This is a genomic window from Stenotrophomonas sp. YJH_SMC_120, from assembly GCF_059368675.1.
The window spans coordinates 227,727-279,506 of the sequence record NZ_JCAFRY010000004.1; the positions used below are offsets into that span (position 1 = coordinate 227,727).

The 51,780-nt window shown below is 65.5% G+C and carries 56 protein-coding genes and 4 tRNA genes; 14 read left to right on the top strand and 46 right to left on the bottom strand.

All coding sequences use genetic code 11. The annotated features are described in order from the left end of the window. Positions 1-172: 172 nt before the first annotated feature. Positions 173-838, top strand: coding sequence for an HNH endonuclease (locus tag AC5P60_RS08395; RefSeq protein WP_495201724.1), 666 nt, complete (start codon positions 173-175; stop codon positions 836-838). Between the two features lie 105 nt (positions 839-943). Then, the gene (dxs, locus tag AC5P60_RS08400) at positions 944-2,851 is read left to right on the top strand and encodes a 1-deoxy-D-xylulose-5-phosphate synthase (protein ID WP_033833240.1); all 1,908 of its coding nucleotides are present in this window, start codon (positions 944-946) and stop codon (positions 2,849-2,851) included. Positions 2,852-3,004: 153 nt separating this feature from the next. Here dxs and AC5P60_RS08405 read toward each other — a convergent pair whose 3' ends face one another. The 3 genes from AC5P60_RS08405 to AC5P60_RS08415 all read right to left on the bottom strand — a co-directional run bounded on the left by AC5P60_RS08405 (position 3,005) and on the right by AC5P60_RS08415 (position 4,268). Then, positions 3,005-3,208 (bottom strand): hypothetical protein, encoded by a 204-nt coding sequence (locus AC5P60_RS08405; RefSeq protein ID WP_005410416.1) that lies wholly within the window; start codon positions 3,206-3,208, stop codon positions 3,005-3,007. A gap of 168 nt (positions 3,209-3,376) precedes the next feature. Beyond that, positions 3,377-3,931, bottom strand: a complete 555-nt coding sequence (locus tag AC5P60_RS08410; protein ID WP_049430631.1) for a DUF3011 domain-containing protein — start codon at positions 3,929-3,931, stop codon at positions 3,377-3,379. Positions 3,932-4,061: 130 nt separating this feature from the next. Then, entirely contained in the window at positions 4,062-4,268 is a 207-nt protein-coding gene (locus AC5P60_RS08415; protein ID WP_005410418.1) for a hypothetical protein, read from the bottom strand. 403 nt (positions 4,269-4,671) lie between these two features. On the opposite strand from AC5P60_RS08415, the gene AC5P60_RS08420 reads away from it, so the two are divergent. From AC5P60_RS08420 to AC5P60_RS08435, 4 genes are all read left to right on the top strand, one after another. Beyond that, positions 4,672-4,956 (top strand): hypothetical protein, encoded by a 285-nt coding sequence (locus AC5P60_RS08420; RefSeq protein ID WP_242898859.1) that lies wholly within the window; start codon positions 4,672-4,674, stop codon positions 4,954-4,956. 12 nt (positions 4,957-4,968) lie between these two features. After that, positions 4,969-5,202, top strand: coding sequence for a DUF1653 domain-containing protein (locus tag AC5P60_RS08425; protein ID WP_005410421.1), 234 nt, complete (start codon positions 4,969-4,971; stop codon positions 5,200-5,202). A gap of 88 nt (positions 5,203-5,290) precedes the next feature. Beyond that, positions 5,291-5,863 carry a TetR/AcrR family transcriptional regulator gene (locus AC5P60_RS08430; protein WP_099490299.1) on the top strand — a complete coding sequence of 191 codons (573 nt, stop codon included), beginning with the start codon at positions 5,291-5,293 and terminating at the stop codon, positions 5,861-5,863. 13 nt (positions 5,864-5,876) lie between these two features. Next, positions 5,877-6,209: an SMR family transporter gene (locus tag AC5P60_RS08435; protein ID WP_005410423.1), complete on the top strand. Its 333-nt coding sequence runs from the start codon at positions 5,877-5,879 to the stop codon at positions 6,207-6,209. A 22-nt stretch (positions 6,210-6,231) separates the two neighbouring features. On the opposite strand, the gene AC5P60_RS08440 is transcribed toward AC5P60_RS08435, so the two are convergent. The 5 genes from AC5P60_RS08440 to AC5P60_RS08460 form a co-directional block, all read right to left on the bottom strand. Further along, entirely contained in the window at positions 6,232-6,405 is a 174-nt protein-coding gene (locus tag AC5P60_RS08440) for a DUF1328 domain-containing protein (protein ID WP_005410424.1), read from the bottom strand. A gap of 94 nt (positions 6,406-6,499) precedes the next feature. Next, positions 6,500-7,141 (bottom strand): LysE family translocator, encoded by a 642-nt coding sequence (locus AC5P60_RS08445; RefSeq protein ID WP_483693307.1) that lies wholly within the window; start codon positions 7,139-7,141, stop codon positions 6,500-6,502. A gap of 99 nt (positions 7,142-7,240) precedes the next feature. Further along, complete coding sequence (locus AC5P60_RS08450; RefSeq protein WP_033833232.1) at positions 7,241-7,849, bottom strand: ATP-dependent Clp protease proteolytic subunit; 609 nt, start codon at positions 7,847-7,849, stop codon at positions 7,241-7,243. A gap of 37 nt (positions 7,850-7,886) precedes the next feature. Continuing rightward, the gene (locus AC5P60_RS08455; RefSeq protein WP_033833233.1) at positions 7,887-8,237 is read right to left on the bottom strand and encodes an SRPBCC family protein; all 351 of its coding nucleotides are present in this window, start codon (positions 8,235-8,237) and stop codon (positions 7,887-7,889) included. Continuing rightward, a complete protein-coding gene (locus AC5P60_RS08460) occupies positions 8,237-8,548 on the bottom strand; it encodes an ArsR/SmtB family transcription factor (protein WP_033833241.1) in 312 nt (103 codons plus the stop codon). Before AC5P60_RS08460 ends, AC5P60_RS08455 begins: the two co-directional genes overlap by 1 nt. Before the next feature lie 85 nt (positions 8,549-8,633). Here AC5P60_RS08460 and AC5P60_RS08465 point away from each other — a divergent pair, with 85 nt between their 5' ends. After that, positions 8,634-9,326 (top strand): aspartate/glutamate racemase family protein, encoded by a 693-nt coding sequence (locus AC5P60_RS08465; protein ID WP_483693306.1) that lies wholly within the window; start codon positions 8,634-8,636, stop codon positions 9,324-9,326. A 24-nt stretch (positions 9,327-9,350) separates the two neighbouring features. Here the strand turns inward: AC5P60_RS08465 and AC5P60_RS08470 are convergent, their stop codons facing one another. Beyond that, positions 9,351-9,746, bottom strand: coding sequence for a hypothetical protein (locus AC5P60_RS08470; RefSeq protein ID WP_032965929.1), 396 nt, complete (start codon positions 9,744-9,746; stop codon positions 9,351-9,353). A gap of 242 nt (positions 9,747-9,988) precedes the next feature. On the opposite strand from AC5P60_RS08470, the gene AC5P60_RS08475 reads away from it, so the two are divergent. Genes AC5P60_RS08475 through AC5P60_RS08485 form a run of 3 tightly spaced genes read left to right on the top strand, consistent with a single transcriptional unit; the run spans position 9,989 to position 11,375 of the window. Further along, positions 9,989-10,498 carry a DUF3011 domain-containing protein gene (locus AC5P60_RS08475; protein ID WP_111189296.1) on the top strand — a complete coding sequence of 170 codons (510 nt, stop codon included), beginning with the start codon at positions 9,989-9,991 and terminating at the stop codon, positions 10,496-10,498. Continuing rightward, positions 10,495-10,938: a DUF6713 family protein gene (locus tag AC5P60_RS08480; protein WP_233489904.1), complete on the top strand. Its 444-nt coding sequence runs from the start codon at positions 10,495-10,497 to the stop codon at positions 10,936-10,938. Before AC5P60_RS08475 ends, AC5P60_RS08480 begins: the two co-directional genes overlap by 4 nt. After that, complete coding sequence (locus tag AC5P60_RS08485; protein ID WP_005414059.1) at positions 10,935-11,375, top strand: GNAT family N-acetyltransferase; 441 nt, start codon at positions 10,935-10,937, stop codon at positions 11,373-11,375. The genes AC5P60_RS08480 and AC5P60_RS08485 overlap by 4 nt, the downstream gene beginning before the upstream one ends. 65 nt (positions 11,376-11,440) lie before the next feature. Here AC5P60_RS08485 and AC5P60_RS08490 read toward each other — a convergent pair. The 9 genes from AC5P60_RS08490 to thrS form a co-directional block, all read right to left on the bottom strand. Beyond that, positions 11,441-11,517 (bottom strand) — tRNA-Pro (locus tag AC5P60_RS08490). Between the two features lie 68 nt (positions 11,518-11,585). Next, a complete protein-coding gene (locus AC5P60_RS08495) occupies positions 11,586-11,942 on the bottom strand; it encodes a MerR family transcriptional regulator (RefSeq protein ID WP_005410431.1) in 357 nt (118 codons plus the stop codon). Then, a complete protein-coding gene (locus tag AC5P60_RS08500; protein ID WP_005410432.1) occupies positions 11,923-12,222 on the bottom strand; it encodes an integration host factor subunit alpha in 300 nt (99 codons plus the stop codon). The genes AC5P60_RS08495 and AC5P60_RS08500 overlap by 20 nt, the downstream gene beginning before the upstream one ends. A gap of 27 nt (positions 12,223-12,249) precedes the next feature. Beyond that, positions 12,250-14,631, bottom strand: a complete 2,382-nt coding sequence (pheT, locus tag AC5P60_RS08505; protein ID WP_005410433.1) for a phenylalanine--tRNA ligase subunit beta — start codon at positions 14,629-14,631, stop codon at positions 12,250-12,252. 120 nt (positions 14,632-14,751) lie between these two features. After that, positions 14,752-15,747: a phenylalanine--tRNA ligase subunit alpha gene (locus tag AC5P60_RS08510; RefSeq protein WP_005410434.1), complete on the bottom strand. Its 996-nt coding sequence runs from the start codon at positions 15,745-15,747 to the stop codon at positions 14,752-14,754. A 192-nt stretch (positions 15,748-15,939) separates the two neighbouring features. Next, positions 15,940-16,299 carry a 50S ribosomal protein L20 gene (gene rplT / locus AC5P60_RS08515; RefSeq protein ID WP_005410435.1) on the bottom strand — a complete coding sequence of 120 codons (360 nt, stop codon included), beginning with the start codon at positions 16,297-16,299 and terminating at the stop codon, positions 15,940-15,942. Between the two features lie 11 nt (positions 16,300-16,310). Beyond that, positions 16,311-16,508: a 50S ribosomal protein L35 gene (rpmI, locus tag AC5P60_RS08520; protein ID WP_005410436.1), complete on the bottom strand. Its 198-nt coding sequence runs from the start codon at positions 16,506-16,508 to the stop codon at positions 16,311-16,313. Positions 16,509-16,773: 265 nt separating this feature from the next. Next, entirely contained in the window at positions 16,774-17,316 is a 543-nt protein-coding gene (gene infC, locus AC5P60_RS08525; RefSeq protein WP_005410437.1) for a translation initiation factor IF-3, read from the bottom strand. A 48-nt stretch (positions 17,317-17,364) separates the two neighbouring features. After that, positions 17,365-19,266: a threonine--tRNA ligase gene (gene thrS / locus AC5P60_RS08530; RefSeq protein WP_049452538.1), complete on the bottom strand. Its 1,902-nt coding sequence runs from the start codon at positions 19,264-19,266 to the stop codon at positions 17,365-17,367. Between the two features lie 429 nt (positions 19,267-19,695). On the opposite strand from thrS, the gene AC5P60_RS08535 reads away from it, so the two are divergent. From AC5P60_RS08535 to AC5P60_RS08545, 3 genes are read left to right on the top strand one after another with little or no spacing between them, the layout of a single operon-like run. Further along, positions 19,696-19,992, top strand: a complete 297-nt coding sequence (locus tag AC5P60_RS08535; RefSeq protein ID WP_005410439.1) for a hypothetical protein — start codon at positions 19,696-19,698, stop codon at positions 19,990-19,992. Further along, positions 19,992-20,255 (top strand): hypothetical protein, encoded by a 264-nt coding sequence (locus tag AC5P60_RS08540; protein ID WP_038645404.1) that lies wholly within the window; start codon positions 19,992-19,994, stop codon positions 20,253-20,255. The genes AC5P60_RS08535 and AC5P60_RS08540 overlap by 1 nt, the downstream gene beginning before the upstream one ends. 10 nt (positions 20,256-20,265) lie before the next feature. After that, positions 20,266-21,825: a PepSY-associated TM helix domain-containing protein gene (locus AC5P60_RS08545; RefSeq protein WP_005414066.1), complete on the top strand. Its 1,560-nt coding sequence runs from the start codon at positions 20,266-20,268 to the stop codon at positions 21,823-21,825. 129 nt (positions 21,826-21,954) lie between these two features. Here AC5P60_RS08545 and AC5P60_RS08550 read toward each other — a convergent pair whose 3' ends face one another. Together AC5P60_RS08550 and AC5P60_RS08555 are read right to left on the bottom strand one after the other, a co-directional pair. Continuing rightward, the gene (locus tag AC5P60_RS08550) at positions 21,955-22,347 is read right to left on the bottom strand and encodes a VOC family protein (protein ID WP_495201725.1); all 393 of its coding nucleotides are present in this window, start codon (positions 22,345-22,347) and stop codon (positions 21,955-21,957) included. Positions 22,348-22,437: 90 nt separating this feature from the next. Next, complete coding sequence (locus AC5P60_RS08555) at positions 22,438-23,628, bottom strand: glycoside hydrolase family 18 protein (RefSeq protein ID WP_483693305.1); 1,191 nt, start codon at positions 23,626-23,628, stop codon at positions 22,438-22,440. A 216-nt stretch (positions 23,629-23,844) separates the two neighbouring features. Between AC5P60_RS08555 and AC5P60_RS08560 the strand changes: the two genes are divergently transcribed. Then, positions 23,845-24,831 (top strand): tetratricopeptide repeat protein, encoded by a 987-nt coding sequence (locus AC5P60_RS08560; protein WP_234035282.1) that lies wholly within the window; start codon positions 23,845-23,847, stop codon positions 24,829-24,831. Positions 24,832-24,958: 127 nt separating this feature from the next. On the opposite strand, the gene pnp is transcribed toward AC5P60_RS08560, so the two are convergent. From pnp to tpiA, 26 genes are all read right to left on the bottom strand, one after another. Next, positions 24,959-27,067 (bottom strand): polyribonucleotide nucleotidyltransferase, encoded by a 2,109-nt coding sequence (gene pnp / locus AC5P60_RS08565; protein WP_005410444.1) that lies wholly within the window; start codon positions 27,065-27,067, stop codon positions 24,959-24,961. Positions 27,068-27,218: 151 nt separating this feature from the next. Beyond that, the gene (rpsO, locus tag AC5P60_RS08570) at positions 27,219-27,479 is read right to left on the bottom strand and encodes a 30S ribosomal protein S15 (protein WP_005410445.1); all 261 of its coding nucleotides are present in this window, start codon (positions 27,477-27,479) and stop codon (positions 27,219-27,221) included. Between the two features lie 172 nt (positions 27,480-27,651). Then, positions 27,652-28,560, bottom strand: coding sequence for a tRNA pseudouridine(55) synthase TruB (truB, locus tag AC5P60_RS08575; RefSeq protein WP_049462111.1), 909 nt, complete (start codon positions 28,558-28,560; stop codon positions 27,652-27,654). A 107-nt stretch (positions 28,561-28,667) separates the two neighbouring features. Further along, positions 28,668-29,051: a 30S ribosome-binding factor RbfA gene (gene rbfA / locus AC5P60_RS08580; RefSeq protein WP_005410447.1), complete on the bottom strand. Its 384-nt coding sequence runs from the start codon at positions 29,049-29,051 to the stop codon at positions 28,668-28,670. Positions 29,052-29,183: 132 nt separating this feature from the next. Continuing rightward, the gene (infB, locus tag AC5P60_RS08585) at positions 29,184-31,829 is read right to left on the bottom strand and encodes a translation initiation factor IF-2 (RefSeq protein ID WP_483693303.1); all 2,646 of its coding nucleotides are present in this window, start codon (positions 31,827-31,829) and stop codon (positions 29,184-29,186) included. Between the two features lie 92 nt (positions 31,830-31,921). Further along, positions 31,922-33,433, bottom strand: coding sequence for a transcription termination factor NusA (gene nusA, locus AC5P60_RS08590; RefSeq protein ID WP_005410449.1), 1,512 nt, complete (start codon positions 33,431-33,433; stop codon positions 31,922-31,924). A gap of 4 nt (positions 33,434-33,437) precedes the next feature. Continuing rightward, positions 33,438-34,028, bottom strand: a complete 591-nt coding sequence (gene rimP / locus AC5P60_RS08595) for a ribosome maturation factor RimP (protein WP_005410450.1) — start codon at positions 34,026-34,028, stop codon at positions 33,438-33,440. A gap of 366 nt (positions 34,029-34,394) precedes the next feature. Next, positions 34,395-34,471 (bottom strand) — tRNA-Met (locus tag AC5P60_RS08600). Between the two features lie 82 nt (positions 34,472-34,553). After that, positions 34,554-34,630, bottom strand: a tRNA-Met gene (locus tag AC5P60_RS08605). 129 nt (positions 34,631-34,759) lie between these two features. Continuing rightward, on the bottom strand, positions 34,760-36,220 hold the full coding sequence (gene nuoN, locus AC5P60_RS08610; protein WP_005410451.1) for an NADH-quinone oxidoreductase subunit NuoN: 1,461 nt from the start codon (positions 36,218-36,220) through the stop codon (positions 34,760-34,762). Between the two features lie 15 nt (positions 36,221-36,235). Next, positions 36,236-37,744 carry an NADH-quinone oxidoreductase subunit M gene (locus tag AC5P60_RS08615; RefSeq protein WP_033835600.1) on the bottom strand — a complete coding sequence of 503 codons (1,509 nt, stop codon included), beginning with the start codon at positions 37,742-37,744 and terminating at the stop codon, positions 36,236-36,238. A 23-nt stretch (positions 37,745-37,767) separates the two neighbouring features. Next, positions 37,768-39,921, bottom strand: a complete 2,154-nt coding sequence (nuoL, locus tag AC5P60_RS08620; protein ID WP_111108821.1) for an NADH-quinone oxidoreductase subunit L — start codon at positions 39,919-39,921, stop codon at positions 37,768-37,770. Between the two features lie 7 nt (positions 39,922-39,928). Continuing rightward, positions 39,929-40,234 carry an NADH-quinone oxidoreductase subunit NuoK gene (nuoK, locus tag AC5P60_RS08625; protein WP_005410454.1) on the bottom strand — a complete coding sequence of 102 codons (306 nt, stop codon included), beginning with the start codon at positions 40,232-40,234 and terminating at the stop codon, positions 39,929-39,931. Then, a complete protein-coding gene (locus tag AC5P60_RS08630) occupies positions 40,231-40,887 on the bottom strand; it encodes an NADH-quinone oxidoreductase subunit J (RefSeq protein WP_033835602.1) in 657 nt (218 codons plus the stop codon). Before AC5P60_RS08630 ends, nuoK begins: the two co-directional genes overlap by 4 nt. A gap of 9 nt (positions 40,888-40,896) precedes the next feature. Next, positions 40,897-41,385 (bottom strand): NADH-quinone oxidoreductase subunit NuoI, encoded by a 489-nt coding sequence (nuoI, locus tag AC5P60_RS08635; RefSeq protein WP_005410456.1) that lies wholly within the window; start codon positions 41,383-41,385, stop codon positions 40,897-40,899. Between the two features lie 4 nt (positions 41,386-41,389). Then, a complete protein-coding gene (nuoH, locus tag AC5P60_RS08640; protein ID WP_005410457.1) occupies positions 41,390-42,484 on the bottom strand; it encodes an NADH-quinone oxidoreductase subunit NuoH in 1,095 nt (364 codons plus the stop codon). After that, the gene (nuoG, locus tag AC5P60_RS08645) at positions 42,481-44,715 is read right to left on the bottom strand and encodes an NADH-quinone oxidoreductase subunit NuoG (RefSeq protein WP_049453191.1); all 2,235 of its coding nucleotides are present in this window, start codon (positions 44,713-44,715) and stop codon (positions 42,481-42,483) included. Before nuoG ends, nuoH begins: the two co-directional genes overlap by 4 nt. Beyond that, a complete protein-coding gene (nuoF, locus tag AC5P60_RS08650; protein ID WP_010486436.1) occupies positions 44,712-46,052 on the bottom strand; it encodes an NADH-quinone oxidoreductase subunit NuoF in 1,341 nt (446 codons plus the stop codon). Before nuoF ends, nuoG begins: the two co-directional genes overlap by 4 nt. A 4-nt stretch (positions 46,053-46,056) precedes the next feature. Continuing rightward, positions 46,057-46,584: an NADH-quinone oxidoreductase subunit NuoE gene (nuoE, locus tag AC5P60_RS08655; RefSeq protein WP_005410460.1), complete on the bottom strand. Its 528-nt coding sequence runs from the start codon at positions 46,582-46,584 to the stop codon at positions 46,057-46,059. 97 nt (positions 46,585-46,681) lie between these two features. Then, entirely contained in the window at positions 46,682-47,989 is a 1,308-nt protein-coding gene (locus AC5P60_RS08660) for an NADH-quinone oxidoreductase subunit D (RefSeq protein ID WP_033835604.1), read from the bottom strand. Continuing rightward, entirely contained in the window at positions 47,986-48,735 is a 750-nt protein-coding gene (locus AC5P60_RS08665) for an NADH-quinone oxidoreductase subunit C (RefSeq protein ID WP_005410462.1), read from the bottom strand. Before AC5P60_RS08665 ends, AC5P60_RS08660 begins: the two co-directional genes overlap by 4 nt. Positions 48,736-48,768: 33 nt before the next feature. Beyond that, positions 48,769-49,323, bottom strand: coding sequence for a NuoB/complex I 20 kDa subunit family protein (locus AC5P60_RS08670; protein WP_005410463.1), 555 nt, complete (start codon positions 49,321-49,323; stop codon positions 48,769-48,771). Beyond that, positions 49,314-49,670: an NADH-quinone oxidoreductase subunit A gene (locus AC5P60_RS08675; protein ID WP_005414075.1), complete on the bottom strand. Its 357-nt coding sequence runs from the start codon at positions 49,668-49,670 to the stop codon at positions 49,314-49,316. The genes AC5P60_RS08670 and AC5P60_RS08675 overlap by 10 nt, the downstream gene beginning before the upstream one ends. Positions 49,671-49,781: 111 nt before the next feature. Beyond that, a tRNA-Leu gene (locus AC5P60_RS08680) sits at positions 49,782-49,866 on the bottom strand. A gap of 51 nt (positions 49,867-49,917) precedes the next feature. Continuing rightward, positions 49,918-50,355: a preprotein translocase subunit SecG gene (secG, locus tag AC5P60_RS08685; protein ID WP_005410465.1), complete on the bottom strand. Its 438-nt coding sequence runs from the start codon at positions 50,353-50,355 to the stop codon at positions 49,918-49,920. Positions 50,356-50,386: 31 nt separating this feature from the next. Continuing rightward, the gene (gene tpiA / locus AC5P60_RS08690; RefSeq protein WP_033835605.1) at positions 50,387-51,142 is read right to left on the bottom strand and encodes a triose-phosphate isomerase; all 756 of its coding nucleotides are present in this window, start codon (positions 51,140-51,142) and stop codon (positions 50,387-50,389) included. Between the last annotated feature and the right edge of the window lie 638 nt (positions 51,143-51,780).

The window sequence follows — 51,780 nt, forward strand, 5'->3', positions numbered from 1 at the left end:
GGAAGAATGCGCGCGCAACCCAGCGCGCCAACGGCGGGCTGGGTTGCTAAAGGGGGCGCACCGACAGGTGCGGGGGGATAGGAGGAATGCGCGGACCTGAATCGTTGCGATTTGCGTATCGCCGACAGGCGATACACAAATCGTCAACATTCAGGTATAAGCTGTTCTCCCGATGGAGACAGACACTACACGCTTGGGTCTGATCGAAGCCGGAGCTCCGTTTTCTGCTCCGGGCGCCGAAGCATCGCCCAACGCCACGACGCTGCATCGCCCCGGTTCGGTCCGGCTGCTCTCGCTTGATGCCCACGGACGCGTACTGGACTGGATCACCTGGCAGGATGCGGCGTGCCTCTACGCCCGCGAAGCGGTGGCCTGGACGCTGGGCGATCCCTGCCTGCACATCCACGGCGGCACCAATCGCTTCAGCGGCCTGCAGAGCGGCATGGACCTGCACCCGATCATCGCCGCGCGCGGCCATGCCCGCTCCCGCGCGATCGACCCCACGCCGAACCTGACCAACCCGGCCCTGTTCGCCCGCGACGCCCACCTGTGCATGTACTGCGGCCAGCAGTTCAACCGCCCCACGCTCACCCGCGACCACGTCGTGCCACTGTCCAAGGGCGGCCTGGACTGCTGGGAAAACCTGGTCACCGCCTGTTTCCACTGCAACTCGCGCAAGAGCGACCGCACCCCGCAGCAGGCCGGAATGCCGCTGCTGGCCGTGCCCTACCGGCCCAGCTGGATCGAGCACCTGATCCTGTCCAACCGCAACATCCTGGCCGACCAGATGGCCTTCCTGAAGGCGCAATTGCCCAAGCGGTCGAAACTGAGCACCTGAACGCCTGAAAATGCAACCCTCACCGTCCTGTCACGGACGGCGGCGTTTGCTTGCCCCACCCCCGTTTGAGGGCGAAAATGGGCATTCAGAAAAAGTGCGAACATGATGATCGACTCTGCCCGCTATCCCCGCCTCGCGCGCATCCAGACGCCGGATGACCTGCGCACGTTCGACGAATCCGAACTGAGGGCGGTTGCCGACGAACTGCGCGCCTACCTCATCGAATCGGTGGGCAAGAGCGGTGGCCACTTCGCCGCCGGCCTGGGCGTGATCGAACTCACCGTGGCCCTGCACTACCTGTACCAGACTCCGGTCGACCAGCTGGTCTGGGACGTCGGTCACCAGACCTACCCGCACAAGATCCTGACCGGGCGCCGCGACCAGATCCACACCGTCAAGCAGAAGGACGGCGTCGCGCCATTCCCGAAACGCGAGGAGAGCGAATACGACACCTTTGGCGTCGGCCACTCCTCCACCTCGATCTCGGCGGCACTCGGCATGGCCATTGCCCGCCAGTCCGAAGGCGACGACCGCAAGATCGTGGCGGTGATCGGTGACGGTGCGATGACCGCCGGCATGGCCTTCGAAGCGCTGATGCACGCCGGCGGCATGGACCCGGAACCGAACCTGCTGGTGATCCTCAACGACAACAACATGTCGATCTCCGAGGCGGTCGGCGGCCTGACCAAGATGCTCGGCCGTGCCACCGGCAGCCGCACGCTCAATGCGCTGCGCGAAGGCGGCAAGAAGATCCTCGGTGACAAGAAGAACAACCCGGCGCGTTTCGTGAAGCGCTGGGAAGAACACTGGAAGGGCATGTTCGTGCCGTCCACGATGTTCGAGGAGATGGGCTTCCACTACACCGGCCCGATCGACGGCCACGACATGCCCGCCCTGCTGTCCACGCTGAAGACGCTGCGCGCCTCCAAGGGCCCGAAGCTGCTGCACGTGATGACCACCAAGGGCAAGGGCTACGAGCCGGCCGAAGGCGACCAGATCGGTTACCACGCCGTGGGCCCGTTCGATCCGGACAAGGGCCTGGTGGCCAAGGCCGGTGCCAAGAAGCCGACCTATACCGATGTGTTCAGCGACTGGCTGTGCGATGCCGCCGCCGCCGAGCCCCGCCTGTACGGCATCACCCCGGCGATGCGCGAAGGCTCCGGCCTGGTGCGTTTCAGCAAGGAATACCCGCAGCGCTATTTCGACGTGGCGATTGCCGAACAGCATGCGGTCACCCTCGCCGCCGGCATGGCCACCCAGGGTGGCAAGCCGGTGGTGGCGATCTACTCGACCTTCCTGCAGCGCGCGTACGACCAGCTGGTACATGACGTGGCGATCCAGGACCTGGACGTGCTGTTCGCGATCGACCGCGCCGGCGTGGTCGGCCCGGACGGTGCGACCCATGCCGGCAACCTCGACCTGAGCTTCCTGCGCTGCGTGCCCAACCTGGTGGTGATGGCACCGTCCAACGAAGCCGAGTGCCGGCAGATGCTCAGCACCGGCCTGCAGCACCCGGGCCCGGCCGCCGTGCGCTACCCGCGCGGCACCGGCACCGGCGTTGCAGCCGGCAGCGACCTGTCCACCCTGCCGATCGGCAAGGGCGAACTGCGCCTGCAGGGCAGCCGCATTGCCCTGCTCGCCTTCGGCAGCACCGTGGCCGCCGCCGAACAGGTTGGCCGCGAACTGGGCCTGAGCGTGGTCAACATGCGTTTCATCAAGCCGCTGGACCGCGAGCTGGTGCTGGCTGTCGCCGCCCAGCACGAGGGCCTGGTGACGATCGAAGACAACGTGGTGGCCGGTGGCGCCGGTTCAGGCGTCGGCGAGCTGCTCAATGCCGAAGGCGTGCTGCGCCCGATCCTGCACCTGGGCCTGCCCGACAGCTACCAGCACCATGCCAGCCGCGAGGACCTGCTGGCCGAAGCAGGCATCGACGCCGCGGGCATCCGTGCGGCCGTGCTCAAGCGTTGGCCGCAGCTGGCCACAGGTACCCCGCCGCTGAGCGCGGCGGGCTGAGGCCGATTGCCACCCAGTGGATCCGCGCATGGCGTGGATCTACCTTGCGTCTGCATCCACGCATGGCGTGGGTCGACCCCGGTTCCGCGGTAGATCCACGCCATGCGTGGATAGCGGGGCCCGGAAACAGGATCTGGCCTGACACCCCCGCCCTCAGCCGTAGCTGACCGCTTCAACGAAGGCGCCGCTGGCTTCCACGCGCACCGCGGCGCGCTGCCCGGTATCGACAAAGTGCAGGCGCGCCAGGGTTTCAGCGAAGTCGAAGGCGCGGGCACCGTCGCGGAAATCGATCGGCTCCGGCCGGTCCGGATGCAGCACGCGCCATTGGCGCTGTTCGCATTGCAGGCGGATCAACATGCGGCTCACTCCTTGAGGCAGCGTATCGACGGTAGCGGGACATTCCTGCCGATCACGGCAGGCATCGTCGCAACAGATCAGGGACACACAGAGATGCCCTGATCGCAGAAGATACGACAGTTCAAAATGTGAGCTGTATCAGATTTTTCTGATTTTAGAGGGGCACGCTCAGTTCACCTGGAACTGTGCCCGGCAGCCGTCGCTGACCCAGATGCCACGACGATCCCAGCCCCAGGTCTGGCCCTCGATGCAGGCACTGCGCGAATCCTGGCGAACCAGGCGCACGCCGCGGCGGATGCGGGCGTCGCAGTACTCCTGGCGGTGCCCATTGGAATGACAGGTGATCACCTCACCGCCGCCCCAACCGTTGCCGTTGCCCCAGCCACCCCCATTGCCCCAGCCACCGCCACGACGGTACTCGCCGACGAACTCGGCGCGGCAGCCCTGGGTCACCCAGACGCCATAGCGCGACTGGCCCCAGGTCTCACCTTCCACGCACGGCGAGCCGGACAACTGGCGGATCATCCGCGCGCGGCCCTCCAGACGGCACTCGTTGCTACGGTTCTTGATCGACTCGCAGCGCACGATGCCGCTGCCTTCGCGGCCACCGTAGCGGTCATCGTCATAGCCGTAGCCATAGCTCTGCGCCTGGGCGCCACCCGCCGCCGCCAGCATCGGCAGCAGGGTGCAGGCCAGGGTACGCCAGGTGAGTGCCTTGCCCATCGAGATCTCCAGATGAATACGATGGCGCAAGCATCCGGGATTCCCGGCACGGCGCACAGGGGGGCGCGTGACGCCGGTTTTTCCCCATTCAAACAACGCAACCGTAGCTGACTGCACGCAACGACCGGCGTCAGTCTCCTACGTGCAGGGCATCCACCGCGCTGCCGAGCGCCTCGACCCGCACCGTGCTGCGCTGGCCGGTGCGACGGTGGTGCTCGAGGGCCCGCGCCGCGGCGACATCGAAAGCCTCGGCGCCCCGCGCATATCGGGTTGCGTCATGCACCTGCGGATCCAGCACGGACCAGTGCCGGGCGTTGCGTTGAACGGTAATGACCATGAGGGGCTCCTGTGGATGGAAGGATGCGACGGCAGGCGGACGGTCCACGTGCCGGTACACCTTCAGGCTAGCGATCACCTCAGGGGTGGCCCATCAGATTTGTACGAAAATGCCGCGCCCTCTGGTCAGCCCTTGCCTGCCCTCACATCCCTGAGTCCGTTTAGCCTGTTCATTCCGTGATTCTTGTCACGGAGTCAGCCGGGCTTCACACTACCGTCATCAACAGGGGCCCCTTCCACATGCGCACCTTCTTCTCGCAGCAGCGTTGGACGCTGCTGAAGTTCTATTTCGTGGCCAGCTACCTCGTGCTGATCGAGGAACTGATCCGCGCCGCCATGCACTGAGCGCTTGCTGCAGGGCTATTTGCGACAGACACTGTCGCTTTAGGCACGGAGCCCGCCCGATGAAAGCGCTTCTTCTGATTCCAGCCCTGCTGGTGCTGTCCGCCTGTGCCAACCAGCATCAGGCCGCTGCGCGTGCCGATACGGCGGCCACTTCGCCCGCCACGCCGAAGGTCGGTGGCGACCGCGATGCCCACGGTTGCATCGGTTCGGCCGGCTACCAGTGGTGCGAGCACAGCCAGCGTTGCGAACGTCCGTGGGAACTGGCGCAGGCACAGGGCCTGGCCAACACTGCCGAAGCCATCGATGCCTACTGCGCGAATCCGGCCAGCCCGGCGCGCAAGTGAGTCGCGCCACCCATGGCTGAGCTGAGTCCGCTCCCCACCCTGGCCCCAGGCCGCTACCGCCACTTCAAGGGCGGCGAGTACGAAGTGCTCGACATCGTCCGCAGCAGCGAGACCCTGCAGCCGATGGTGCTGTACCGCGCGCTGTATGGCGAAGGTGGCCTGTGGGTACGCCCGTACGCCATGTTCGTCGAGCAGGTGCCCGGCGAGCACGGACCGCAACCGCGTTTCGCCCGCGTCGACGCATGAGGGTTCCGCTGCCGGCCATGGCCGGCAGCGCGCGGTAACGCGGCGGGCCTGCGTTACAATCGTACCGTCCAGTCGGTTTCTTCCCGCCATGTCCGCATCCCCCTCCCGTTCGCGCCGCAAGGCGCCCGACAGCGTGCGCCAGTCACTGCTGCAGGCCACCATTGAAGTGATCGGCCGTAACGGCCTGGCCGCGCTGACCGTGCAGGACGTCGCGCAGGCCGCCGGTGTCAGCAAGGGTGCGTTGTTCCATCATTTCAGCAGCAAGCAGGTGCTGGTGGATGAAGCCATCGGAGCGCTGATTGGAGAATTCGAAGCGCGCGTGCGCGCCCTGCTGCAGGAAAACCCCGAAGGCCATGGCCGTTTCAGCCGCGCCTATGTGCAGGCCAACTTCGAGCATCTGCTGCAGCAGGAGCAGGACAACGACATCGGCCTGACCTTGGGCAACCTGATGGAACCGGGCCTGCTTGCGCACTGGCGCAACTGGAAGCGCGCGATGCTGGCCGAGTTCCCTGGCGAAGCCGGCGACCCACGGCTGTACGCGGCGCGCTGCGCTGCCGATGGCTACTGGGCCACGGCCTATGGGCGTCCGCTGGGCGAGGAAGAACGTGCCAATGCATTGGCCATGGCCGAACAGGCCCTGAAACTGTGCGACCCGCAGTGAGCTGGAGCGCTCGATGAATCCCTACCTCTACCTTGCCGCTGCCATCGTGCTGGAAGTGATTGCCACATCACTGCTGAAGGCATCCGACGGCATGAGCCGGCTGGCGCCGACACTGGGCGCACTGGTCGGCTACGGGCTGTGCTTCTACCTGCTGTCGATGACCATGAAGTCGATCCCGACCGGCATCGCCTACGCAATCTGGTCCGGCGTCGGCATCGTGCTGATCTCACTGATCGGGCTGGTGGTGTTCAAGCAGCGCCTGGATGCACCGGCGTTGATCGGCATCGGCCTGATCTGCGCCGGCGTACTGGTGATCAACCTGTTCTCGCGCAGCAGCGCGCACTGAGCACGCTGCTGCGCGATCAACGCTAGCTGACCTTCTTCGCTACGGTCATGCCGAGCAGGAACAGCACCACGGCGATGATGATGCCGGCCCAGAACAGGAACTTGGCGATACCGACCGCGGCACCGGCAATGCCACCGAAGCCGAGCACGCCTGCGATCACACCGATGACGGCGAAGATGATGGCCCACTTGATCATGTCAAACCTTTCCCTGCGGGGACTGCGTACTGGATGATCAGGCTAGGCCGTGGCCGATGCGGCAATCGTGAACAGGCCGCGTGCGCGGCGTGAATCAGCGCGGACGGAAGCGCAGCAGCGCGACGGCAAACGCCAGGAACACGCTGCCCACCAGGCGCTCGAACCAGCGTCGCGCAAACGGCTTGGCCAACCAGCGGCGAAGGCCATGGCCACCGGCCGCATACATCACGTACCAGAACAGTTCGCACGCGGCGAAGGTGGCCACCAGCACGCTGTACTGCAGCGCCTGGCCGCGTGATGGGTCGACGAACTGCGGCAGGAACGCCGCCGCGAACAGCAGCAGCTTGGGATTGCTCAGGCCCACCAGAAGGCCACCACGGAACACCTTCCACGCGCCCAGCGAGTCCGCAACCGGCGGCGTAGCATCGACCGTCACCGGCGGTGCCGGCCGGCAACTGTCACGCCATGCCTTCAGGCCCAGCCAGGCCAGATAGGCCACGCCCAGATAACGCAGCACCTCGAACAGCATCGGCGACGAATGCAGCAGCGCACTCAGGCCTGCTGCGGAGGCCGCCAGCACCAGCAGCATCGCCAGCAGGCAGCCGGCCATCGCCGGCACACTGCCACGGAACCCCAGCCCGACGCTGCGACCGAGGATATGCAGCATGTTCAGCCCCGGCGTACCACACAGAACGAACACCGTGGCGAGGAACCACCACCAGGTATGCAGGGCCATAGCGCACATCCACTTCAGAAGATCCAACCAGCATAGAGTGCGCCGGGCCTGCCGCGGCACACACAGCGCAGCATGGATGTGGTGGTTACAGAGGCAGGCTCAGGCCGCGAGTGCGTCGCGCCGTACCAGTACCTGGTCGATCAATCCCCATTCGCATGCCTGCTCGGCACTCATGAAACGATCGCGATCCAGGGTCTGCTCGACCTCCACGACACTGCGTCCGCAATGCTGCGCATACAGCCGGGTGATGCGCTGCTTGGTGCGCTGCATTTCCTCGGCGTGGATGAAGATGTCCGAAGCCTGGCCCTGCACCCCGCCCAGCGGCTGGTGCACATGCAGGCTGGCATTGGCCAACGCCGCACGGTGTCCCGGCTCGCCGGCCATCAGCAGAAAAGAACCCATCGACCGCGCAGTGCCCATGCACAGCGTATGCACCGGGGCCGAGATGTACTGCATGGTGTCGTACATCGCCAGGCCGCTGGAGATCACCCCACCCGGCGAGTTGATGTACAGATGGATCGGCTTCTCCGGGTTTTCCGATTCCAGGAACAGCAGCTGCGCGCAGACCAGCGCCGACACAGTGTCATCGACTTCGCCGTTGAGAAAGATGATGCGCTCACGCAGGAGCCGCGAGTAGATGTCATAGGAGCGCTCACCGCGCTCGCTGCGCTCCACCACCATTGGTACCAGCTGCATTCTGTCCCGCATGTGCCTGCTCCCTGTAGCGTTCGACCCTGGCGCCCGTTCAAGCCGCGCGCATCACCGTGCGATGCTCATCGTTGGCGGCCAACGGCAGCAGCGCGCGCAGGTCGCTGAGCCGATGCACAATGGTCAGCACCGTCCCCCCACCGTCATCCGCGCGCAGCCGGAAACACACCAGGCTGTGCAGATGCGGGGGCTGCGCATCTCGCAGGTGGAACCCCAGCTCCCGCCCCTCCTCGCACAAGCAGGGCTGCGAATCGGCAAGATCGGCCGCAGGCAACCAACGCTCACGCAGCGCAGGGTCGAACAGTGCGCGCCAGACCTGTTCCGGTGGCGCTGGCAGCCACTGCTCCATCACCAACGCAGGAGCCGCTTCGTTCAGAACATCGTCCATCAGTCCATCTCCTTCAGCAGATCCTGCAAGGCATCCATACGCGCGGGCCAGTAGGCCCGGTAGCGCTGCAGCCAGTTGCCGATGTGGGCCAGTCCGCGCGGATCGACCTCGTAGTGGACGAAGCGCCCTTGGCGTTGTTCGCTCACCAGCCCAGCATCGCGCAGCACCGCCAGGTGCTGGGACATCGCAGACTGGCTGATCGCCATGCCCTCGCGCAGCGCGCTGGCATGCTGCCCCCCCTGGGCCAGCTTTTCGAAGATATGGCGCCGGGTGGGGTCGGCCAGCGCCTTGAACAGGGCGTTCTCGATCATGATCAACACATTAGCAAACACTAATGTGTAGTGCAACTCACCCGCTGCCTGTGCTGCAATAGCAACTCCTGGCATGGAGCTGTGCATGAAGACTCTCGGCCTGATCGTCGGCATGAGCTGGGAAAGCTCGGCCCAGTACTACCGGCTCATCAACGAGGAGGTACGGCGGCGGCTCGGCGGTGCGCACTCGGCACAGCTGCTGCTGTGGTCGGTGGATTTCGCCGGCATCAAGCAGCTGCAGCACGAGGGCGACTGGGACACCCTGGGTGACCACATGGTCGATGGCGCGCGGCGCCTGCAGGCGGGCGGCGCCGACCTGCTGCTGATCTGCACCAATACCATGCACAAGCTGACCGATCGCATCGAGGCGGCCTGCACGCTGCCGCTGCTGCATATCGCCGACCCCACCGCCCAGGCCATCGTGCAGGCAGGCGCACGCAAGGTGGGCCTGCTCGGCACCGCCTTCACCATGGAACAGGACTTCTACCGCGGCCGGCTGCAGGATCGCTTCGGACTGGAGGTGCTGGTACCCGAAGCCGATGATCGTCGCAGCGTGCACGACATCATCTACCAGGAATTGATCGCTGGTGTGGTCAGCGAGCACTCACGGCAGGTCTATGCCGGCGTGATCGCGCGACTGGTGGCGCGCGGTGCCGAAGCAATCATTCTTGGCTGCACCGAGATCATGCTGCTGGTACGCCCGGAGGACAGTGCAGTGCCGCTGTTCGATACCACCGCCCTGCATGCGCGGGCCGCCGTGGACACGGCCCTGGCTTGAATCAATGCGCGCCGGAGCGCGGAATCAGTCCGCGCCCTGCACTTCCAGCGCGGTGATCAGCCACTCGACCACCGCCGGTGAATCGCACAGGAAGAAGATGGCGTCACCGGAGCGTGCGTCGGTAAGCAGCCGATAGACCGTGATCGCCACCGCCGACTGGTTGGCGATGAACACTTCCGGGCTGCGCGGCCCTTCACTATGCCCGGCAACGGCATGCAATGCCTTGCGCGCAGCCACAGTGGCAGCCGGGTCCGCGCTGCGGGTCAGTTCCGGCCCGCGCAGCCCCCAGGCAACGAACACATGCTTGCCCTTGAACGTAGTGTCCAGGACCCGCACCTCGGCGCCACCTGCGTCGGCCGAGCGATGAATGACGGTACTGCTGATCAACGCAACCCCCTGTGGTCGTCGTGGTCCGCGCATCCTCCCCCACAGGCCGCCCGCACACCAGTGACGGCAGCCACAGGCTGCGCCGACAGGCGTGGAAGACATGTAAGAAGGTGTAAACCGATGCGATCGGATGTGCAGCGATGATACGGGATGTAAGCCTCTGCATGGGCTGGTGCGCACTACTAAATCCCTCCTGAGCCGCTTCCGGAACAATGCGTTCCGACGGCCCCGTGCTGGGTCATTCTTGCCGCCCGAATCCCCGCCCGAGGCTCCCCATGACCCTTCGCCCGCTGCTGCCGATCACCAGCGCCGCCCTTGCCCTGCTGCTGGCCGCCACCGCCGTGGCCGCCCAGGACTACGACACTGATCACATTCCAGCGCTGCGCTGCGAATCCCAGTTCAACAAGACCGAGCAATGCCCCATCGAGGGACCGATGCGCCTGGCCAGGCAGCTGTCGGTGACCCGTTGCGTGGAAGACCAGAACTGGGGCCAGAGCCGGCGCATGCTGTGGGTGACCGACGGCTGCCGCGCCGAGTTCGTTGCCGACGAACACGGCCGCTGGCCGGGACGTGGCCGCAGCCGTGATCGCGACAACGAGGGCGAACGCCTGGTCTGCGAGTCCTACGAGAACAAGGACAAGGAGTGCCGGATTCGCGTGCGCCATGAGGTACGGCTGGTCAGGCAGAAATCGGTGACAGCCTGCATCGAGGACCGCAACTGGGGCTGGGACCGCCGTGGGGTGTGGGTCAGCGACGGCTGCCGTGCCGAGTTCCGTGTGTATTGACTGCCGGCCGCGCGCTGGCTGCATCGAGCAGGCGTGCGTGCCAGGCGGAGTCGATAGACTATGGCCTGCACGGCAGGGAGCACGACATGGAACGATGGTATCTGGCGACGCTGCTGGCGTTGATCCTGCATCAGATCGACGCTGCGTTCTGGCAGGAATGGGCCATGTTCCATGTCCCCGGTGGCATCCAGGGCTTCCTGCTGTTCAACCTGTTCGCAGTCGGCGCCGTGCTTTGGGGTTATCGCCAGATCGTGCTGGGCACATCCACGGCGCGCAGCTATGCACTGGCGTGCGGGGGGCTCGGCATTGGCACGGCACTTATCCATCTGGCCTTTGCCCTGTTCGGTCGCAGTGAATTCCACCTGCCGCTGTCGATTGCGGTCCTGCTCGCCTGCTTTGTGTCGGGTGGCGGCCTGTTGCTGAAGCTGCGCCCGCGATGAACCGGACGTCCTCTTCTCCACACCTGCGCGACGGCATTCCGCAGGACGCAGATGCCTTGATCGCGCTCGACAGCGTGGCAGCCACTGATCCACGGCGGATCATGCAGATTGCCGACTGGCTGGCGCACGGCGTCGTGCAGGTCGCCGAGCAGGACGGCAAGATCGTCGGCTACCTGGTCATCCATCACCACTTCTTTGGCGAAGCCTTCATTGAAATGTTGATGGTGGCGCGCGAACAGCGCAGCCAGGGCATCGGCGCCATCCTGCTGCGGCACGCGATCACGTGGCGCGGTGGCGGCAAGCTGTTCACCTCGACCAATGCCTCCAACACGGGCATGCAACGCCTGCTCGCTGCCGCCGGCTTCGTGGGCAGCGGCATCGTGCATGGCCTGGATGAAGGCGATCCGGAACTCATCTACCGCTTCGCGGAAGACTGATCAGCATCTGCAGAACGCACAAAAAAGCCCACGCATTGCTGCGCAGGCTCCTTGATTCATCACAGTGGTCGGGACGGCCGGATTCGAACCGACGACCCTCTGCCCCCCAGGCAGATGCGCTACCAGGCTGCGCTACGCCCCGACTGATGCTGCGATGTGCCCGCCAGTGCGGCGGGCCGTGAAGTATAGCGGATTACGATGGAAATGGGATCAGCGGCGCAACAACTGCAGCACTTCTTCCAGCTCCATGCGCACCTGTTTGATGATCTGGTTGCTCAGCGCCGATTCCTCGCGGGCATCGGGGCCATCCAGGCGCAGGCGGGCACCACCGATGGTGTAGCCCTGTTCGTACAGCAGGCTGCGGATCTGCCGCACCATCAGCACGTCATGGCGCTGGTAGTAGCGGCGGTTGCCTCGGCGCTTGGCCGGCTCAAGGCTGGGAAACTCGGTTTCCCAGTAGCGCAGGACGTGCGGCTTGACGTCGCACAGCTCGCTGACCTCACCAATGGTGAAGTAGCGCTTGGCCGGGATCGGCGGTAGTTCGCGGTTACTGCCCGGATCCAGCATAAGCCTCCACCCTCTCCTTGAGCTTCTGGCCCGGACGGAAGGTGACCACCGTACGGGCGGAAATCGGAATTTCCTCGCCGGTCTTGGGGTTGCGACCCGGGCGCTGGTTCTTGCGCCGCAGATCGAAATTACCGAAGCCCGACAGCTTCACCTGACGTCCCTGTTCCAATGCTTCACGCAGCACATCGAAAAACGCGTCGACGAATTCCTTGGCTTCACGCTTGTTCAGACCGACTTCGTCGAACAGCTTTTCCGCCATCTCCGCCTTGGTCAATGCCATTGCCTGCTACCCCCGAGTGCTGCCCGCTCAGCCGCGGATCCGGGCGTGGTGTTCACGCTCGATGGCAGTGACCGCCTCGGCCACCACCGCATCCACGTCGCGGTCCGTCAGAGTGCGCGACTTGTCCTGCAAAATCAAGCCCATAGCGAGACTCTTGAAGCCCGGCTCGACGCCCTGGCCAACATAGCGGTCGAACAGGTTCAGGTCGCGCAGCAGCGGGCCGGCGGCCTGGCGGACGGTCGCCGCCAGGTCGGCCCAGGCCACCTGCTCAGGCACCAGGAACGCCAGGTCGCGGCGCACCGCCGGGAAGCGCGACAGCTCGCCGGCACGCGGCAGGCGACGGGCGGTCAGCGGCTCCAGGTCCAGCTCGAAGGCGTACACGTCGGCCTCGATCTCCATCGCCCGCGCCAGGCGCGGATGGATCTGGCCGATCCAGCCGATGGCCACGCCATCGCGGAACACCTCGGCCGAACGCGCCGGGTGGCCGTAGGCGCGGGCCGACGGACGGAACTCCAGCTGCGCGCCACTGGCAGCCGCCAGCGATTCCAGGTCGCCCTTCAGGTCATGGAAATCGACCTTGCGGGTCGGCAGGCCCCACTGCACCGCCTGCGCCTCACCGCAGACCGCAGCGGCCACGCGCGGGGTTTCCAGCGGCGCCGGTTGGCCGTCTCCGCTCTGCTGGGCAAACACACGGCCGATCTCGAACAGGCGCACGCGGCCCAGCTGGCGCGCGGCATTGCGGCCAAGCGTGGCGACCAGGCCCGGCAGCAGCGACGGACGCATCACCGCCAGTTCCGCCGACAGCGGGTTGGCCAGCGGCACCAGACCGTCGCGCAGCTGCCACTGGGTCAGCAGCGCGTCGTCGACGAAGGCGAAGTTGACGGTTTCCTGCTGGTCACGGGCGATCAGCTGGCGGCGCACGCTCAGCGCGTCCAGCTGCGTCTCGCTCGGCATCGCCACGCGCGAGGCACCGCCCGGCAGCGTGGTCGGGATCTGCTCGTAACCGTGGATGCGGGCCAGCTCTTCGATCAGGTCTTCTTCGATGGCGATGTCGAAGCGGCGGCTCGGCGCCGTGACCTGCCAGCCCTCGGCGGTGGCAACCACGTCCATGCCAAGCGCGCGCAGGATGCGCTCGACTTCGGCATCGTCGATGCTGATGCCGAGCACGCGGGTGATGCGGGCGCGGCGCAGCACGATGGTCGCCGGCTGCGGCAGATCGGCTTCACGCACGGCCTCGGTGACCGGTGCCGGTGTACCGCCGGCCAGGTCCAGCACCAGGCGGGTGGCGTACTCGATCGCGGTGCGCGGCAGCGCCGGATCGACGCCGCGCTCGAAGCGATGGCCGGCATCGGTGTGCAGGCCCAGCTTGCGGCCACGGCCCATGATCGCGGCCGGCGCGAAGTGCGCGGCTTCCAGGAACACGGCGGTGGTCGCGTCGGTGACGCGGGTGTCGAAGCCGCCCATCAGGCCGGCCAGGCCGACCGCACGGTCAGCATCGGTGACCACCAGGAAGCTGTCGTCCAGCGCAGCATCGCGGCCGTCCAGCAGCTTCAGCGTCTCGCCCGCGCGCGAACGGCGCACGGCGATGCTGCCCTGCAGGGTGCCCAGGTCGTACGCGTGCATCGGCTGGCCCAGCTCCAGCATCACGTACTGGGTGATGTCGACCAGCAGCGAGACCGGACGCACGCCGCTGCGGCGCAGGCGCTCGGCCATCCACAGCGGGGTCCTGGCGGCAGCATTGACGCCTTCGATGACACGGCCCAGGTAACGCGGCGCTTCGGCGCCGGCGTCGAGCTGGATGCTCAACTCACGGCTGCCGACTGCCGGAATGGCATCGGCGGCGAAATCCAGCACTTCACTGCGGGTGGCGGCGGCGACGTCGTAGGCGATGCCGCGCAGGCTGAAGCAGTCGGCGCGGTTCGGGGTCAGCTTGATCTCGATGCTGGCGTCCGGCAGGCCCAGGTACTCGACCAGGGTCTGGCCGATCGGGGCATCGTCCGGCAGTTCCAGCAGGCCGGACGCATCGCTGTCCAGGCCCAGCTCCTTGGCCGAGCACAGCATGCCGTTGGACTCGACGCCACGCAGCTTGGCCGGTTTGATCTTCAGCTCGCCGATCTGCGCACCAACCATCGCCAGCGGCGCGACCAGGCCCGGGCGTGCGTTCGGTGCGCCACACACGATCTGCAGCAGTTCGCCCTGCCCGGCATCGACCCTGCACACCTGCAGGCGGTCGGCTTCCGGATGGCGCACGGCTTCAACGATGCGTGCCACGACCACGTGATCGAGGCCTTCGCCAAGCGCGGTTACTTCTTCCACTTCCAGGCCGATGGCGGTCAGCACCGCGCTCAGCTCATCGCGCGAGGCGGAGGTCGGGACGTGGCTGCGCAGCCAGTTTTCGGAGAATTTCATGGTGTCACCCTGGTGGGAGGCGTGCCTCCCGTTGCGGTTTTTGGGGTCGCCCAGCGCATGCGCAAGCAGGCGTCCATCCAGAAAGCAGCCGAGCAGGGCTCGGCTCTACACGGTTGCGGCTTACGCGAACTGCTTCAGGAACCGCACATCGTTCTCGAAGAACGCGCGCAGGTCGTTGACGCCGTAGCGCAGCATCGCGAAACGCTCCACGCCCATGCCAAAGGCGAAGCCGGTGTAGCGCTCCGGATCGATGCCGACATTGCGCAGCACGTTCGGATGCACCATGCCGCAGCCGAGCACTTCCAGCCAGCGGGTGCTGCCATCGGGCTGCTGCCAGGCGATGTCCACTTCCGCGCCCGGTTCAACGAACGGGAAGTAGCTGGGGCGGAAGCGCATCTCGAAGTCGCGCTCGAAGAACGCGCGCACGAACTCGGCCAGCGTGCCCTTCAGGTCGGCGAAGGTCGAATGCTCGTCGACCAGCAGGCCTTCCACCTGGTGGAACATCGGCGAGTGGGTCTGGTCGCTGTCGCTGCGGTACACCTTGCCGGCGGCGATCATGCGCAGCGGCGGCGCGTGGTCGCCCATGTAGCGCACCTGCACACCGGAGGTATGCGTACGCAGCAGGCGGCCGTCGCCGAAGTAGAAGGTGTCGTGCATGGCGCGCGCCGGGTGGTGCGGCGGGAAGTTCAGCGCCTCGAAGTTGTGCCAGTCGTCCTCGATCTCCGGCCCTTCCGACAGCTCGTAGCCCAGCCGGCCGAAGATGCCGGTGATGCGCTCCAGGGTGCGGGTGATCGGGTGCAGGCCGGCACGGTCGCCATTGCGGCCCGGCAGGGTGATGTCGATGGCTTCGGCGGCCAGGCGCGCATCCAGTGCCGCGTCTTCCAGCAGCGCCTTGCGCTCGCCCAGCGCGCGGGTCAGCACGTCGCGGGCCTGGTTGATCGCTTCACCGGCGGCCTTGCGCTCGTCGGCCGGCAGGGCACCGAGCTGCTTGAGCTGCGAGGTGATGCTGCCGCTCTTGCCAAGCAGGGCCACGCGCAGCTGCTCCAGCACGTCGGGGCTCTGTGCGGCGGCCACATCGGCCAGCGCCTGGGTGGTGAGGGATTGGATGTCGCTCATGGGGGGCTGGAACTCCAGTCGATCTGCCATCGCGATGCGCGAAGGGCCGACCCCTGTCGCCACCGCCGTCCCCGCGCTGCCGTCGTGGCCTCGCCGGGACCCAAAAAAGAATGGGGAAGGACTTGCGCCCTTCCCCATGCATTGCCTTGACCTGACACCGTCCGAGTGAACGGTTACGGCATCGGGAAGGACTTATGCCGCCAGCGCGCCCTTGGCCTTTTCGGCCAGCGCAGCAAAACCGGCTGCGTCGTGCACGGCGATGTCAGCCAGGACCTTGCGATCCAGGGTGATGCCGGCCTTCAGCAGACCGTTCATGAAGCGGCTGTAGCTCAGGCCGTTGATGCGGGCAGCCGCATTGATACGGGTGATCCACAGCGAACGGAAGTTGCGCTTCTTCTGCTTACGGCCGATGTAGGCGTACTGCTGTGCCTTGATGACCGCCTGCTTGGCGACGCGGAAGACCTTGCGGCGGGCGTTGTAATAGCCCTTGGCGAGATCCAGGATTTTCTTGTGGCGGCGACGCGCCTGTACGCCACGCTTAACTCGTGCCATTTTTCAGTTCCTCAGAGGTAAGGGAGCATGCGGTCCAGACGGCCTGCGTCTTCTGCACGGACATGGCCCGTCTGACGCAGATTACGCTTACGCTTGGTCGCTTTCTTCGTGAGGATGTGGCTACGGTTGGCGTGGCCGCACTTGTACTTGCCCGAGGCGGTCTTGCGGAAACGCTTGGCCGCTGCCCGGTTGGTCTTGATCTTGGGCATTGCAATGTCCTTGATGGGATATGACCCTGGTTTCTGACTGATCTGGCGGCGGCCTGGGCCGCTCTTTCCGTCCTGCCATGATCGGCGTACGACCCGTCCTGGGTGGGTCGAGCCGGGCATGATACAGGCAAAACCGCCCTGCCACCAGCCCCTGCAACCCTTTACCGGCGATTCACCGGCGTCCTGCAAAAGCAAAGGGACGCCAGCGGCGTCCCCTCACCCTGAACCCTTCAGCCAGGCGCCCCGGAAGGCGGCCCGTCAGGCCTCAGGTCTTCTTCTTCGGCGCGATCATCATGACCATCTGACGCCCTTCCAGGCGCGGACGGGATTCAATGACGATGTCCTCGCCCAGATCGGTCTCGATCCGGTTGGCCATTTCGCGGCCCAGTTCCTGGTGGCTCATTTCACGGCCACGGAAACGGATGTTGACCTTGATCTTGTCACCATCTTCGAGGAACCCGCGCATCTTGCGCAGCTTGATCTGGTAGTCGCCCTCGTCCGTGACCGGACGGAACTTCACTTCCTTGATCTCGACCTGCTTGGTCTTCTTCTTGGCCTCGCTGGCCTTCTTCTGCGCTTCGAACTTGAACTTGCCGAAGTCCATGATCTTGCAGACCGGCGGATCGGCCTGCGGCTGGATCTCGACCAGGTCCAGGCCTTCATCTTCGGCCATGGACAGCGCTTCGTCGCGCGACAACACGCCGATCATTTCTCCGTCACTGCCGATCACGCGGACGCGCGGCACACGGATTTCCTGATTCTTGCGGTTCTGTTTGTTGTCAGGGGTGCTGATATTACGTTCTCCCAAGGGTATCGAACCGGTCCGGGTGCCTGTGCGCCCGGACCGGACCTTTGCTTACGCGCCCTCGGCGTGGAGCCGCTCGATGAAGGCCTGCAGGCTCATGCTGCCCAGGTCTTCGCCAGAACGCGTACGCACCGCCACAGCCCCATTTTCCTTCTCGCGGTCACCGATGACCAGCAGGTAGGGCACGCGCTGCAACGTATGCTCGCGGATTTTATAGCCGATCTTCTCGTTACGCAAATCCGAGCTGACGCGGAAGCCTTGCTCCGCAAGGGTTTTGGTCACGCCCGAGACGTAGTCGGCCTGGGCGTCGGTGATGTTGGCCACCACCACCTGGGTCGGCGCCAGCCAGGCCGGGAACTGGCCGGCGTGGTGCTCGATCAGGATGCCCAGGAAGCGCTCCATCGAGCCGACGATGGCGCGGTGCAGCATGACCGGGTGCTTCTTCTGGCTGTTCTCGTCCACGTACTCGGCGCCCAGGCGGCCCGGCATCATGAAGTCCACCTGCATGGTGCCCAGCTGCCAGGTACGGCCGATGGCATCCTTCAGGTGGTACTCGATCTTCGGGCCGTAGAAGGCGCCCTCGCCCGGCAGCTCCTGCCATTCCACGCCACAGGCGGTCAGCGCCGAGCGCAGCGCGCCTTCGGCCTTGTCCCAGGTGGCGTCGTCACCCAGGCGCGATTCCGGGCGCAGCGCGATCTTGATCTGGATCTCGTCGAAACCGAAGTGCTGGTAGACCGCCAGCGCCTGCTGGTGGAAGGCCGTCACTTCCGACTCGATCTGGTTTTCCGTGCAGAACACGTGGCCGTCGTCCTGGGTGAAGCCACGCACGCGCAGGATGCCGTGCAGCGCGCCGGACGGCTCGTTGCGATGGCACGAACCGAACTCACCATAGCGGATCGGCAGGTCGCGGTAGCTGTGCAGGCCCTGGTTGAACACCTGGATGTGGCCCGGGCAGTTCATCGGCTTGACCGCGTACGTGCGCTTCTCCGATTCGGTGAAGAACATGTTGTCCTGGTAGTTGTCCCAGTGACCGGACTTCTTCCACAGGCTCACGTCCAGGATCTGCGGGCAGCGCACTTCGCCATAGCCGCTGTTGCGGTAGACCTTGCGCATGTACTGCTCGACCACCTGCCACAGCGCCCAGCCCTTCGGGTGCCAGAACACCAGGCCCGGTGCTTCTTCCTGCAGGTGGAACAGGTCCTGCTGCTTGCCGATGCGGCGGTGGTCACGCATTTCAGCTTCTTCGATGCGCTTGATGTACGCCTCGAGCTGCTTCTTGTCGGCCCAGGCGGTGCCGTAGATGCGCTGCAGCTGCTCGTTCTGCGCGTCGCCGCGCCAGTAGGCGCCGGAGATGCGGGTCAGCTTGAAGGCCTTCAGGAAGCGCGTGTTCGGCACGTGCGGGCCACGGCACATGTCCACGTATTCCTGGTGGTAGTACATGCCCATCGCCTGGATGTCGTCGGACATGTCCTCGATCAGGCGCAGCTTGTAGTCCTCGCCACGGGCCTTGAAGATCTCGATCACCTCGGCGCGCGGGGTCATCTTCTTGATGACGTCGTAGTCCTGGGCGATCAGCTCGCCCATGCGCTTCTCGATCGCGGCCATGTCGTCCGGGGTGAACGGGCGCTCGGAGTAGATGTCGTAATAGAAGCCTTCGGCGATCACCGGGCCGATCACCATCTTCACGTCCGGGTAGAGCTGCTTGACGGCGTGGCCGACCAGGTGGGCGCAGGAGTGGCGGATGATCTCCACGCCCTCCTCGTCCTTGGCGGTGATGATGCGCAGGCTGGCATCGTGGTCGATGACGTCGCTGGCATCGACCAGCACGCCATCGACGGAACCGGCGATGGTGGCCTTGGCCAGGCCGGCACCGATCGACTGGGCGACGTCCATGACGCTGACGGGATTTTCGAACTCGCGGCGGCTGCCGTCGGGAAGGGTAATGTTGATCATCGCAGTGGCTTCGTGCGGGGCCCGCGGGGCGGGCTGGAAAGCGTTCCCGGGCCGCGGCCCGGGCAATAAAAAAGCGCCGCGAGGGCGCCTGGAACACAGGGCCTTCGGGGGCAGGTCAACAGTGGGCGGTGGTAGTGCTCATGTCGCACGCTCGGCCGGCGCTGGGCGCGGGCCACCTTGTTCCAGTCAGGGTTCTACGATGATCTTAAACCAGCGCACGGGAAAGCCCAAGGACTACCGTACGGTCGGCTGAATGTGCCTCGCTGGCGGCGTGAAATTGCAATGATTACCATGTCGGCGCAGGCCGCTCCGTGCCAGCCTGCCCGCTTTCCCCCAGGACCCCGTGATGCGCCACCCGCTCCGACCGGCTTCCGCCGGCCCCGCCCGTGCCCCGCGTTCGCCGGCCCGCTGCCGCGCCGGCCGCCCGCAATGATCACCGTCGGCCTTTCCACGCTCGGCTTCTGCAGCCTGGGCATGCTGGCAGCGATGTTCTCGGCGCTGGCCTTCTATGCCGCTTCGCCGCATTGCCGCTGGCCGCGCCTGCGCCGCGCCGGCCGCCTGGGCCGCCAGATCGGCCTGGTCGCCGCTGCCGCCGCGCTGTGGCTGTGGATGGCCGAGCTCGGCTTTGCCGCCGGCCTGGTGGCGATGTTGTGCACCTGGATGCTGGCCGCGATGCTGTTGCCGGCGCTGGCCGCCTGGCACCGTCCCGGCACGGAGTCGCCCTGATGTGGCCGCGCGCCTTCGCTGGCACCGTGGCCGGCTTCTTCCTGGCCGCGGCCGCGACCGGCCTGCTGGCATGGGTACCGCCCGGCCCCTGGCAGCGGGCGCTGGTGCCGACCCTGATCGCTTTCATCCCGCTGTGGATGCTGGCCGCCCTGTGGGCGTTCAGTTTCCGCAGCGCGCTGCGCGCCTGGCTGGTGCTGGGTGGCAGCGCCGCCGCCGGCTTCGCCATGCTCGGGCTGCTGCGCCTGACCGGCGCGGTGCAATGAGACCTCTCCCATGAAGTTCAGTTCGCAGACCCTGCGCACGTTCACCACCCTGCATACCTGGGTCGGCCTGGTGGCCGGCTTCGGCCTGTTCGTGGCCTTCTACGCAGGTGCGCTGACCCTGTTCCATCACGACCTGCCACTGTGGCAGACCCCGGGAGCCGCCACCGCACTGCCCGCCGGGCTGGACGATGCGCAGTACCTGCTGGAAGACGTGCTGGCTGCGCATCCGGAGGCACGCCGCCACGTCGGCATGACCTTCCCCGGCGCCGAACACCCGCAGCCGCTTGCGTACTGGCAGGCCGATGACGGCAGCTGGCGCTATGCCTGGCCCGGCCAGATCGCCGGCAGCCCCACACCACCGCAGACCGGACTGGCCGAACTGGTCAACGAGCTCCATTACAGCCTCGGCCTGCCCGTGGCCGGGATCTACGTGATGGGCATTGTCAGCCTGCTGTACGGCATGGCACTGCTCAGCGGCCTGGTGATCCATCTGCCGAAGCTGCTCGGCGACCTGTTCGCGCTGCGTCCGGGCCGCAACCTGAAGCAGCTGTGGCAGGACGCGCACAACGTGATCGGCGTGCTCAGCCTGCCTTTCCACCTGATGTTCGCGGTGACCGGTGCCCTGCTCTGCCTGGTGTTCGTGCAGATGGCCCTGCTCAACCCGTTGATCTACGACGGCAAGGCGCTGCAGGCGGTGCCGACGGCGATGGACACCGCGCCCGTGCGCGATGCCAGTGGCATTCCGGCACCGCCGGGCAGCCTGCGCGTGCTGCATGCGCGCGCGCTTGAAGTCGCCCGCGCACAGGGCGTGGCCAACTTCGAACCGGCCTACCTGAAGCTGGCCAATGCCGGCGATGCCAATGCCACCATCGAGATCACCGGCGAATCCACCGGCACGCTCGGCCCGCTTGGCGCGGTGGCGCTGGACGTGGCCACCGGCGACGTTCTGGCCTCGCAGCTGCCGGGCCAGCGCGACGCCAACCACGCCACGCTCAGCGCCGCCTACGCGCTGCACTTCGGCGAATTCGGCAACGGCGTGGTGGTCTGGCTGTACTTCCTGCTCGGCCTTGGCGGTGCGTTCCTGTTCTATTCGGGCAACCTGCTGTGGATCGAGTCACGGCGCAAGCGTCGCCAGCCGCAGCAGCCGCGCGCCGGGGTGAACATGGCGCGGGCGACGGTCGGCGTGTGCATCGGCCTGTGCGTGGCGATCTCGGTCGCGTTCGTCACCGCGCTGGTGCTGGAGCGGCTGGCGCCGACAGCGGTCGATCGCGGCATCCGCTGGGCCTGCTTCGGCAGTTGGGCGGCCTGTGCGCTATGGGCCGCGCTGCGACGCCCGGCGCAGGCCGCACGCGAGTTGCTGTGGGCGGCGGCGATCAGTACCGCGCTGGTACCGGTGCTGCACGGCGCACTCAATGGTGACTGGCTGTGGCGCGCCGCCGCGCGTGGCCACTGGCCGCTGTTCTGGGTCGACGCCATCGCGCTGGCCATGGCCTTCGGCTTTGCCCGCCTGGCAGTGGCCAGCCAGCGCCGCGCCCGCAACGGCGATCCCAACAGCGTCTGGGCCAACTGAACCTTCGCCGGGCATGCCCCGGCGCTACCTACCGTTGCGCGCAACGCCCCCTGTAGCGTCGAGCTTGCTCGACAGCTGTTGATTTCGCGCCAAGCACCGTCGAGCAAGCTCGACGCTACCCAAGCAGGATCATGCCTCGTCGGGGTAACGACTCACTTCGATCAGGTTGCCATCCGGGTCGCGGAAATACACCGATTCGATCGGCCCCAGCGCGCCGGTGCGCGCAACCGGCCCCTCCTCCACTGCAACGGACTGCGCCTGCAGGTGGGACAGCACATCGACTGTCGCCATGCGCGTGACCAGGCACAGGTCGGCACTGCCCGGCGTGGGCCGCAGCGCATGCGGCTGCAGCGGAGCACTGGCCGCATGCAGATTGATCTTCTGCTGGCCGAACTGCAGCGCGGTACGACCCGCGCCGAAGCGCACGACCTGCATGCCGAGCACGCGCTGGTAGAAATCACAGCTGCGGTCGATGTCGGCGACGGTGAGGACCAGGTGGTCCAGGCGTTCAAGATGGATCATGCCCGCAGCGTAACGCTGCGGGCGTGGCGATGCTGTGCGGGGTTGGGCCAATGGCGTTGCGGCATTGCGCCGGGCATCGCCTGATGCAGCTCAATCGCCGATGCGCGCCTTCTGCCAGGGGCCCAGCATGGCGTTGAGCAGGCTGGCCTGTTCGTCGTCGCCGGTCAGCTCCCACATGAACACCCCGGCCAGGCCCTGCTCGCGGGCGAACTGCGCACGCAGGCCGATCGAGCGCGGGTCTTCATAGCTGATGAAGATCTTCTGCCCGGCGTTGTACAGCCACGGGCTCTGCGCCTGCGGCTGCCAGTGTTTCGTCCAACCCGGCTGATCGAGATAGCGCGCCTTGATCACCCGCCAGTCGCCGGCATCGGCCGGCGCACTGTAGGACTGGTACAGCCCATCCGCTGCATCGCCGGTGACCTTGAAGCCGCGCCCGTAGAACGGTACGCCCAGCACCAGTTTATCGGCCGGCACGCCGTGCTCGCGGTAGTACTGCACCGCGCCGGCCACGTTGTTCCAGCGCCGCAGCTCCGGGGCCAGCGGATCGGCCGGCACTTCATGCAGCGGCGCATTGAAGGTCGACACCGCCGAGAAACCGGTGCCCATGTCGTAGCTCATCAGGTTGATGAAATCGAACACCTTGGCCAACGCCGGCAGGTCGTAGCTCGCTGCTGGATCGTAGGGGCCATCGGTCTGCAGGCGACCGGCGGCCAGCGCGGCGGTCAGCAGCATCGGCTGTCGCTCCTTGCGCCCGTGCGCGTCGAGTGCCACGCGGAACGCCTGCGCGAGCCGGGTCAGGTTGGCGCGATCCTGCGGGCGGTGCGCCAGCTCCTTCGGTCCGCCACTGACCGGGAACTCCCAGTCGATGTCCACGCCATCGAAGCTGCCGGCATAGCGGTCGAAAAACAGCGCCATGCACGAGTCGACCAGGCGCTTGCGGCTGGCCTCGGTCAGCGCTGCATCGGAGAACCCACCTGCGCCCCATCCGCCAATTGAGATCAGCGTGCGCAGATGCGGGTGCGCCTTCTTCAGCTCGGCCAGCGCAGCAAAATTCTTCGGCGCTTCGGCGCCGACCGTGCAGCGGCCGTCCTCGATGGTGGAGAACGCGTAGAACAGGTGGGTGAGGCGCTCGGCCGGAATGCTCGACACCGGGTAGCGCTCGGCCGAACCACCGGGGTAGTAGGCACCGAAGATCGGTGGCTGCGCGGGCGCCGCATGCACGGCAATGGGCAAGGCACCGGCAATCAGCACGGCAAGGACAGCCACGGTCTGGCGGAACATGGGATCTCCCGGTTCGAAGGCGCAGCCACGTTAGCAAACGGATGGGGCTGTGGGACGGTTGTCGCGGCATGTCGTCCAGTGGACAGGCACGCCGCATCCCTTGACGACATCGGGGCAGACATGCGATTGCCGTCATGCACTGCAGCAGGACACACACCGACGCCGGTCTCCCATGCATCGGCTAAGGTAGCCGCGGACCTCCAACCGTGCATGGACATGAGCACCGACCACAACGACATTGACGACGGCGACCTGCTGGACGACGAAATCCTCGACGAACACCAGGCACTGGAGGCACGCGCCTACGCCGTCTTCCGCGAGGGCGACCTGCAGCAGGCAGTGGCGCTGTTCGGCGAGCTGATCGCACTCGCTCCCGAAGTGCCGTATCTGCATTACATGCGCGGATTGGCGCACAAATACCTGCGCGACTGGGCTGCCTCGCTGCAGGACAACCGGCAATCAGAACAGCTGCGCGGCGAGTTCGATGAAGCCACCGCGTGGAATGCCGGTATCGCCGCCACCGGCGCCGGTGACTGGGCCGAAGCGCGCCGCCAATGGGCCCGCTGTGGCATCACCCTGCCCGAGGGCGAAGGTCCGATCGAGGGCAACTTCGGCGTGGCCTGTGTGCGCTTGGCACCGTGGTCCGATGCCGAAGTGGTGTACATGAGCCGCATTGATCCGGTGCGTGCACGCATCGACAACGTACCGCTGCCCGAAAGCGGCTTCCGCTTCGGCGACATCGTGCTGCACGACGGCGCATCAACCGGCCATCGCACCTACGGCGAGCGCCAGGTGCCGGTGTTCAACGCGATGCAGCGCCTGCAGGCATCGGACATGACGACCTTCACCGTGTTCGTGCAGTGTGATTCGGCCGATGACATCGCTGCCCTGGAGGCCATCACGCTGCCAGGCATCGGCATGGTCGAGGACTGGACGGCCACCGTGCGCCGGCTGTGCCGCCGCTGCAGCTACGGCACGCCGCACCAGCATGGTGATGAGGCGCTAGATGAAGACCAATGGAGACGCGAACGTGACCTCGGCGTGGCCGCACAGGGCCGGGCTGCGGTGGAAAAGCTCATGGCGGTGTGGGTCGCTGCAGCCCCCAGCCGGGTGCTGGAGGCCATCGAACAGCGCGAGCACCCGATGAGCGCCCCGGAGCCAGGCCAGGTCTGGTGGCTGGGGGAGGACGAAGAAGGCGCGTAAGTGCAAGGACCAACGGTCCTCATCCACAGGATTCCAGGCAAAGAAAAAGCGGGCCGAAGCCCGCTTTTTCATTTGCGAAAGCGTGAGGACCAACGGTCCTCACCCACCGCACAATCAGCAATACCGATTACTCGGCGCTGGCGGCGTCGCCTTCTTCCACGGCCTTCATCGACAGGCGGATACGGCCCTGCTTGTCGACTTCCAGCACCTTGACCTTGACCACATCGCCTTCCTTCAGCACGTCGCCGACCTTCTCGACGCGATCGCTGGAGATCTGCGACACGTGGACCAGACCGTCCTTGCCCGGCAGGATGGTGACGAACGCACCGAAGTCCATGATCTTGGCGACCTTGCCTTCATAGATGCGGCCCGGTTCGACGTCCGAGGTGATCTGCTCGATGCGGGCCTTGGCGGCCTGCGCAGCGATGGCGTTGACCGAAGCGATGACGATGGTGCCGTCGTCCTGGATGTCGATCTGGGTGCCGGTTTCCTTGGTGATGGCCTGGATGGTCGAACCACCCTTGCCGATCACTTCGCGGATCTTGTCCGGGTGGATCTTGATGGTCAGCAGGCGCGGCGCGTAGTCCGACAGCTCTTCACGCGGAGCGGTCAGGCCGTGGGCCATTTCGCCCAGGATGTGCAGACGGCCAGCCTTGGCCTGCTGCAGGGCCTGCTTCATGATCTCTTCGGTGATGCCTTCGATCTTGATGTCCATCTGCAGGGCGGAAATGCCCTCAGCGGTACCGGCGACCTTGAAGTCCATGTCGCCCAGGTGATCTTCGTCACCCAGGATGTCGGACAGGACGACGAAGCGCTCGCCTTCCTTGACCAGGCCCATGGCGATACCGGCCACCGGAGCCTTCACCGGCACGCCGGCGTCCATCAGGGCCAGCGACGAGCCGCAGACCGAGGCCATCGACGAGGAACCGTTCGACTCGGTGATTTCCGAGACGACGCGGATGGTGTACGGGAAGGCTTCCAGCGACGGCATGACAGCCAGCACGCCGCGCTTGGCCAGGCGACCGTGGCCGATTTCGCGGCGCTTCGGGCCCATCATGCGGCCGCACTCACCCACCGAGAACGGGGGGAAGTTGTAGTGGAACAGGAAGTTTTCCTTGTACTCACCGGCAACGGCGTCGATGACCTGACCGTCACGGGCGGTGCCCAGGGTGATGGTCACGATGGCCTGGGTTTCGCCACGGGTGAACAGCGAGGAACCGTGGGTACGCGGCAGCACGCCGGTCTTCACGGCGATCGGGCGGACGGTGTCCAGCGCACGGCCGTCGATACGGACCTTGGTGTCCAGCACCGAGTCACGCATGGTGCGGTATTCCAGCTCGCCGAATTCCTTCGACAGCTCGGCCGGGTTCCAGCCTTCGGCGGCCACGCGGCCAGCCAGGGTTTCGAACACGTCCTTCTTGATTGCCGAGATGGCGTCACGGCGCTGCAGCTTGTCACGCACCTGGAAGGCTTCGCCCAGGCGCGGGCCGATGGCTTCCTTCAGGGCGGAGATCAGCGCGTCGTTCTTGGCCGGGGCTTCCCAGGTCGACGGCTTGGTGCCGGCTTCGACGGTCAGCTCGTTGATCGCGTTGATGACCTTCTGCATTTCGCGGTGACCGAAGGTCACGGCGCCCAGCATCACTTCTTCGGACAGCAGCGCGGCTTCGGATTCAACCATCAGCACGGCGTTGGAGGTACCGGCGACGACCAGTTCCAGCTGCGAGTCAGCCAGTTCGCTGACGGTCGGGTTCAGGATGTACTCGCCGTTCTTGTAACCGACCTTGGCAGCGCCGATCGGACCCATGAACGGGGTGCCGGCCAGGGCCAGGGCAGCCGAGGCACCGATCAGGGCCGGGATGTCGCCGTCCACGTCCGGGTTCAACGACATGACCGTGGCGATGATCTGCACTTCGTTCTTGTAGTCTTCCGGGAACAGCGGACGGATCGGACGGTCGATCAGACGCGAGATCAGGGTTTCCTTCTCGGTCGCACGGCCTTCACGCTTGAAGAAACCACCCGGGATACGGCCGCCGGCGTAGAACTTTTCCTGATAATCGACGGTCAGCGGGAAGAAGTCCTGGCCTTCGCGCGCGCTCTTGGCGGCGACGGCGGTGACCAGCAGTACGGTGTCGTCCATCTTGACGATGACGGCGCCGCTGGCCTGACGGGCAACTTCGCCGGTCTCAAGCGTGACGGTGTGCTTGCCGTACTGGAAGGTTTTGGTGATTTTTGCCACGGAGGGTGTCCTTGGGGATGCTGTCTGCGAATTTGGACCGTCGGCGACCCTTGCCGCCAGCGGGTGGCCGGATCGTTCCGGCCTGAATCGGGGATTGCGGTACTACAAAACAAAACCGCGGCGCATCGCTGCGCCGCGGGGGATTCGTTGCTTAGCGACGCAGGCCAAGCTTCTCGATCAGGGCCTTGTAGCGCTCGACGTCCTTCTTCTTCAGGTAGTCGAGCAGGCTGCGACGGCGGTTGACCATCTGCAGCAGGCCGCGGCGGCTGTGGTGGTCCTTCTTGTGGGTCTTGAAGTGGCCGGTCAGCAGTTCGATGCGGGCGGTCAGCAGCGCAACCTGGACTTCCGGGGAGCCGGTGTCAGCCGAGCTGCGCTTGTTGTCTTCAATGACCTTCTGGGTGTCGATCGACATTTCTTTTTCTCTGTGATGCGTGGCCGGCAGGAACGCGCTTCGCGCACCGCCAGGCTCGCCGTGGACTACGAGGATGAAACCTGCGCCAGGCAGGCTGCCGGAAAACGGCCGCGAAATTGTAACGGTCGGGGGCTTCCGGGACAAGGACCGGGGCTGAACCGCCCGGGCCCGGTCAGAGGTTGAAACGACGCTGCGGGGCCAGCAGGCCGCTTTCGTCGACCTGGCCCAGGCCCTGGACAGCGTCGTCCGGACCAAACACCGCCACCAGGCCACGCGGCCAGGACAGATCGCGCTGGCGCTGGCCGACGCAGAAGCGGTGGGCCTGGTCGGCATCCAGGTCGACCCGCGGGTACTCGGCCAGGCCGGCCGCCAGCGGCAGCAGCAGCGCGTCCATGCCCGCCTCGTCACCCGCCTCGACCATCGCCCGCAGCTGGTCCAGGGTGACCATCACCGGCTCACGGAACGGCTCGACCCAGAGCCGACGCAGTGCGCTGATGTGGGCACCACAGCCCAGCGCCTCGCCCAGGTCGCGGGCCAGGCTGCGGATGTAGGTGCCGGAGCCGCAGGTCACGCGCAGCCGCAACCGTTCCGGCTGCTGCTCCAGCACCTCGATGGCATGTACCTGCACCTCGCGTTCGGGCGCTTCGATGACATCGCCGCGGCGGGCCTTCACATACAGCGGCTCACCGCCCTGCTTCAGCGCCGAATAGATCGGGGCACGCTGGCGGATGTTGCCGGTCAGCGCCGCCAGTGCGGCCTGCAGCGCTTCGGCACTGATGGCCGGCACCGGGCGCTGCAGCAGCACCTGGCCTTCGGCATCGTCGGTATCGGTGGTCTGGCCCAGCACGATCCCGGCGTCGTAGGCCTTGGCCGAGCCGAGCAGCAGGCCGGCGATCTTGGTTGCCTCGCCGAAGCACAGCGGCAGCAGGCCGGTGGCCAGCGGGTCAAGGCTGCCGGTGTGCCCCCCTTTCTCGGCGCGGAACAGGCGGCGGGCTACCTGCAGGGCGGCGTTGGAACTCATGCCGGTCGACTTGTCGAGCAGCAGGATGCCATCCAGGCGGCGGAACTGAATTCGGGTCATGGCAGAATTTTGTAGGGTCGAGCCATGCTCGACTGCCGCAGCGCGGTCTGCATCAGACATCGCGCAGCCGGAATGCAACAACGCCGGGCATGCCCGGCGCCACGCGGTTATTCTTCGTCGCTCTCGCGACGCTTCTCCGCGGCCAGCGTATCGGGCAGGTCGCGCAGGATGTTGTCGATGTGCTCACCACGGTCGACCGAGTCGTCGTAGTGGAAATGCAGCTCCGGCACGTGGCGCAGCTTCATCGCGCGGGCCAGGTCCATGCGCAGGCGGTAGCCCAGCTCCTTCAGGCCGGCCACGGCTTCGGCCGAACGTTCCGGCATCAGCGCGGTGACGAACACCTTGGCATGGGCCATGTCGCGGGTGATTTCCACGTCGGACACGCTCACCGAGGGCAACCCATGCTCGCGCACGGCGTTGTGCACCAGGGTGCCGAGTTCACGGCGCAGCTGGGCGGAGACACGGTCGGTTCGATGGAAAGTCTTGGGCACGAGGAGCTCTTGGTTCAGTTGTCGCCCGACCAACGGTCGGGCGCTACCTTTGATTCGATTGTCGCCCGACCAACCGTCGGGCGCTACAGGTCCATGGTGGGGCCCGACCGTTGGTCGGGCCACCTTGCAGCATTACAAGGTGCGCGGCACTTCGATACGCTCGAAGCACTCGATCTGGTCACCCGGCTTGACGTCGTTGTAGGCCTTCACCGCGATACCGCACTCGGTACCGTTGCGGACTTCCTCGACGTTTTCCTTGAAGCGACGCAGCGATTCCAGCTCGCCCTCGAAGATCACCACGCTGTCGCGCAGCACGCGGATCGGCTTGTTGCGCCTGACCACGCCCTCGATGACCATCGAGCCGGCAACGGCGCCCAGCTTGGAGCTGCGGAACACGTCGCGGACCTCGGCGATACCGATGATCTCTTCGCGGATCTCCACGCCCAGCAGACCGGAGGCCACCTGCTTCACCTGATCGATCACGTCATAGATGATCGAGAAGTAGCGCAGGTCCACGCCGTTGGATTCGATGATGCGACGGGCCGAAGCATCCGCACGCACGTTGAAGCCGATGACGGTGGCCTTCGAAGCGGCCGCCGAGTTGGCGTCCGATTCGGTGATGCCGCCCACGCCGGAGTGGATCACGTTGATGCGGATGTCTTCGTTGGACAGCGCCACCAGCGCCTGGCTGAGGGCCTGCACCGAACCCTGCACGTCGGCCTTGATGACCAGGTTGAGGACCTGCTGGCCCTCGCCCTTGCCCAGGGTCGCCATGATGTCTTCCATGCGGCTGCCGGCGGTGGCGACCAGGCGAGATTCACGGCGCTTGGTCTCACGCTGCTGGGCAACGTCCTTGGCCAGACGCTCGTCCTCGACCACCACGAAGTCGTCACCGGCTTCCGGCACGCCGGACAGGCCCAGGACCTGCACCGGGATGGACGGGCCGGCGAATTCCGGCTGCTTGCCGGTTTCGTCGAACAGCGCACGCACGCGGCCGTACTGGATGCCGCACACCAGGTAGTCGCCCTTCTTCAGGCGGCCCTGCTGCACCAGCACGGTAGCGACCGGGCCGCGGCCCTTGTCCAGCGACGACTCGATCACCACGCCCGAGGCACGGCCTTCGTCGACGGCCTTCAGTTCCAGCAGTTCTGCCTGGATCGAGATGGCGTCCAGCAGATCGTCGATGCCCAGGCCGGTCTTGGCCGAGATCTCCACCATCTGGGTGTCACCACCGAAATCTTCGGCCACGACCTGCTCGGACAGCAGTTCGTTCTTGACCCGCATCGGGTCGGCGTCGGACTTGTCGATCTTGTTGATCGCCACGATCAGCGGCACACCCGCCGAACGGGCGTGCTGGATCGCTTCCTTGGTCTGCGGCATGACGCCGTCATCGGCGGCCACGACCAGCACCACGATATCGGTCAGCTTGGCGCCGCGGGCACGCATCGAGGTGAAGGCAGCATGGCCCGGGGTATCCAGGAAGCTGATCACGCCCTTCGGCGTATCCACGTGGTAAGCACCGATGTGCTGGGTGATGCCGCCGGCTTCGCCGGTGGCGACCTTGGTGCGGCGGATGTAATCCAGCAGCGAGGTCTTGCCGTGGTCGACGTGGCCCATGATGGTGACCACCGGCGGACGCTGGGTGGCTTCGCCCTGGTTTTCACCGGTCGAGGCCAGCAGTGCGTCCTCGGCGTCGTTGTCGTTGGCACGGATCGCCTTGTGGCCGAGTTCTTCGGTCACCAGCGCGGCGGTGTCGTGGTCGATGGACTGGGTGATGGTGGCCATCACGCCCATCTTGAACAGCGCCTTGACCACCTCGCCGCCCTTCAGCGCGAGCTTCTGCGCCAGGTCGGCCACGGTGATCGTGTCGCCGATCGCCACTTCACGCACCACCGGCGCGGTCGGACGCTCGAAGGCGTGCGGGCCGGCATTGTTGCCACCGCGCGACATGTCGCGACGGCCACCGGCCTGGTTACGGCCACCCGGCCGACCACGGGTGTTGCTGTTGTTGCTGTTGCCACGACGCGCACGGTCGGCAGCCGACAGGTGCATCTGGCCGGCGAAACGGTCGCCCGGGCCACGCTCGTTGCGCGGCGCGCTGCGGTTGTTGCGGTCGTCGTTGCGCGGCGGCGGCGGCGCACTGCGCGGCGCAGCCGGAGCGGCAGCCGGCGTGCGCGGCGGACGCGGCGCGGTTTCATCGATCGGAGCGCGCGTGGGCTTGGTGGCCGCCAGTGCCTCGGCAGCCTTGGCGGCGGCCGCAGCTTCCTCGGCAGCCTTCTTCTCGGCCTCTGCGCGTTCCTTGGCCGCAATCTCTTCCTCACGGGCACGGACGATGGCTTCGTCGCGCAGACGATCCTTCTCGGCCAGGGCCTGCTGTTCGGCGAGGTTGCGGGCGCGCGACTCTTCCAGCTTGCGCAGGATGTCGGCGCGCTCTTCGTCCGGCGTCATGGCGCGCGCACCATCCTTGACGTAGGTGCGCTTCTGGCGCACCTCGACATTCACGGTCGTCTTGCTGCGACCGGAATTGACCGTCACTTCCTGCTGCTTCCGGCGGTTGAGCGTGATCTTCTTTGCAGACTGATCGCTCTCTTCCGGGGCCTGCTCGGGCTTGCCGTGCGAACGACGAAGGAAGCCCAGGAGCTTCACCTTCTCGGAGCTGGTCACGACCTGGTCGGGACCGCTGAACTTCATGCCGGCACCGGCCAGCTGTTCCAGCAGTTTTTCGACCGGCGTGTTGACCAGTTCGGCAAGCTTGCGGATGGTGGTTTGCTGCGACATTCGGATCCTATGATCTTGTGGGCGCCCCCCCGCATCTGGAGGTGGCGCGGATTCTACGCCCTGAGCGGCTCAGGGCCCTGTTCATTGCCGGCTCATTCGCCGCGTTCCAGTCGGGCGATCTCTTCGGCACGGGCGGCCAGGATCAGCGCAGCTGCGCGCGCCTGATCCAGTCCTTCGATGCCGAAGTCCATGACCTCGTCGGCGGCCAGGTCGGACAGGTCCTCGCTGGTACGCACGCCGTGGCCGGCCAGCGCATATGCGGTGGCTTCGTCCATGCCCTTCAGGGACAGCAGGTCCTGCGCCGGCTGGCCGTCTTCAAGGCCTTCTTCGACTGCCAGGGCCTCATTGAGCAGCGCATCGCGGGCACGAGCGCGCAGCTCTTCGACGATGTCTTCGTCGAAACCTTCCACGGCCAGCAGTTCGCCGACCGGGACATACGCGATTTCCTCGACGGTGCCGAAGCCTTCGCTGACCAGGATGCCGGCGATTTCCTCGTCCACTTCCAGCTTGTCCATGAACAGCTGGCGGGCCGAAGCCTGCTCGGCCTCCGACTTGGCGGTGACCTGGTCCTGGGTCATCACGTTGAGCTGCCAGCCGGTCAGGCGGCTGGCCAGGCGCACGTTCTGGCCGCCCTTGCCGATCGCCTGGGCCAGGCGGTCTTCGGCAACGGCCAGGTCCATCGAGTGCTTGTCTTCATCGACGATGATCGACTGCACTTCGGCCGGCGCCATCGCGTTGATGACGAAGTTGGCCGGGTTGTCGTTCCACAGCACGATGTCCACGCGCTCGCCATTGAGCTCGTTGGACACGGCCTGCACGCGCGAACCGCGCATGCCGATGCAGGCACCGATCGGATCGGTGCGCTGGTCGTGGGCGAGCACGGCGATCTTGGCGCGGTCGCCCGGATCACGGGCGCAGGCCTTGATTTCCACCAGGCCCTGGCCGACTTCCGGCACTTCCAGCTTGAACAGCTCGATCATGAATTCCGGGGCGGCGCGGCTGATGAACAGCTGCGGGCCACGGGGTTCCGAACGGACTTCGGCCAGGTAGCCGCGCACGCGGTCACCGGCGCGCAGCACGTCGCGCGGAATGCCCTTGTCCTTCGGAATGAAGCCTTCGGCATTGCCACCGAGGTCGACATAGATGTTGCCGCGCTCGGCGCGCTTGACCACACCGGTGATCAGTTCGCCGACGCGATCCTTCCACGCATCCACGACCTGCTGGCGCTCGGCTTCGCGCACGCGCTGGACGATGACCTGCTTGGCGGCCTGGGCGGCGATGCGGCCGAAGTCCGGGTTCTCGATCTGCTCTTCGATGTAGTCGCCGACGTCCACGCCTTCGGCCTCGTCGACGGCGTCCATCAGGCGGATCTGGCGGTCCGGCGATTCCATGACCACGTCGTCGGCCACCACTTCCCAGCGGCGGAAGGTTTCGTAGCTGCCATCCTTGTGGTCGATGACCACGCGGGTCAGCACTTCCTCGTCGGGATAGCGCTTCTTCGCTGCCGAGGCCAGGGCGGCCTCGATGGCATCGAAGATCACTTCACGCGGCACGCCCTTCTCGTTGGCGACCGCGTCGACTACCAGCAACAGTTCCTTGCTCATTGGCTCACTCCGCGCGCGGCTTCTTTGCCGCCGGCTCGTTGGAAGAAGAATTCGTGTTCGGCTTCGGACGCTTCGGCGCCGGACCGGTCGGCTTGCTCGGGGCCAGCCCCAGCGCCACCCAGTCGGGCATGATCCGTGCCTTGTCGATGTTGTCGGCCGACACCACCACTTCGGTCTTGTCGACGATGAAGGTGATGGTGCCTGCGGCCTCGTCGGTCGCTTCGATACGGCCCTGCAGGCGACGACGGTTGTCCTGCGGCAGCTTCAGCGTGACCTTGGCCGATTCACCCTGGTGGCGAGCGAACTGCTCCAGGTTGAACAGCGGGCGATCCACGCCCGGCGAGGACACTTCCAGCGTGTAATTGCCGCTGATCGGGTCTTCGACGTCCAGCTGCGCCGACACTTCGCGGCTGACCCGCTCGCAGTCGTCGACATTGATGATGCGCTCGGGCTGTTCAGCCAGCGGCACGTCGATGTAAAGGCGCAGGGTCGCACCGCCGGGGGCCGGCAGATACTCAACGCCCAGCAGCTCCAGGCCCAGCGACACAACGGTCGGGGCGAGCAGATTCGCGATGTCGGTTGCCTTGTCGCTCACAGCCTGCCTTGATCTCTTGGTTGGGTGCCGGCCTTGGCCGGCGTGAAAACATGACGCCCCGGAAACGACAAAGGGCCCGCTGGGCCCCTTTTCCGGAAAGACTCCGGTGACTGGATTCCGGTTGCAACCTGCAGTGCCTGCCGGTTGCGGCCCTCCTTCCGGGTCCGGACTCCCGCCGGGAGGCCGCCTTCAGGGGTACTGCTAGGCCGCTGATGATAGCGGCTGCACCGCGCTGGTGCAAGGTGCGGGCCCGGGGTCAGATCCCTTTCCCGCGGAAAAGGGAGCTGACCCCGATCACGCAGAAACGACGCAGCCACCCAAAGAAAAACGCCTTCGAAGCAGGACTTCGAAGGCGATCTCTTTACTTGGTAGCGGGGGCAGGATTTGAACCTGCGACCTTCGGGTTATGAGCCCGACGAGCTGCCAGACTGCTCCACCCCGCATCAGAAGCGGAATTATGAGCGTTGGCTCCAAAAAATGCAAGCTTTCCCTCATTCATCAAACCGGTTGGCGCCGATCTGAAGTTGGTAGCGGGGGCAGGATTTGAACCTGCGACCTTCGGGTTATGAGCCCGACGAGCTGCCAGACTGCTCCACCCCGCACCGGTAGTGTTTGAACTGCTGCCCTGCTCTCTTTCGAGGAGGGCGACCGCAACGATGTTCTGGCTGAACCGCTGCAGTGACAACTCAGGCTGCGCATATTACACGAATCGCGCAGCTTTGTGTCAACTTTTATGCAAGATGCGCAAATGCCTGCTGGCACCAGACCATGATCGGGTTCCAGGCCAGGCCCAGCGCCAGCAGCGCCAGCGCGTTCACGCCCAGCACCAGGCCCAGCACGCGGTCGTTGCTGCGCGGCATGGCCTCGCCCACCGGCTCATCGAAGTACATGACCTTGATGACGCGCAGGTAGTAGAAGCAGCCGACCACGGCACACAGCACGCCGAGGATGGCCAGCCACAGCAGGCCCCCGTTGACGGCCGCGCCCAGCACCGCCAGCTTGGTCCAGAAGCCCAGGAACGGCGGAATGCCGGCCAGCGACGCCATGATGCACAGCACCAGGCCGGCCATCCACGGGTTGCGGGCATTGAGGCCCTTGAAGTCCTCGATGTTCTCGGCTTCGAAACCGGCACGCGACAGCGCGATGATCGCGCCGAAGGCGGCGGTGGACATGATGGCGTAGGCCAGTGCGTAGAACAGCGCGGCGGCATAGCCCTGCGCGCCACCACCGGCGATGCCCATCAGCAGGAAGCCGATGTGCGAGACGGTGGAGAACGCCAGCATGCGCTTGAGGTTGCTCTGCGCGATGGCCATCAGGTTGCCGATGACCAGCGAGACCGCGGCCAGGCCGGCGATCAGCAGCTGCAGTTCAGTCGACAGCGGACCCACGCCCATTTCCAGCAGGCGGTAGGCCATGCCGAAGGCGGCCAGCTTCGGCGCCGAGCTGATGAACAGTGCGATCGGTGCCGGGGCACCCTGGTACACGTCCGGCAGCCACATGTGGAACGGTGCGGCGCCCAGCTTGAAGGCGACGCCGGCGATCATGAACACCGCACCGGTGATCAGCAGCACGCGCTCTTCCGAGTGCGGGATGGCGTCACGGATGACGTCCAGGTGCAGGCTGCCGGTGGCGCCGTAGATCAGCGACATGCCGTACAGCAGCAGGCCCGAGGCCAGCGAACCCAGCACGATGTACTTCATCGCTGCTTCCGAGGCCAGACCGTTCTCACGGTTGCTGGCAACCAGTGCGTAGGAGCACAGCGCCAGCAGCTCCAGGCCCAGGTAGACCATCAGCAGGCTGCCGGCCGAGACCAGGATCATCATGCCGGCGGTGCCGAACAGGATCAGCACCGGGATCTCGCCCTGGAACAGGTTGCGGTCACGCAGGTAGCGCCAGCCGTAGACCAGGGTCAGGCCGCTGAGCAGCACGATCCCGGTCTTCATCACGTCCGCGGCAGTATCGCGCACGAACATGCCATGGAAGACCTCGCCCTGCCCGCCCACGCCGGTGGCCAGCATGAACAGCACCACGGCCAGCGCAGCGAGCGAGAACAGGTGGGTGACGATCTTGTTCCGGTTGCTGACGAACAGGTCGAGGATCATCAGGGCGAAGGCGCTGCCGATCAGCACCAGCTCGGGAGCGAGCGGTGGCAGGTCAGCGGCGGTCAATGGCAGCAGCGGCGAGGTGGTCATCATCAAATCCTGGAATTACAGCAGCTTGCTGGATGCGATCTGCATCGCCAGCTTCGCGATCGAGGGCTCCATCAGGTCGGTCAGCGGCTTGGGGTAGATGCCCAGGGCCAGCACGCCGATGGCGAACACGCCCAGCACCAGCCATTCGCGGCCGTTGATGTCCTTCAGTTCGGCCACGTGGCTGTTGGCCACTTCGCCGAAGAAGATGCGCTTGTACAGCCACAGGGTGTAGGCGGCGCCGATGATCAGGGTGGTGGCCGCGCCCAGTGCGATCCACGGATTACGCTGGAAGGCCGACAGGATGACCATGAACTCGCCGACGAAACCGCTGGTGCCCGGCAGGCCCGCATTGGCCATGAAGAACAGCATGGCGAAGGTGGCGAACCACGGCATCACGTTGACCACGCCGCCGTAATCGGCGATGCGGCGGCTGTGCATGCGGTCGTACAGCACGCCGACACAGGAGAACATCGCACCGGACACGAAGCCGTGCGAGATCATCTGCACCATGGCGCCCTGCAGGCCCAGGCGGGCAGCATCGGCGTTGCCGGCTTCACGCACCAGCCACAGGGCGATGAAGGTGCCCAGGGTGACGAAGCCCATGTGCGCGATCGACGAATAGGCGATCAGCTTCTTCATGTCGTCCTGCACCAGGGCGACCAGGCCGACGTAGATCACCGCGATCAGCGACAGCGCGATCACCAGCCAGGCCCATTCCTGCGACGCGTCCGGGACGATCGGCAGGTTGAAGCGCAGGAAGCCGTAGCCACCGATCTTCAGGGCGATGGCGGCCAGGATCACCGAACCGGCGGTCGGCGCTTCCACGTGGGCGTCCGGCAGCCAGGTGTGGACCGGGAACATCGGCACCTTGACCGCGAAGGCGATCAGGAAGGCAAAGAAGATCCAGGTCTGTTCCTTGGCCGACAGCGGCAGCGCGTACAGGTCGGCCAGCTGGAAGCTGCCGCCCTTCATGTACAGGTAGATCAGCGCCACCAGCATCAGCACCGAGCCGAGGAAGGTGTACAGGAAGAACTTCAGTGCTGCGTAGATGCGGCGCGGGCCACCCCAGACACCGATGATCAGGAACATCGGGATCAGCATGGCTTCGAAGAACACGTAGAACAGCATCGCGTCCGTCGCGGCGAAGATGCCGACGGTGACGCCTTCCAGGATCAGGAAGGCCGCCACGTACTGGTTGACGCGCTTGTCGATGGCGCTCCAGGCGCCGATCAGGGCAAGCACGCTGACCAGGGTGGTCAGCAGGATCAGCGCCACGGCAATGCCGTCCACGCCCAGGTTGTAGCCGATCTTGTACGCCGGGATCCAGGCATGGGTCTCGACGAACTGCAGGCCGTCGATGCCCGCGTTGTAGCCGCCCAGCAGCGAGAGGCTTGCAACGAAGGTGAGCACCGCGACGCCCAGCGACGCCCAGCGGGCAGTCTGTGCATCACGGATCGCAAGGATCAGGGCGCCACCGATGATCGGCAGCCAGATGAGGACACTGAGTAGAGGCCAGTTCGACACGTCTTCTTATTCCGTACAGGTCATCAACGCAGGTAATGCATCAGCACGCCCAGCAGGGCAATCAGGCCGATGATCATCGCGAAGGCGTAGTGATAGAGGAAACCGGATTGGGTACGACGCAGCACGCCGGCTGCAACGTCCACAACACGTGCCGAAAGATTGACCACGCCGTCGACGATGTTGCTGTCGATCCAGCGCGAGACCTTGCCCAGCTTGACGCTGCCACCGGCAAAGCCATCGATCCACAGCTTGTCGAAGCCGTACTTGTTTTCCAGCACCGAGACGATCGGGGCGAAGGTCTTGCGCGCCTTGCCCGAGAGGTCCGGCTTCCACAGGTAGAACAGCGCAGCCAGCAGGAAGCCCGCCAGGGTCAGCCAGAACGGCGGCAGCATCATGCCGTGCAGCGCGAACGCCACCGGGCCATGGAACTCTTCACCCAGGAACGCGACGGTGTTCTTGGCCGGATCGTAGAAGTCGACGATGCCGGTGAAGAACGTCTGTGCCTGGCCCTTGATCGCCTCGTGCGCATGGTGGCCGGCCCAGTCGGTGCCGTGCAGCATCGGACCGATGCTGAAGAAACCAATGGCGATCGACGGGATGGCCAGCAGGATCAGCGGCAGGGTCACCACCCACGGGGTTTCATGCGGTTCATGCGGACCGTGGCCGTGGTCGTCATGGGCATCGCCATGGTGGGCATCGGCGGCGTGGTGATCGTCATGGCCGTGGCCATGATCGTCGTGCGCGTCGCGGAAACGCTCCTTGCCGTGGAAGGTCATGAACAGCAGACGGAAGCTGTAGAAGCTGGTCACCAGCACGCCACCCAGCACGGCCCAGTAGCCATAGGTGGCCACCCAGCTGTTCTGCATGTGGGCGTGGATCTCGGCCGCCTCGATGATGGTGTCCTTCGAGTAGAAGCCGGAGAAGAACGGCGTACCAACCAGGGCCAGCGTACCGATCCACATGGTGATGAAGGTGATCGGCATGTACTTGCGCAGGCCGCCCATCTTGCGCATGTCCTGCTCGTGGTGCATCGCGATGATGACCGAGCCGGCGCCCAGGAACAGCAGGGCCTTGAAGAAGGCGTGGGTCATCAGGTGGAACACGGCGGCCGAGTAGGCCGACACGCCCAGGGCGACGGTCATGTAGCCCAGCTGCGACAGCGTGGAGTACGCGACGACGCGCTTGATGTCGTTCTGCACGATGCCGATCAGGCCGGTGAAGAACGCGGTGGTGGCACCGATGAACAGCACGAAGTTCAGCGCCGTCTGCGACAGCTCGAACAGCGGCGACATGCGGGTGACCATGAAGATACCGGCGGTCACCATCGTCGCGGCGTGGATCAGTGCCGAGATCGGGGTCGGGCCTTCCATCGAGTCCGGCAGCCACACGTGCAGCGGGACCTGGGCCGACTTGCCCATGGCGCCGATGAACAGGCAGATGCAGATGACGGTGGCGATCGACCAGATCACCGGCTCGTTCAGCAGCTGCATGCCCAGGATCGTGCCGTCCCAGATCTGCAGCTGGGCGCGCGGGTCAGCCAGCATGCCGGCCTGCGAGAACACCTGCGAGTAGTCCAGGGTGCCGAACACCCACAGCACGCCAGCGATGCCCAGCAGGAAGCCGAAGTCACCGACGCGGTTGACCAGGAACGCCTTCATGTTGGCGAAGATCGCGGTCGGGCGCTTGAACCAGAAGCCGATCAGCAGGTACGACACCAGGCCCACCGCTTCCCAGCCGAAGAACAGCTGCAGGAAGTTGTTGCTCATCACCAGGGTGAGCATCGAGAAGGTGAACAGCGAGATGTAGCTGAAGAACCGCTGGTAGCCCGGGTCGTCCTGCATGTAGCCGATCGTGTAGATGTGGACCAGCAGCGACACGAAGGTCACCACCACCATCATCATCGCGGTCAGCTTGTCGACCATGAAGCCGACGTGCGCCGAATACTGGCCGACTTCGAAGAACGTGTAGATGTTCTGGTTGAACGGCTGCGCGCCGCCCCACATCAGCTGGTAGAACGTGTACATCGACAGGCCGCAGGCTACCGCGACGCCGAGGATGGTGATGGTCTGCGCGCCGAAGCGCTTGACCTGGCGACCGAACAGGCCGGCGATGATGCTGCCGAACAGCGGTGCAAGCACCACTGCGATCAACAGACTCTTGGAGAGAGTGATTTCCATCTGTGGATCAGCCCTTCAACGAATCGACTTCGCCGACATTGATCGTGCGGCGGGTACGGAACAGGGTCACCAGGATCGCCAGGCCGATGGCGGCTTCCGCGGCGGCGACGGTCAGGATGAAGAACACGAACAGCTGGCCGGACGGATCGCCCAGCTGACGCGAGAAGCCGACGAAATTGATGTTCACCGACAGCAGCATCAGCTCGATCGACATCAGCAGGACGATGACGTTCTTCCGGTTGAGGAAGATGCCGGCCAGGCTGATGGCGAACAGCACCGCGCCAAGCGCAAGCATGTGGCCAAGGGTAATCACGGCTGGGTCTCCTCGCCGGTGGCCGGCTTGCTGTTGCTGTGCACGACCGGTGCTTCGGCGCCCATCTTGACCATGCGCAGGCGCTGGCCGGCCTTGACCATGGTCTGCTCACCCGGGTTCTGGCTCTTCACGCCGGTACGGCGACGCAGGGTCAGCATCACGGCGGCGACCACGGCCACGGTCAGGATGACGGCGGCGAACTCGAACGGCAGCAGGTATTCGGTGAACAGCGTGCGCGCCAGCCAGGTGACGTTGGAGCTGTCGGCAGCGACCGCAGCGGCGTTGTCGGCCGGGAACGGAGCGACCGCCCTGCCCTTCACGCCGATCAGGATCAGCATCTGCACCAGCATCGCCACTGCCACGATCAGGCCGACCGGCAGGTAACGCACCCAGCCTTCACGCATCTTGCTGGGGTCGATGTCCAGCATCATCACCACGAACAGGAACAGCACCATCACCGCGCCGACGTAGACCAGCACCAGCGCCACGCCGAGGAACTCGGCGCCCACCAGCAGCCACACGCAGGCAATGGAGAAGAAGGTCAGCACCAGGCACAGCACTGCATGCACCGGGTTGCGCACGCTGATCACCGCACCGGCCGAAACCGTTGCCGCGATGGCGAACACCCAGAAAGCGATATTTACCCAATCCATCTCTCGACCTCAGCGGTAAGCGGCATCGGCGGCACGACGCTCGGCGATCTCGTTTTCGAGACGATCGCCAAGGGCCAGCAGCTGCGGCTTGGTAACGATGTTTTCGCCACGGTTCTCGAAGTGGTACTCGAGGATGTGGGTTTCGACGATCGAGTCCACCGGGCAGCTTTCTTCGCAGAAGCCGCAGAAGATGCACTTGAACAGGTCGATGTCGTAGCGGGTGGTGCGGCGGGTGCCGTCCTCGCGCTTGGCCGAATCGATGGTGATGGCCAGGGCCGGGCACACCGCTTCGCACAGCTTGCAGGCAATGCAGCGCTCTTCGCCGTTAGGGTAGCGGCGCAGCGCGTGCAGGCCACGGAAGCGCGGCGACTGCGGGAACTTCTCCATCGGGTACATCATCGTGTACTTCGGCTTGAAGCTGTACTTCAGCGTCAGCCAGAGGCCCGCCAGCAGTTCGAGCAGCAGCAGGCTCTTGAAGTAATGGGTAATCCTGTTCATCACTTTAGACGCCCTTTTGAATCACGCCGAAGAACACCATGACGGCGGTAACCGCGATCCACAGAATGGCCAGCGGGATGAAGACCTTCCAGCCCAGGCGCATGATCTGGTCGTAGCGGAAGCGCGGGAAGCTGGCACGGAACCAGATGTAGGCACTGGCGAAGAAGAACACCTTGACGAACAGCCACGGTGCGCCGCCCTTCCAGATCCAGTCGACCAGCGGCGAGACATCGCCGAAGTTGACCCAGCCCTGGACCGGGCTCAGCCAGCCGCCGAGGAAGAAGATCGAGATCAGGAAGCTGATCAGGATCATGTTCGCGTATTCGGCCAGGAAGAACAGCGCGAAGGCACCGCCGGAGTATTCGACCATGTGGCCGGCGACGATTTCCGATTCGCCTTCCACCACGTCGAACGGCGCGCGGTTGGTTTCAGCCACGCCCGACACCCAGTAGATGACGAACAGCGGGAACAGCGGCAGCAGGAACCAGTCGAAGAAGCCGGAGCTGCCGGCCTGCGCCATCACGATATTGCTCAGGTTCAGGCTGCCAGCGGCGATCATCACGCCGACCAAGGCGAAGCCCATGGCGATTTCGTAGCTGATCATCTGCGCCGAGGCGCGCATGGCACCCAGGAACGCGTACTTCGAGTTGGACGCCCAACCGGCCAGGATGATGCCGTAGATGCCCAGCGAGGTCATCGCCAGCAGGTACAGCAGGCCGGCGTTGGCATTGGACAGCACGATCTGCGAATCGAAGGGGACCACCGACCAGGCCGCGAAGGCCGGGGCCAGGGTGATCAGCGGGGCCAGCAGGTAGATCGCCTTGTTGGCGCTGCTCGGCTGGACCACTTCCTTGAACAGCAGCTTGAAGACGTCGGCAAAGGCCTGGAAGATGCCCATGCCCACGTACATCGGGCCGTGGCGGACGTGCATCCAGCCGATCAGCTTGCGTTCCCAGACCACGTAGAAGGCCACTGAGATGATTACCGGAACGGTGATCACCAGGATCTTCAGGATGATCCAGATCAGCGCGCCGATGTCACCGAGGCCAAGCAGCCACTGGTGCAGCGGGTCGACCGCGTTCAACAGCAATTCGTTCATGCAGCCACCACCGTTACGCGAGCGGCACCCAGCGGCGCGGTCGCGCCGTGGCCCGATTCAATCCAGACCGAACCCGCAGCGACGCGGGCGTCGACCACCACCGGCAGGGTGGCCTTGCCGGCATCGGTGCCGACCTTGGCCATCTGCCCTTCCTGCAGCTGCAGGCGAGCGGCATCTTCAGCGTTCAGCACGATGCGCGGGGCGTTGTTGAGCGGATGCGACTGCAGCGCCGGGGCGCGACGGACCACCGCATCGGTGCGGTAGATCGCGGCGGTCGAAGCCACTTCCAGGCCTTCGCCGGCAACCACCGGCTGCGCCGAAGCGGCAACGGTGACCGACACCGGGGCCAGGCTGGCACGCAGGCCGGCAAGGTCGGTGAAGTCGAAACCGGTCAGCGCCATGTCGCCGCCCAGGGCGCGCAGCACGCGCCAGCCTTCACGGGCCTCGCCCGGCAGCTTGCCGCCGGCACGGGCCGACTGCTCGCGACCATCGAGGTTGGTCAGGGTGGCGTCGATTTCCGGCAGCGCACCGATCGGCAGGATCACGTCGGCGACGTCGCGGGTCGAGGCACAGGCGAACTGGCTGAAGGCCACCACCTGGGCACCGGCCAGCGCCTTGCGCGCGGCAGGTGCATCGGCGAAATCCAGGCCCGGCTCCAGGCCGTACACCACGTAGGCCTGGCGCGGCTGCGCCAGCATCGCGGCGACGTCCTTGCCGGCCGGCAGCACGCCGGCGCGGGTCAGGCCCACGGCGTTGGCGCCCTGCGGGATGCGGCACAGCTTGGCACCGGTGGCGGCGGCGAAGTCACGCGCGGCGGCGCGGATGGCGGCAGCCTGCGGGTGGTTTTCGGCGATGCCACCGACGATCAGCACGGTGTTGTTGCCGCCCTGCACCGCCGAACGCAGCTCGGCGTTGGCCAGCGCGTCGACGAACTTCGACGGTGCAACGATCTGCTTGCCGGCAATACTGAAGGCGAAGTCGAAGTCGACCGGATTGACGACGTGGATCTTCGCGCCCTTGGTGGTCTGCGCCTTGCGCAGGCGGGCGTGCAGCAGCGGCAGTTCGTGGCGGATGTTGCTGCCCAGAACGACGATGCGATCGGCACCTTCGATTTCGGCCAGCGGCAGGCCGAACACTTCGGCGGTTGCAGCGTCGGAGAAATCACGGTTGTTGATGCGGTGGTCGATATTGCTCGAGCCCAGGCCCTTGGCCAGGCGGGCCAGCAGCGCGCCTTCCTCGTTCGAGGTGGACGGATGCACCAGCACGCCCAGGTTGTCGCCCTGGTTGGCCTTGAGGATCTCGGCGGCCGCGGCCAGGCCTTCGGCCCAGCTCACTTCCTTCCACTCGCCATTGACCTTGCGCAGCGGCTTGACCGCACGGTCTTCGCTGTACAGGCCCTGGTGCGAGTAGCGGTCACGGTCGGACAGCCAGCACTCGTTCACCGCTTCGTTGTCGCGCGGCACGGTGCGCAGCACTTCGCCGCGACGCACGTGCAGGAACAGGTTCGAACCCATCGCGTCGTGGTAGCCCAGCGATTCGCGCGCGGTCAGTTCCCACGGGCGGGCGCGGAACTGGAACACCTTGTTGGTCAGTGCGCCGACCGGGCAGACGTCGACGACATTGCCGGACAGTTCGGTGGTCAGCGGCTTGCCGTCGAAGGTACCGATCTGCAGGTTCTCACCGCGGTACATGCCACCCAGTTCGTAGGTACCGGCGACGTCGGCGGTGAAGCGGACGCAGCGGGTGCACTGGATGCAGCGGGTCATCTCGGTGGCGACCAGCGGGCCCATGTCCTCGTCCGGGACCACGCGCTTGCGCTCGTTGAAGCGGCTGACCGAACGGCCATAGCCCAGCGAGACGTCCTGCAGTTCGCACTCGCCGCCTTGGTCGCAGATCGGGCAGTCCAGCGGGTGGTTGATGAGCAGGAACTCCATCACCGAGCGCTGGAACTTCAGTGCCTTCTCGCTGCGGGTGGCGACCTTCATGCCATCCATCACCGGAGTGGCGCAGGCCGGCGCCGGCTTCGGCGACTTTTCCACGTCCACCAGGCACATGCGGCAGTTGGCGGCGATCGGCAGCTTCTCGTGGTAGCAGAAGCGCGGAATCGAAATGCCGGCCTTGTCGGCCGCCTGGATGATCATCGAACCCTTGGGCACGACCAGGGACTTGCCATCGATTTCGATGGTCACGTGATCCGGTGGCACGTTCGGGTTTACGGGTTGCGCGCTCATGCGGCGGCTGCCTCCACCTTCTTGCCGTCAACCATCGAATGACCGTTGACGATGTAGTACTCGAATTCGTCCCAGAACTGGCGCAGGAAGCCCTGGATGGGCCATGCAGCCGCTTCACCGAACGCACAGATGGTGTGGCCTTCGATCTGGCCGGCCACCGCCTTCAGCTGGTGCAGGTCTTCCATCGTGGCCTTGCCGGCGACGATGCGCTCCAGCACGCGGTGCATCCAGCCGGTGCCCTCGCGGCACGGGGTGCACTGGCCACAGGATTCCTTGTGGAAGAACTGGCTGATACGGCAGGCGAACTTGACGCAGCAGACGCTGTCGTCCAGCACCACGATCGCACCCGAACCCAGGCCGGAGCCCAGCGCGCGGATGGTGTCGTAGTCCATCGGCAGGTCCTTCAGCTCGGCCGCGGTCAGCACCGGCATCGACACGCCGCCCGGGATCGCGCCCTTCAGCGTGCGGCCCGGACGCAGGCCACCGGCCATTTCCAGCAGGTCGTGGAATTTGGTGCCGAGCGGCACTTCGAAGTTGCCGCCATTCTGCACGCAGCCGGACACCGAGAAGCACTTAGGACCGCCGTTGGCGGTCAGGCTCAGGCCCTTGAACCACTCCGGACCGTTGCGGATGATCGCCGGCACCGAACCATAGGTTTCGGTGTTGTTGATCGTCGACGGCTTGCCATACAGGCCGAAATTGGCCGGGAACGGCGGCTTGTAGCGCGGCTGGCCCTTCTTGCCCTCCAGCGATTCCATCAGCGCGGTTTCTTCGCCGCAGATGTACGCGCCGGCGCCCAGCGCGCCGTAGATGTCGATGTCCACGCCACTGCCGAGGATGTTCTTGCCCAGCCAGCCGTTCGCATAGGCGTCGGCCAAGGCCTGCTCGAAGTGCTCGAACGGCTCGTGGTGGAACTCACCGCGCAGGTAGTTGTAACCCACGGTCGAACCGGTGGCGTAGCAGGCGATCGCCATGCCTTCCACCACCGAATGCGGGTTGTAGCGCAGGATGTCGCGGTCCTTGCAGGTGCCCGGCTCGGATTCGTCCGAGTTGCAGAGGATGTACTTCTGCATGTTGCCCTTGGGCATGAAGGACCACTTCAGGCCGGTCGGGAAGCCTGCGCCACCGCGGCCGCGCAGGCCCGAGGCCTTGACCATCTCGATGACCTGCTCCGGCGGGATCTTCTCTTCGAGGATCTTGCGCAGGGCGGCGTAGCCACCGGTCTTCAGGTAGCTTTCGTACGACCACGGGGTGTCGTAATGCAGGGTGGTGTAGACCACCTGGTGCGGCAGCGGCGCGGGACCGACCGGACCCTTGGATTCGTGGTGATGTGCCATGCCCTTACTCCAGCCCGTCCAGCAGCTCGTCGACCTTTTCCAGGGTCAGACGCTCATGGTAGTGACCGTTGATGACCATCATCGGCGCGCCACCGCAGCCGGCCAGGCACTCTTCCTCGCGCTTGAGGTAGACGCGGCCGTCCGGGGTCGATTCACCGTGCTTGATGCCCAGCTTCTTCTCGCAATGGCGGACGATGTCCTCGGCGCCATTGAGCCAGCAGCTGATGTTGGTGCAGATGGCCACGTTGTTGCGGCCCACCTTCTCGGTCTCGAACATCGAGTAGAAGCTGGCGACCTCGTAGGCCCACACCGGCGGCAGGTCGAGGTACTTGGCCACGCCGGCGATCAGCTCGTCGGTCAGCCAGCCCTGGTTCTGCTCTTGGGCCGCATGCAGGCCCTGCAGCACGGCAGAGCGCTTGCGGTCCGGCGGGAACTTGGACAGCCAGTGATCGATGTGAGCGCGGGTCTTGTCGCTCAGCACCACCATCGGGTCGACGTCGCGCGCCGCCTCGAAATTACCTGTCGCCTTCATCGGCCGACCTCAGCGAAATGCATAACGTGAAATTCCAGAAACTGCGGCGCCGGCTTGCGCCGGCTGCCTGCAGCGGGCGTTGGCGTGGCGGACGGCATTACCGGTCAACCTCGCCGAACACCAGGTCGTAGGTACCGATCATCGCCACCACGTCGGCCAGCATGTGGCCGCGCACGACCGAATCGATCGAGGACAGGTGGGCGAAGCCCGGCGCACGCAGGTGCACGCGGAACGGCTTGTTGGCGCCATCGGAGACCAGGTAGCAGCCGAACTCGCCCTTCGGGGCTTCCACCGCCGAGTAGGTCTCGCCGGCCGGCACGCAGTAGCCTTCGCTGAACAGCTTGAAGTGGTGGATCAGCGCTTCCATGTCGTCCTTCATGTCCTCGCGCCTGGGCGGAGCGACCTTGAAGTTCTTGACCATGACCGGGCCGGGGTTGGCCTTCAGCCATGCCACGCATTGCTTGATGATGCGGTTGGACTCGCGCATTTCGGCAACGCGGACCAGGTAGCGGTCGTAGCAGTCGCCTTCCTTGCCCAGCGGGATGTCGAAATCGACGGCATCGTACTTGGCGTACGGGCGCTTCTTGCGCAGGTCCCAGGCGACGCCCGAGCCACGCAGCATCACGCCGGTCATGCCCCACTGGTGCGCCAGTTCCGGTGTCACCACGCCGATGCCGACGGTACGCTGCTTCCAGATACGGTTGTCGGTCAGCAGGGTTTCGTATTCGTCGATGCGCTTGGGGAACTCGACGGTGAAGTTCTCCAGGAAGTCCAGCAGCGAGCCCTCGCGCGAAGCATTGAGCTGCTTCAGCGCCTTGCCCTTGTGCCAGCGCGACTCCTTGTACTTTGGCATGTGGTCCGGCAGGTCGCGGTAGACACCGCCCGGACGGTAGTACGCCGCGTGCATGCGTGCGCCGGAGACTGCTTCATAGCAGTCCATCAGCTCTTCGCGCTCGCGGAAGGCGTACAGCATCACCGCCATCGCACCCAGGTCGAGCGCGTTGGAGCCCAGCCACATCAGGTGGTTGAGGATGCGGGTGATCTCGTCGTACATGGTGCGGATGTACTGCGCACGCTCCGGCGCCTCGATGCCCATCAGGGTCTCGATCGCGCGCACGTAGGCGTGCTCGTTGCACATCATCGACACGTAATCCAGGCGATCCATGTAACCGATCGACTGGTTGAACGGCTTGGACTCGGCCAGCTTTTCGGTACCACGGTGCAGCAGACCCACGTGCGGGTCGGCGCGCATGATGGTTTCGCCGTCCATTTCCAGGATCAGGCGCAACACACCGTGAGCGGCCGGATGCTGCGGGCCGAAGTTCATGGTGTAGTTGCGGATTTCCTGCCGGCTTTCAGCGGCGTTGCTGGCGAATGCTTCGCCGGCCTGGTGTACGTGGCTCACTTCACTGCCTCCTGCGCGCGCTCACCTTCTGCGGTCTGCAGACGGGCGTCATCGCGGATCACGCGCGGCACGCCGACACGCGGCTCCACCGAGGTGACCGGTTCGTAGATCACGCGCTTCTTTTCTTCGTCGTAGCGGACTTCGACATTGCCGATCAGCGGGAAGTCCTTGCGGAACGGATGGCCGACGAAACCGTAGTCGGTCAGGATCCGGCGCAGGTCCGGGTGGCCTTCGAAGATCACGCCGTACAGGTCGAACGCTTCGCGCTCGAACCAGTTCAGGCCCGGCCAGATGCCGGTCAGCGAGGACACCACCGGCAGTGCTTCGTCAGGGGCGAAGCAGCGCAGGTGCATCATCAGGTTGTGCTGGTATGAGCGCAGCTGGGCGACCACGGCGAAACGCTGGGTCGGCATGTGCTGCGGGCGGGCACCGTCGGCACCGTTCTCCTCGGTGGGGAACTCACCCCACGCGAAACGGCCCTGGGCCTTGCCTTCGACGCCACGGCTGAAGCCCTGCGAGGACACGTCGGCGGTGTCCCATTCGTCGGAGCCATAACCCAGGTAATCGACGCCGCAGAGATCCACGGCCTGCTCGAAACCAAACTCGTCACGCAGCGCCAGGGCGGTGGCGTGCCACTCGGCGGCAGGCACTTCCAGCGTCACTTCGCCGCGGGGTTCGACCACGATGACCTTCGCACCAGCGAAACGTGCGGAGAGTCGGTCGATGAAGGATGCTTGCTCTGCCATGGGGGCTTGGCGCGCTCTTGTCAGGTGAAGGGGTCAGCGGGCGATGGTCTGTGTACGCCAGATCTTCTTCTGCAGCTGCAGGATCCCGTACACCAGCGCCTCGGCGGTCGGCGGGCAACCCGGGACGTAGACGTCCACCGGCACCACGCGATCACAGCCGCGCACGACAGAATAGGAGTAGTGGTAATAGCCGCCACCATTGGCGCAGCTACCCATCGAGATGACCCACTTCGGGTCCGGCATCTGGTCGTAGACCTTGCGCAGCGCCGGGGCCATCTTGTTGACCAGGGTACCGGCCACGATCATCACGTCGGACTGGCGCGGCGACGGGCGGAACACCACGCCGTAGCGGTCAAGGTCCAGGCGCGCGGCGCCGGCGTGCATCATCTCGACCGCGCAGCAGGCCAGACCGAAGGTCATCGGCCACATCGAGCCGGTGCGCGCCCAGTTCAGCAGTGCATCGACGCTGGTGGTGACGAAGCCCTTTTCCAGCAGCGGGTTGTCGCCTTCCGGCCGCAGGATGTCATCAACCCGGCCTTCCGGCGTGGGGTTGTTCATGAGGCCATCGAGAGTCTGAATCACTCCCATTCCAGCGCTCCCTTCTTCCAGACGTAAATGAAACCGAGGAACAGCATGCCGACGAACAGACCCATGGTGACGAGCGAACGCGCGCCCAGCTCCATGAAGACCTGGGTCCACGGCACGATGAAGATGATTTCCAGGTCGAAGACGATGAACTGGATCGCGATCAGGTAGTAGCGCACGTCGAACTTCATGCGCGCGTCTTCGAAGGCCTCGAAGCCGCACTCGTACGGCGACAGCTTTTCCAGATCGGGGCGGCGGGGACCGAGGAATCGACCAACCAGCATCAGCGTAATGCCGATACCGGTGGCAACGATCAGAAACAGCAGAGACGGCAAATATTCGGCCAGCACAGCGATTCTCTCTTGCCTCTGCCGCTGCGCCTGCAGGCGCTTTGGCATGGGGGAGTGGACGGGAATCTACCTGGCGCTTTGCGCGCCAGGTGAACCCGCTTTACTTACAAATGGTGCCCAAGAGGGGACTCGAACCCCTACGACCTAAGTCGCTACCACCTCAAGGTAGTGCGTCTACCAATTCCGCCACCTGGGCAAACGATCACATCAGACTATCTTCCCGATGCGCCGCGTATTGTAACCGGCTTCAGTGTTTCTGGGAGCCTTCCGAAGGCTTTTCTTCACCAGAAACCGAAGATTCCGCCTGAGCCGGCACATTCGCGGCCGGAACCGGGGCGGCCGGGACCGCATCAGCCTTCGGAACGGCCGGCAATTCGCCTGCCGGAGCCGCCGGAGCGACCGCCGCCGGAGCGGACATCAAGCCCAGATCCTGGTCGGCCGCCGGACGACTGCCATGACCGGCATACCAGGCCATGAAGAGGCTGATGCCGAAGAACACGACGGCCAGCCACTTGGTCGACTTGGACAGGAAGTTCGAGGCGCCACGCGCACCGAACACCGTACCCGAGGCGCCGGCACCAAAGCCCGAACCCGCCGCCGCACCCGAGCCACGCTGCATCAGGATCAGCGCGATCATGGCCACAGCGACCAGCACGTAGACGACATTGAGGATCAACATCAGCATTGGAAACCGCCCTCGGACAATACTTCTAGGATTAGTTCGCGGCCGCCGCCCTTGCGATGGCCAGGAAGTCCGCGGCCACCAGGGAGGCGCCGCCGACCAGCCCACCATCGACATCCGGCTGCGCGAACAGTTCCCCGGCATTGTCGGGCTTCACGCTACCGCCGTAAACAATGGGCAGTGAATCAGCGATTCTAGCATCGATACGCGCGACTTGGCCACGGATGAACGCGTGCACCTGCTGTGCCTGCTCCTTGGTGGCGGTACGGCCGGTACCGATGGCCCAGACCGGCTCATAGGCGACCACGGCCCGGGCGAAACCGGCCGCGCCGACCAGCTCCAGCACCGGTGCCAGCTGGCTGGCGATGACCGCTTCGGTCTGCCCGGCCTCGCGCTGTTCCAGGGTCTCGCCCACGCACAGCACCGGCACCAGGCCGGCGTGCTGGGCGGCGGCGAACTTGCGCGCGACCAGCTCGCTGCTCTCGTGGTGGTACTGGCGGCGCTCGGAATGGCCGACCAGGCCATAGCGGGCCCCGACCTCGACCAGCATGGCCGCGCAGACCTCGCCGGTGTAGGCGCCCTTCTCGTTGCTGCTCACGTCCTGCGCGCCAAAGGCCAGGCCGGTCTCGCCGAAGTCCTCGACCAGCTCCCCCAGGTACGGCAGCGGCGGCAGGATCACCACGTCCACCCCCTCCAGCGGCAGCCCGGCAGCCACCTGCCCCAGCAGTTCATTGGCGAATTGACGGCTGCCATGCAGCTTCCAGTTTCCGGCGACGATCTTGCGGCGCATGAGCGGGTGGCTCCTGTATGAAGTCAGCCGGTCATGATACCTGCTGCGGCAAAAATCCGTTTCCTTGTAAGCGGTTACATGGATTTTCAGCCAACGGCGCAGCCCCCCGTGGCGGGGGGCGGGTTCGGTCGCGTATCACGGGTTGGATTGGTGAGCTTGGCCGGGCGGGTGGGGATGCCGGGGGTCGCCGTAAACCCGTCCCTGAGGGCTTGGCCGCGGCATCCATGCCGCGGACACCCCCGCCATCCCCACCCGCCCGGCCTCTGACACAGTCCGGCGGTTCCGCCCGCCACGGAAAGAAAAAAGAAGAGCAAGAGCAAAGGCAAAAGCTGCATTCCGGGTTGCTGCTGGCTGGACCAACCCCTACCCCACTTCGAACAGAGATATCTCATCCACGCATGGCGTGGATCTACCGCGTCGACCAAGGTCGACACCCACCGGGAATCGCGATTTACCCACCGTCACCGGGAAACTGTCGAAGGCGGGGAGGTGTGGGTTGGCAGGACCGTTGGCGCCATGGATGGCGCCATCGAGCCCCCAGGGGTGAGGGCGCTTTGCTTGCGAAGCACTGCTTCGCAAGCGCCCGAACGCACAGCCGCCAGCGGCTGGGCCGGTCTGGGGGTTCACGGCGTGTCCTG

What these genes read in the sequence shown, in the direction of transcription:
- AC5P60_RS08540 (WP_038645404.1), top strand. Translation starts at nt 19,992, where the DNA reads ATGTGGCCGCGCGCCTTCGCTGGCACCGTGGCCGGCTTCTTCCTGGCC.
- nusA (WP_005410449.1), bottom strand. Translation starts at nt 33,433, where the DNA reads ATGAGCAAGGAACTGTTGCTGGTAGTCGACGCGGTCGCCAACGAGAAG.
- AC5P60_RS08535 (WP_005410439.1), top strand. Translation starts at nt 19,696, where the DNA reads ATGATCACCGTCGGCCTTTCCACGCTCGGCTTCTGCAGCCTGGGCATG.
- nuoF (WP_010486436.1), bottom strand. Translation starts at nt 46,052, where the DNA reads ATGGCACATCACCACGAATCCAAGGGTCCGGTCGGTCCCGCGCCGCTG.
- truB (WP_049462111.1), bottom strand. Translation starts at nt 28,560, where the DNA reads ATGACCCGAATTCAGTTCCGCCGCCTGGATGGCATCCTGCTGCTCGAC.
- infB (WP_483693303.1), bottom strand. Translation starts at nt 31,829, where the DNA reads ATGTCGCAGCAAACCACCATCCGCAAGCTTGCCGAACTGGTCAACACG.
- nuoN (WP_005410451.1), bottom strand. Translation starts at nt 36,220, where the DNA reads ATGACCACCTCGCCGCTGCTGCCATTGACCGCCGCTGACCTGCCACCG.
- AC5P60_RS08420 (WP_242898859.1), top strand. Translation starts at nt 4,672, where the DNA reads ATGAAAGCGCTTCTTCTGATTCCAGCCCTGCTGGTGCTGTCCGCCTGT.
- AC5P60_RS08485 (WP_005414059.1), top strand. Translation starts at nt 10,935, where the DNA reads ATGAACCGGACGTCCTCTTCTCCACACCTGCGCGACGGCATTCCGCAG.
- AC5P60_RS08435 (WP_005410423.1), top strand. Translation starts at nt 5,877, where the DNA reads ATGAATCCCTACCTCTACCTTGCCGCTGCCATCGTGCTGGAAGTGATT.
- rplT (WP_005410435.1), bottom strand. Translation starts at nt 16,299, where the DNA reads ATGGCACGAGTTAAGCGTGGCGTACAGGCGCGTCGCCGCCACAAGAAA.
- AC5P60_RS08495 (WP_005410431.1), bottom strand. Translation starts at nt 11,942, where the DNA reads ATGCTGGATCCGGGCAGTAACCGCGAACTACCGCCGATCCCGGCCAAG.
- AC5P60_RS08450 (WP_033833232.1), bottom strand. Translation starts at nt 7,849, where the DNA reads ATGCGGGACAGAATGCAGCTGGTACCAATGGTGGTGGAGCGCAGCGAG.
- AC5P60_RS08665 (WP_005410462.1), bottom strand. Translation starts at nt 48,735, where the DNA reads ATGGCAGAGCAAGCATCCTTCATCGACCGACTCTCCGCACGTTTCGCT.
- tpiA (WP_033835605.1), bottom strand. Translation starts at nt 51,142, where the DNA reads ATGCGCCGCAAGATCGTCGCCGGAAACTGGAAGCTGCATGGCAGCCGT.
- AC5P60_RS08415 (WP_005410418.1), bottom strand. Translation starts at nt 4,268, where the DNA reads ATGGTCATTACCGTTCAACGCAACGCCCGGCACTGGTCCGTGCTGGAT.
- secG (WP_005410465.1), bottom strand. Translation starts at nt 50,355, where the DNA reads ATGCTGATGTTGATCCTCAATGTCGTCTACGTGCTGGTCGCTGTGGCC.
- rpmI (WP_005410436.1), bottom strand. Translation starts at nt 16,508, where the DNA reads ATGCCCAAGATCAAGACCAACCGGGCAGCGGCCAAGCGTTTCCGCAAG.
- rpsO (WP_005410445.1), bottom strand. Translation starts at nt 27,479, where the DNA reads ATGTCGATCGACACCCAGAAGGTCATTGAAGACAACAAGCGCAGCTCG.
- dxs (WP_033833240.1), top strand. Translation starts at nt 944, where the DNA reads ATGATCGACTCTGCCCGCTATCCCCGCCTCGCGCGCATCCAGACGCCG.
- nuoI (WP_005410456.1), bottom strand. Translation starts at nt 41,385, where the DNA reads ATGAACAGGATTACCCATTACTTCAAGAGCCTGCTGCTGCTCGAACTG.
- AC5P60_RS08500 (WP_005410432.1), bottom strand. Translation starts at nt 12,222, where the DNA reads ATGGCATTGACCAAGGCGGAGATGGCGGAAAAGCTGTTCGACGAAGTC.
- AC5P60_RS08560 (WP_234035282.1), top strand. Translation starts at nt 23,845, where the DNA reads ATGAGCACCGACCACAACGACATTGACGACGGCGACCTGCTGGACGAC.
- AC5P60_RS08550 (WP_495201725.1), bottom strand. Translation starts at nt 22,347, where the DNA reads ATGATCCATCTTGAACGCCTGGACCACCTGGTCCTCACCGTCGCCGAC.
- nuoH (WP_005410457.1), bottom strand. Translation starts at nt 42,484, where the DNA reads ATGAACGAATTGCTGTTGAACGCGGTCGACCCGCTGCACCAGTGGCTG.
- AC5P60_RS08455 (WP_033833233.1), bottom strand. Translation starts at nt 8,237, where the DNA reads ATGGACGATGTTCTGAACGAAGCGGCTCCTGCGTTGGTGATGGAGCAG.
- nuoE (WP_005410460.1), bottom strand. Translation starts at nt 46,584, where the DNA reads ATGAAGGCGACAGGTAATTTCGAGGCGGCGCGCGACGTCGACCCGATG.
- AC5P60_RS08440 (WP_005410424.1), bottom strand. Translation starts at nt 6,405, where the DNA reads ATGATCAAGTGGGCCATCATCTTCGCCGTCATCGGTGTGATCGCAGGC.
- AC5P60_RS08670 (WP_005410463.1), bottom strand. Translation starts at nt 49,323, where the DNA reads ATGGGAGTGATTCAGACTCTCGATGGCCTCATGAACAACCCCACGCCG.
- AC5P60_RS08445 (WP_483693307.1), bottom strand. Translation starts at nt 7,141, where the DNA reads ATGGCCCTGCATACCTGGTGGTGGTTCCTCGCCACGGTGTTCGTTCTG.
- nuoL (WP_111108821.1), bottom strand. Translation starts at nt 39,921, where the DNA reads ATGGAAATCACTCTCTCCAAGAGTCTGTTGATCGCAGTGGTGCTTGCA.
- AC5P60_RS08460 (WP_033833241.1), bottom strand. Translation starts at nt 8,548, where the DNA reads ATGATCGAGAACGCCCTGTTCAAGGCGCTGGCCGACCCCACCCGGCGC.
- AC5P60_RS08465 (WP_483693306.1), top strand. Translation starts at nt 8,634, where the DNA reads ATGAAGACTCTCGGCCTGATCGTCGGCATGAGCTGGGAAAGCTCGGCC.
- AC5P60_RS08395 (WP_495201724.1), top strand. Translation starts at nt 173, where the DNA reads ATGGAGACAGACACTACACGCTTGGGTCTGATCGAAGCCGGAGCTCCG.
- AC5P60_RS08545 (WP_005414066.1), top strand. Translation starts at nt 20,266, where the DNA reads ATGAAGTTCAGTTCGCAGACCCTGCGCACGTTCACCACCCTGCATACC.
- AC5P60_RS08405 (WP_005410416.1), bottom strand. Translation starts at nt 3,208, where the DNA reads ATGTTGATCCGCCTGCAATGCGAACAGCGCCAATGGCGCGTGCTGCAT.
- AC5P60_RS08430 (WP_099490299.1), top strand. Translation starts at nt 5,291, where the DNA reads ATGTCCGCATCCCCCTCCCGTTCGCGCCGCAAGGCGCCCGACAGCGTG.
- nuoG (WP_049453191.1), bottom strand. Translation starts at nt 44,715, where the DNA reads ATGAGCGCGCAACCCGTAAACCCGAACGTGCCACCGGATCACGTGACC.
- AC5P60_RS08555 (WP_483693305.1), bottom strand. Translation starts at nt 23,628, where the DNA reads ATGTTCCGCCAGACCGTGGCTGTCCTTGCCGTGCTGATTGCCGGTGCC.
- thrS (WP_049452538.1), bottom strand. Translation starts at nt 19,266, where the DNA reads ATGATCAACATTACCCTTCCCGACGGCAGCCGCCGCGAGTTCGAAAAT.
- AC5P60_RS08470 (WP_032965929.1), bottom strand. Translation starts at nt 9,746, where the DNA reads ATGCGCGGACCACGACGACCACAGGGGGTTGCGTTGATCAGCAGTACC.
- AC5P60_RS08475 (WP_111189296.1), top strand. Translation starts at nt 9,989, where the DNA reads ATGACCCTTCGCCCGCTGCTGCCGATCACCAGCGCCGCCCTTGCCCTG.
- AC5P60_RS08410 (WP_049430631.1), bottom strand. Translation starts at nt 3,931, where the DNA reads ATGGGCAAGGCACTCACCTGGCGTACCCTGGCCTGCACCCTGCTGCCG.
- AC5P60_RS08630 (WP_033835602.1), bottom strand. Translation starts at nt 40,887, where the DNA reads ATGGATTGGGTAAATATCGCTTTCTGGGTGTTCGCCATCGCGGCAACG.
- AC5P60_RS08510 (WP_005410434.1), bottom strand. Translation starts at nt 15,747, where the DNA reads ATGAGCGACATCCAATCCCTCACCACCCAGGCGCTGGCCGATGTGGCC.
- pheT (WP_005410433.1), bottom strand. Translation starts at nt 14,631, where the DNA reads ATGAAATTCTCCGAAAACTGGCTGCGCAGCCACGTCCCGACCTCCGCC.
- AC5P60_RS08425 (WP_005410421.1), top strand. Translation starts at nt 4,969, where the DNA reads ATGGCTGAGCTGAGTCCGCTCCCCACCCTGGCCCCAGGCCGCTACCGC.